Source organism: Pseudonocardia sp. Ae505_Ps2 (assembly GCF_001932425.1).
Classification (GTDB): Bacteria; Actinomycetota; Actinomycetes; order Mycobacteriales; family Pseudonocardiaceae; genus Pseudonocardia.
On sequence record NZ_MCIP01000001.1, the window covers coordinates 5,938,752 to 5,995,637 of the forward strand.

At 72.9% G+C, this 56,886-nt stretch carries 50 protein-coding genes and 2 pseudogenes (1 of these 52 cut by a window edge); 15 read left to right on the forward strand and 37 right to left on the reverse strand.

Annotated features, from left to right (window positions below; genetic code table 11):
* The first annotated feature begins 342 nt into the window (after positions 1–342).
* Both Ae505Ps2_RS27730 and Ae505Ps2_RS27735 read left to right on the forward strand, forming a co-directional pair.
* Positions 343–990 (forward strand): TetR family transcriptional regulator, encoded by a 648-nt coding sequence (locus Ae505Ps2_RS27730; protein WP_075310931.1) that lies wholly within the window; start codon positions 343–345, stop codon positions 988–990.
* 56 nt (positions 991–1,046) lie between these two features.
* Positions 1,047–2,366, forward strand: coding sequence for an FAD-dependent oxidoreductase (locus Ae505Ps2_RS27735; RefSeq protein ID WP_075310929.1), 1,320 nt, complete (start codon positions 1,047–1,049; stop codon positions 2,364–2,366).
* A 127-nt stretch (positions 2,367–2,493) separates the two neighbouring features.
* On the opposite strand, the gene Ae505Ps2_RS27740 is transcribed toward Ae505Ps2_RS27735, so the two are convergent.
* Positions 2,494–3,531 carry an MBL fold metallo-hydrolase gene (locus Ae505Ps2_RS27740; protein ID WP_075554133.1) on the reverse strand — a complete coding sequence of 346 codons (1,038 nt, stop codon included), beginning with the start codon at positions 3,529–3,531 and terminating at the stop codon, positions 2,494–2,496.
* A gap of 48 nt (positions 3,532–3,579) precedes the next feature.
* Between Ae505Ps2_RS27740 and Ae505Ps2_RS27745 the strand changes: the two genes are divergently transcribed.
* Entirely contained in the window at positions 3,580–4,377 is a 798-nt protein-coding gene (locus Ae505Ps2_RS27745; RefSeq protein WP_075310925.1) for an enoyl-CoA hydratase-related protein, read from the forward strand.
* A 25-nt stretch (positions 4,378–4,402) separates the two neighbouring features.
* Here the strand turns inward: Ae505Ps2_RS27745 and Ae505Ps2_RS27750 are convergent, their stop codons facing one another.
* The 3 genes from Ae505Ps2_RS27750 to Ae505Ps2_RS27760 are packed head-to-tail and all read right to left on the reverse strand — an operon-like array spanning position 4,403 to position 7,986.
* Entirely contained in the window at positions 4,403–5,569 is a 1,167-nt protein-coding gene (locus tag Ae505Ps2_RS27750) for a thiolase family protein (protein ID WP_075310923.1), read from the reverse strand.
* The gene (locus Ae505Ps2_RS27755) at positions 5,569–6,720 is read right to left on the reverse strand and encodes an acetyl-CoA C-acetyltransferase (RefSeq protein WP_020623741.1); all 1,152 of its coding nucleotides are present in this window, start codon (positions 6,718–6,720) and stop codon (positions 5,569–5,571) included. Before Ae505Ps2_RS27755 ends, Ae505Ps2_RS27750 begins: the two co-directional genes overlap by 1 nt.
* A gap of 24 nt (positions 6,721–6,744) precedes the next feature.
* A complete protein-coding gene (locus Ae505Ps2_RS27760; protein WP_043278107.1) occupies positions 6,745–7,986 on the reverse strand; it encodes an FAD-dependent oxidoreductase in 1,242 nt (413 codons plus the stop codon).
* A gap of 92 nt (positions 7,987–8,078) precedes the next feature.
* On the opposite strand from Ae505Ps2_RS27760, the gene Ae505Ps2_RS27765 reads away from it, so the two are divergent.
* Positions 8,079–8,867, forward strand: coding sequence for an enoyl-CoA hydratase-related protein (locus Ae505Ps2_RS27765; RefSeq protein ID WP_075310921.1), 789 nt, complete (start codon positions 8,079–8,081; stop codon positions 8,865–8,867).
* Between the two features lie 14 nt (positions 8,868–8,881).
* The gene (locus Ae505Ps2_RS27770) at positions 8,882–10,111 is read left to right on the forward strand and encodes an enoyl-CoA hydratase-related protein (RefSeq protein WP_170917094.1); all 1,230 of its coding nucleotides are present in this window, start codon (positions 8,882–8,884) and stop codon (positions 10,109–10,111) included.
* On the opposite strand, the gene Ae505Ps2_RS27775 is transcribed toward Ae505Ps2_RS27770, so the two are convergent.
* Positions 10,098–10,682 (reverse strand): TetR/AcrR family transcriptional regulator, encoded by a 585-nt coding sequence (locus tag Ae505Ps2_RS27775; RefSeq protein WP_249265366.1) that lies wholly within the window; start codon positions 10,680–10,682, stop codon positions 10,098–10,100. The genes Ae505Ps2_RS27770 and Ae505Ps2_RS27775 overlap by 14 nt on opposite strands.
* 106 nt (positions 10,683–10,788) lie before the next feature.
* Between Ae505Ps2_RS27775 and Ae505Ps2_RS27780 the strand changes: the two genes are divergently transcribed.
* Positions 10,789–11,982 carry an acyl-CoA dehydrogenase family protein gene (locus Ae505Ps2_RS27780; protein WP_075554134.1) on the forward strand — a complete coding sequence of 398 codons (1,194 nt, stop codon included), beginning with the start codon at positions 10,789–10,791 and terminating at the stop codon, positions 11,980–11,982.
* Positions 11,979–12,992 (forward strand): phosphotransferase family protein, encoded by a 1,014-nt coding sequence (locus tag Ae505Ps2_RS27785; protein ID WP_075310917.1) that lies wholly within the window; start codon positions 11,979–11,981, stop codon positions 12,990–12,992. Before Ae505Ps2_RS27780 ends, Ae505Ps2_RS27785 begins: the two co-directional genes overlap by 4 nt.
* Before the next feature lie 91 nt (positions 12,993–13,083).
* On the opposite strand, the pseudogene whiA reads toward Ae505Ps2_RS27785, so the two are convergent.
* Positions 13,084–14,523: pseudogene (whiA, locus tag Ae505Ps2_RS34335) on the reverse strand (DNA-binding protein WhiA); the annotation flags it as partial.
* Between whiA and Ae505Ps2_RS27795 the strand changes: the two are divergent.
* On the forward strand, positions 14,410–16,773 hold the full coding sequence (locus Ae505Ps2_RS27795) for an FdhF/YdeP family oxidoreductase (protein WP_075310913.1): 2,364 nt from the start codon (positions 14,410–14,412) through the stop codon (positions 16,771–16,773). The pseudogene whiA and the gene Ae505Ps2_RS27795 overlap by 114 nt on opposite strands.
* Before the next feature lie 18 nt (positions 16,774–16,791).
* Here Ae505Ps2_RS27795 and Ae505Ps2_RS27800 read toward each other — a convergent pair whose 3' ends face one another.
* The 3 genes from Ae505Ps2_RS27800 to Ae505Ps2_RS27810 form a co-directional block, all read right to left on the reverse strand.
* The gene (locus Ae505Ps2_RS27800; protein WP_020627464.1) at positions 16,792–17,478 is read right to left on the reverse strand and encodes an SDR family oxidoreductase; all 687 of its coding nucleotides are present in this window, start codon (positions 17,476–17,478) and stop codon (positions 16,792–16,794) included.
* Entirely contained in the window at positions 17,475–17,936 is a 462-nt protein-coding gene (locus Ae505Ps2_RS27805) for a MarR family transcriptional regulator (protein ID WP_075310911.1), read from the reverse strand. The genes Ae505Ps2_RS27800 and Ae505Ps2_RS27805 overlap by 4 nt, the downstream gene beginning before the upstream one ends.
* Positions 17,937–18,010: 74 nt before the next feature.
* Positions 18,011–19,162: an acyl-CoA dehydrogenase family protein gene (locus Ae505Ps2_RS27810; RefSeq protein WP_075554136.1), complete on the reverse strand. Its 1,152-nt coding sequence runs from the start codon at positions 19,160–19,162 to the stop codon at positions 18,011–18,013.
* A gap of 123 nt (positions 19,163–19,285) precedes the next feature.
* Between Ae505Ps2_RS27810 and Ae505Ps2_RS27815 the strand changes: the two genes are divergently transcribed.
* Complete coding sequence (locus Ae505Ps2_RS27815; RefSeq protein WP_075554137.1) at positions 19,286–19,909, forward strand: TetR family transcriptional regulator; 624 nt, start codon at positions 19,286–19,288, stop codon at positions 19,907–19,909.
* Between the two features lie 26 nt (positions 19,910–19,935).
* Here Ae505Ps2_RS27815 and Ae505Ps2_RS27820 read toward each other — a convergent pair whose 3' ends face one another.
* The 9 genes and pseudogenes from Ae505Ps2_RS27820 to Ae505Ps2_RS27860 all read right to left on the reverse strand — a co-directional run bounded on the left by Ae505Ps2_RS27820 (position 19,936) and on the right by Ae505Ps2_RS27860 (position 29,734).
* Positions 19,936–21,603, reverse strand: coding sequence for a 4Fe-4S binding protein (locus tag Ae505Ps2_RS27820; RefSeq protein ID WP_075554138.1), 1,668 nt, complete (start codon positions 21,601–21,603; stop codon positions 19,936–19,938).
* Positions 21,604–21,667: 64 nt separating this feature from the next.
* Positions 21,668–23,179: an AMP-binding protein gene (locus tag Ae505Ps2_RS27825; RefSeq protein ID WP_020627469.1), complete on the reverse strand. Its 1,512-nt coding sequence runs from the start codon at positions 23,177–23,179 to the stop codon at positions 21,668–21,670.
* A 149-nt stretch (positions 23,180–23,328) separates the two neighbouring features.
* Entirely contained in the window at positions 23,329–24,309 is a 981-nt protein-coding gene (locus Ae505Ps2_RS27830) for a nitronate monooxygenase family protein (protein ID WP_020627470.1), read from the reverse strand.
* A gap of 9 nt (positions 24,310–24,318) precedes the next feature.
* On the reverse strand, positions 24,319–25,056 hold the full coding sequence (locus Ae505Ps2_RS27835; protein ID WP_083696150.1) for an enoyl-CoA hydratase-related protein: 738 nt from the start codon (positions 25,054–25,056) through the stop codon (positions 24,319–24,321).
* 89 nt (positions 25,057–25,145) lie between these two features.
* Entirely contained in the window at positions 25,146–26,258 is a 1,113-nt protein-coding gene (locus Ae505Ps2_RS27840; protein ID WP_020627472.1) for an NDMA-dependent alcohol dehydrogenase, read from the reverse strand.
* A gap of 31 nt (positions 26,259–26,289) precedes the next feature.
* Positions 26,290–26,679: an SCP2 sterol-binding domain-containing protein gene (locus Ae505Ps2_RS27845; RefSeq protein ID WP_020627473.1), complete on the reverse strand. Its 390-nt coding sequence runs from the start codon at positions 26,677–26,679 to the stop codon at positions 26,290–26,292.
* A gap of 42 nt (positions 26,680–26,721) precedes the next feature.
* Complete coding sequence (locus tag Ae505Ps2_RS27850) at positions 26,722–27,945, reverse strand: cytochrome P450 (protein ID WP_075310902.1); 1,224 nt, start codon at positions 27,943–27,945, stop codon at positions 26,722–26,724.
* Positions 27,946–27,975: 30 nt separating this feature from the next.
* Complete coding sequence (locus tag Ae505Ps2_RS27855) at positions 27,976–28,188, reverse strand: ferredoxin (protein WP_063718807.1); 213 nt, start codon at positions 28,186–28,188, stop codon at positions 27,976–27,978.
* Between the two features lie 10 nt (positions 28,189–28,198).
* Positions 28,199–29,734: pseudogene (locus Ae505Ps2_RS27860) on the reverse strand (aldehyde dehydrogenase family protein).
* A 268-nt stretch (positions 29,735–30,002) separates the two neighbouring features.
* On the opposite strand from Ae505Ps2_RS27860, the gene Ae505Ps2_RS33815 reads away from it, so the two are divergent.
* Positions 30,003–30,602 (forward strand): TetR/AcrR family transcriptional regulator, encoded by a 600-nt coding sequence (locus tag Ae505Ps2_RS33815; RefSeq protein WP_075310900.1) that lies wholly within the window; start codon positions 30,003–30,005, stop codon positions 30,600–30,602.
* A gap of 10 nt (positions 30,603–30,612) precedes the next feature.
* Here the strand turns inward: Ae505Ps2_RS33815 and Ae505Ps2_RS27870 are convergent, their stop codons facing one another.
* The 5 genes from Ae505Ps2_RS27870 to Ae505Ps2_RS27890 form a co-directional block, all read right to left on the reverse strand.
* Complete coding sequence (locus Ae505Ps2_RS27870) at positions 30,613–31,788, reverse strand: transporter (RefSeq protein ID WP_075554139.1); 1,176 nt, start codon at positions 31,786–31,788, stop codon at positions 30,613–30,615.
* A complete protein-coding gene (locus Ae505Ps2_RS27875) occupies positions 31,785–32,570 on the reverse strand; it encodes a zinc ribbon domain-containing protein (RefSeq protein WP_020627479.1) in 786 nt (261 codons plus the stop codon). Before Ae505Ps2_RS27875 ends, Ae505Ps2_RS27870 begins: the two co-directional genes overlap by 4 nt.
* Positions 32,567–33,484, reverse strand: coding sequence for a hypothetical protein (locus tag Ae505Ps2_RS27880; RefSeq protein WP_075310898.1), 918 nt, complete (start codon positions 33,482–33,484; stop codon positions 32,567–32,569). Before Ae505Ps2_RS27880 ends, Ae505Ps2_RS27875 begins: the two co-directional genes overlap by 4 nt.
* A complete protein-coding gene (locus tag Ae505Ps2_RS27885; protein WP_075554140.1) occupies positions 33,481–34,644 on the reverse strand; it encodes an SRPBCC family protein in 1,164 nt (387 codons plus the stop codon). Before Ae505Ps2_RS27885 ends, Ae505Ps2_RS27880 begins: the two co-directional genes overlap by 4 nt.
* A gap of 65 nt (positions 34,645–34,709) precedes the next feature.
* Positions 34,710–35,687, reverse strand: coding sequence for a PDR/VanB family oxidoreductase (locus Ae505Ps2_RS27890; RefSeq protein ID WP_075554141.1), 978 nt, complete (start codon positions 35,685–35,687; stop codon positions 34,710–34,712).
* A gap of 113 nt (positions 35,688–35,800) precedes the next feature.
* On the opposite strand from Ae505Ps2_RS27890, the gene Ae505Ps2_RS27895 reads away from it, so the two are divergent.
* Positions 35,801–36,421 carry a TetR family transcriptional regulator gene (locus Ae505Ps2_RS27895; RefSeq protein WP_075310894.1) on the forward strand — a complete coding sequence of 207 codons (621 nt, stop codon included), beginning with the start codon at positions 35,801–35,803 and terminating at the stop codon, positions 36,419–36,421.
* 56 nt (positions 36,422–36,477) lie between these two features.
* A complete protein-coding gene (locus Ae505Ps2_RS27900) occupies positions 36,478–37,278 on the forward strand; it encodes a glucose 1-dehydrogenase (protein ID WP_075310892.1) in 801 nt (266 codons plus the stop codon).
* An 85-nt stretch (positions 37,279–37,363) separates the two neighbouring features.
* Here Ae505Ps2_RS27900 and Ae505Ps2_RS27905 read toward each other — a convergent pair whose 3' ends face one another.
* The 13 genes from Ae505Ps2_RS27905 to Ae505Ps2_RS27965 form a co-directional block, all read right to left on the reverse strand.
* Entirely contained in the window at positions 37,364–39,700 is a 2,337-nt protein-coding gene (locus Ae505Ps2_RS27905; protein WP_075554142.1) for a CoA transferase, read from the reverse strand.
* 94 nt (positions 39,701–39,794) lie between these two features.
* Positions 39,795–40,610, reverse strand: coding sequence for a crotonase/enoyl-CoA hydratase family protein (locus Ae505Ps2_RS27910; protein WP_075333695.1), 816 nt, complete (start codon positions 40,608–40,610; stop codon positions 39,795–39,797).
* 13 nt (positions 40,611–40,623) lie between these two features.
* Entirely contained in the window at positions 40,624–42,054 is a 1,431-nt protein-coding gene (locus Ae505Ps2_RS27915; RefSeq protein ID WP_020621821.1) for an aldehyde dehydrogenase, read from the reverse strand.
* A gap of 163 nt (positions 42,055–42,217) precedes the next feature.
* On the reverse strand, positions 42,218–42,784 hold the full coding sequence (locus Ae505Ps2_RS27920) for a hypothetical protein (RefSeq protein ID WP_075310886.1): 567 nt from the start codon (positions 42,782–42,784) through the stop codon (positions 42,218–42,220).
* A gap of 5 nt (positions 42,785–42,789) precedes the next feature.
* Positions 42,790–43,458: a hypothetical protein gene (locus tag Ae505Ps2_RS27925; RefSeq protein ID WP_139318961.1), complete on the reverse strand. Its 669-nt coding sequence runs from the start codon at positions 43,456–43,458 to the stop codon at positions 42,790–42,792.
* Positions 43,459–43,665: 207 nt separating this feature from the next.
* Positions 43,666–45,021 carry an MlaD family protein gene (locus Ae505Ps2_RS27930; protein WP_075310884.1) on the reverse strand — a complete coding sequence of 452 codons (1,356 nt, stop codon included), beginning with the start codon at positions 45,019–45,021 and terminating at the stop codon, positions 43,666–43,668.
* A 1-nt stretch (position 45,022) separates the two neighbouring features.
* Positions 45,023–46,330: an MCE family protein gene (locus Ae505Ps2_RS27935; RefSeq protein ID WP_075310882.1), complete on the reverse strand. Its 1,308-nt coding sequence runs from the start codon at positions 46,328–46,330 to the stop codon at positions 45,023–45,025.
* Positions 46,330–47,580 (reverse strand): MCE family protein, encoded by a 1,251-nt coding sequence (locus tag Ae505Ps2_RS27940; protein WP_020621826.1) that lies wholly within the window; start codon positions 47,578–47,580, stop codon positions 46,330–46,332. Before Ae505Ps2_RS27940 ends, Ae505Ps2_RS27935 begins: the two co-directional genes overlap by 1 nt.
* A 174-nt stretch (positions 47,581–47,754) precedes the next feature.
* On the reverse strand, positions 47,755–48,645 hold the full coding sequence (locus Ae505Ps2_RS27945; protein WP_075554143.1) for an MCE family protein: 891 nt from the start codon (positions 48,643–48,645) through the stop codon (positions 47,755–47,757).
* The gene (locus tag Ae505Ps2_RS27950) at positions 48,642–49,820 is read right to left on the reverse strand and encodes an MCE family protein (RefSeq protein WP_020621828.1); all 1,179 of its coding nucleotides are present in this window, start codon (positions 49,818–49,820) and stop codon (positions 48,642–48,644) included. Before Ae505Ps2_RS27950 ends, Ae505Ps2_RS27945 begins: the two co-directional genes overlap by 4 nt.
* Entirely contained in the window at positions 49,817–51,181 is a 1,365-nt protein-coding gene (locus Ae505Ps2_RS27955) for an MCE family protein (RefSeq protein WP_020621829.1), read from the reverse strand. Before Ae505Ps2_RS27955 ends, Ae505Ps2_RS27950 begins: the two co-directional genes overlap by 4 nt.
* Before the next feature lie 4 nt (positions 51,182–51,185).
* On the reverse strand, positions 51,186–52,016 hold the full coding sequence (locus Ae505Ps2_RS27960) for an ABC transporter permease (protein ID WP_020621830.1): 831 nt from the start codon (positions 52,014–52,016) through the stop codon (positions 51,186–51,188).
* 11 nt (positions 52,017–52,027) lie between these two features.
* The gene (locus Ae505Ps2_RS27965) at positions 52,028–52,798 is read right to left on the reverse strand and encodes an ABC transporter permease (RefSeq protein ID WP_020621831.1); all 771 of its coding nucleotides are present in this window, start codon (positions 52,796–52,798) and stop codon (positions 52,028–52,030) included.
* Positions 52,799–53,111: 313 nt separating this feature from the next.
* On the opposite strand from Ae505Ps2_RS27965, the gene Ae505Ps2_RS27970 reads away from it, so the two are divergent.
* Positions 53,112–54,155, forward strand: coding sequence for an ATP-binding cassette domain-containing protein (locus Ae505Ps2_RS27970; protein WP_083695163.1), 1,044 nt, complete (start codon positions 53,112–53,114; stop codon positions 54,153–54,155).
* An 84-nt stretch (positions 54,156–54,239) separates the two neighbouring features.
* Here Ae505Ps2_RS27970 and Ae505Ps2_RS27975 read toward each other — a convergent pair whose 3' ends face one another.
* Positions 54,240–54,878 (reverse strand): TetR/AcrR family transcriptional regulator, encoded by a 639-nt coding sequence (locus Ae505Ps2_RS27975; protein WP_075554144.1) that lies wholly within the window; start codon positions 54,876–54,878, stop codon positions 54,240–54,242.
* Positions 54,879–55,129: 251 nt separating this feature from the next.
* Between Ae505Ps2_RS27975 and Ae505Ps2_RS27980 the strand changes: the two genes are divergently transcribed.
* Positions 55,130–56,551: a DHA2 family efflux MFS transporter permease subunit gene (locus Ae505Ps2_RS27980; protein ID WP_020621835.1), complete on the forward strand. Its 1,422-nt coding sequence runs from the start codon at positions 55,130–55,132 to the stop codon at positions 56,549–56,551.
* Between the two features lie 37 nt (positions 56,552–56,588).
* Positions 56,589–56,886, forward strand: the 5' portion of a protein-coding gene (locus Ae505Ps2_RS27985; RefSeq protein ID WP_020621836.1) for a MaoC/PaaZ C-terminal domain-containing protein. 176 nt of this gene lie beyond the right edge of the window; only the first 298 of its 474 coding nucleotides appear in the window; it begins with the start codon at positions 56,589–56,591; its stop codon lies off the right edge, out of view.

Here is a 56,886-nt window from a genome sequence, read left to right on the forward strand (position 1 = left end):
AGGACCAGGAGCCGCGCCAGATAGGCCACGGTGCGCTCCCCGATCGGGAGGACAGCGGTGTAGGTGACAGGATCAGACATGCAGGACCTCGGTGACGGTGTCGATCTGTGCTGGACCGAACCGATCTACCGGGGTCCTGCCCCGTTCCCGCTCATCTCACCACCCTCGGCGTGTCGCCACGACCTGCCACCCCGCTACTGAGAACACCTCAGTGCCATGCCGGCGAACGGTCCCGGCCAGCTCCACGACCGTCCGCCCGGCCAGCGGCCCCCGCTGCGTCCCACCCATGCCGCACCCTCCCGATACTTTTTCTTACTACGATTAAATAGTAGCCTGACGACCGTGACCGACGCACCGGAGCGGGACCCAGCCACGGTGGGCGACGCCGCGGAGCTCCCCGCCCCGCGCCCGGCGCCCACCCGGGAGCGGATCCTGGACGCGGCGGCGGTGGTGCTCAACCGCAACGGCTACGCGGGGACCCGGCTGCTCGACATCGCCACCATCGCCGGCCTGCAGGCCCCGGCGATCTACTACCACTTCGCCTCGCGGGACGAGCTCATCGCCGAGGTGGTGCAGGTCGGACTGCGCCGGGTGATGGCGCACGTGCACGGCGAGCTCGACGCACTGCCGCCGGACAGCTCGCCGATGGACCGCATCACCACCGCCGTGCGCGCACACCTGGAGATCGTGCTGCGGGACTCGGAGTACGCCTCGGCCGCGATCCGGCACGCCGCCCAGCTCCCGCCGGGCATCCGCGACGTCCAGCTCCGCGACCAGCGCCGCTACGGCGCACTGTGGCGGGGCCTGGTGGACTCCGCGCGCGAGGCCGGCGAGGTGGATCCGGACCTGGACGCGCAGGCGGCCCGGATGCTGGTGATGGGGGCGCTGAACTGGGCCCCGGAGTGGTGGCGCCCCGAGCGCGGCGACCTCGCAGGGACCGTGGCGACCGCGCAGACCATCGTGCGCGAGGGGCTCTCGCCGGACCGTTGACCCGTGCTTCGTATTAATTTACTCTCGATTAAAGAGTCGACCGAAGGAGATGACCCGTGCAGACGTCCGACACCGCGTTCGACGCGCTCGTGGTGGGCGCCGGCGCCGGTGGCCTGTTCGCCGCCGCCCGGCTGGCCCGTGCCGGCTACCGCACCCTCGTCGTGGAGCGGCTCGACAAGGTGGGTGGGCGGGCGTCCACCACCGAGATCGACGGGTTCCTCGTCAACGACGGCGCGATCGTCATCGAGGTCGGTGGCATCACCGAGGAGACCTTCGCCGAGGTCGGCGCCGAGTTCGACATCCGCACCCCGAAGGTCCCGGTGCTCTACCGGGTGGGCGGCAAGAACCTCGACGTCACCCGCGGCGGCTGGGGCATGCTGCTGTCCCAGCTCACCCGGCAGGGCGCGAAGCTGCTCTCGGGCATCGGCGCCGCCCGCACGAACGACGACGCACTGCCCGGCAGCGAGCTGTCCACCGCGGAGTGGGTCGGCAGGTACTCGAAGAACGCGGCCGTGCAGGGCGTGTTCCGCAACATGTGCGCCTCGGTGTTCGCCGTCGGGTCCGAGGAGCTGCCCGCGCGGGTGTTCCTGACCTACTTCACCCGCAAGTCGGCGTTCAAGAAGTTCGGGTTCTGCCCGGCCGGCACGATCGGGGTCTGGCAGTCGCTGGCGAACTCGGTGATCGGCAACGGCGGCCAGGTGTGGCTGTCGTCGGAGGTCGAGCGGCTGCACCTCGCCGACGGCCGGGTCACCGGTGCCACCGTCGTGCGCGACGGCGAGCGCGTCGAGGTCACCTGCCGAGTGGCCGTGAGCGACACCGGGCCCGCCGCGACCGTGGGCCTGCTCGGCGCGGAGAACCTCCCCGCGGACTACCGCGAGCAGGTCGCGGTCAAGGACCGGCCGTGCTCGATGATCGCGCTCAACTTCGCCAGCCGCGAGCGCCTGGTCGACGTGCCCGGCATGCTGCTGTTCTCCACGTCCGAGCGGCTCTGCTACGTCGCCAACTTCACCGACACCTGCCCGGAGATGGCGCCGGAGGGCTGGAACCTCTACGTCGCGGCCTCGGTGCCCAAGCCCTCGGTCGGCGACTTCGACGCCGATGCCGAGGTCGAGCTGCTGCGCACGGACCTGCGCGAGCAGATCCCCGGCTTCGACCGGGCCCGCACCCTGTCGGTCGCGGTCATGCGCGACGGGTGGCCCCCGCAGCGCGCGGTCGCGGGCTACGACCTGGGCCACGACACCCCGATCGCGAACCTGTGGAACGTCGGCGACGGGGTCAAGGAGTACGCCAACGGCGGCACCACCGCCTGCGCCGAGACCGCCAAGCTCGTCACCGAGAAGATCCTCGCGGAGTACCCGCTGACCGCGGCGGTCTGACCCCGCCGCTCCCGGCCACTCCCCCACCGGCGCGCCGCCACCTGCTCCCCGGGTGGCGGCGCGCAGTGCGTTCGGGACAGTGCGTTCAGGACAGCGCGTTCGGGACGGGGCAGCCGGGACGGGGCGCTCAGGACGGGGCGTAGCGGCGTACGCCGTCCTCGCCGTCGTGTGCGACGAGCACGCCCGCGTCGACCAGCACGTCGAGGTGGGCGGCGATCTCCAGCACCGCGAGCGCGGCGTGCTCGGTCTCCAGCTGCGACAGGTGCCGCTCCCGCCGGGTCCACGGCAGGGCGGACGCGACCGCCCAGGCCGTCGTGTCCCCGGCCCCGACCCGCGCCGCGGCGGCGGCCAGCCGCTGCTCGTGGTGGGCCAGCAGCTCGTCGACACGGGTGTGCACACTGCGGGTGACCGGCCCGTGGGCCGGCAGCAGCAGGGAGTCGGGCAGGTCGCGGACCAGCCGCAGCGAGTCCAGGTAGCTGCGCAGCGGCATCGGCTCGGGGGCGCGTTCGTAGCCGATCGACGGCGTGATGTGCGGCAGCACGTGGTCCCCGGAGAACAGCGCGCCGCGCGCGGTGTCGCGCAGCACGACGTGCCCGCGGGTGTGCCCCGGGGTCGCCCGCACCTCCAGCTCGCCCTCGCCTGCGGTGACCAGGTCGCCGTCGTCGAGCCAGGCGTCGGGCATGCTCCACGGCGCCAGGTCGACGCGCTCGACCTCGGCGACGTGCCGGGCCAGGTCCCGGGCCAGGTCGGCCGCACCTGCCGCGGCCACCATGGCCGGCTGCGGCGCGGGGTGGGCCGCGCGGTCGCTCTGCGCCGCCACCGAGGGCCCCTCCCCGCGGCCGAGCACGACCCGGGTGCCGTGGGCGGAGCGCAGCGCGAGGGCCTGGGTGTAGTGGTCGTGGTGGGCGTGGGTGACGACGACCTGGGCGACGTCGGCCGGGGCGTACCCCAGGGCGCGCAGGCCGACCTCCAGCGCGTCGCCGTCGGCGTCGACCCAGCCGGAGTCGACCAGGGTCGGCCCGTCCGGCCCGTCGAGCACGTAGACGTTGACCGCCCGCAGCCCGTCCAGCGGCAACGGCAGCGGGATCCGGTGCACCCCCGGCAGCACGGGGTGCGCCCCCGGTTCGGTCCAGTCCTGCACCTGCTCGGCGAGCTCCACGGTCACATCGACCCCTCCTTCTTTCTAATCCTGATTCAATGTAGTTTCGCGGACGTGACCCCGCGCTACGAGGACCTGCGGTACGAGACCGGCGACGGACTGGCCCGGATCGAGCTGCACCGCCCCGACGCCCTGAACGCCTGGACCCCCGCCATGGGCACCGAGCTGCTCGACGCCGTGCGTCGGGCGTCGGCCGACGACGCGGTCCGCGCGGTGCTCGTCACCGGGGCCGGCCGGGCGTTCTGCGCCGGTGCCGACGTGAAGAACCCGCGCGAGACGACCCCCGAGGGCGATCCGGACCTGTCGACCCGGCTGCGCGAGATCTACAACCCCATCGTGCTGGCGGTGCGGGCGGCACCGAAGCCGTTCGTCGGGGCGGTGCAGGGCGCCTGCGCCGGGCTCGGGGTGTCCCTCGCCCTGTCCTGCGACCTGCTGCTGGCCGCCGAGGACGCCTACCTGCTGCTCGCCTTCGTCCGGATCGGGGTGATGCCCGACGGCGGGACCACGGCGTTCCTGGCCGAGCGGATCGGGCTCGCCCGCGCCGCGGAGCTCTGCATGCTCGGCGACCGGCTGCCCGCCGAGACCGCACACCGCTGGGGACTGGTGAACGCGGTGCACCCCGGCGAGCGCCTGCACGCCGAGGCCGAGGCACTCGCCCGGCGCCTCGCCCAGGCGCCGACCGTCGCGCTGGCCAGCACCAAACAGGCCCTCGGGGCGGCCGCCCAGCGGCGCCTGGCCGACCAGCTGGAGCTGGAGGCGACCCTGCAGCAGCGGCACGCCACCACCCACGACTACGCCGAGGGCAGGGCCGCGTTCGCACAGAAGCGGCAGGCCGTGTTCCGGGGGTGCTGATCCCCCGGACACGGCCCGCCGCCGCTCACAGCCGTTCGATGACGGTGGCGTTGGCCATCCCTCCGGCCTCGCACATCGTCTGCAGCCCGTAGCGGCCGCCGGTGGCCTCCAGGTGGTGCAGCATCGTCACCAGGAGCCGGGTGCCCGAGGAGCCGAGCGCGTGCCCGAGCGCGATCGCCCCGCCCCGCGGGTTGAGCCGGGCCGGGTCCGCGCCGAACTCGCGTGCCCAGGCCAGCGGGACCGGGGCGAACGCCTCGTTGACCTCGTAGGCGTCGATCTCGTCGAGGGACAGACCGGCGCGGGCCAGCACCGCGTGGGTGGCCGGGATGGGGCCGGTCAGCATCATCAGCGGGTCGTCGCCGACGACGGAGAACGCGTGGAACCGGGCCCGCGGACGCAGCCCGAGCGCCGTCGCCCGCTCCTCGCTCATGACCAGCACGGCGGACGCGCCGTCGGTCAGCGGGGAGGAGTTGCCCGGCGTGATCCGCCAGTCGATCTCGGGGAACCGCGCCGACATCTCGTCGGTGCGGAACGACGGCCGCAGCCCGGCCAGGCCCTCGGCGGTGGTCGTGTCGCGGACGGTCTCGTCGGTGGTCAGCCCTGGCGCCTCCGGCACCGCGACGACCTCGGCGTCGAACCCGCCGTCGGCCCAGGTCCGCGCGGCGCGGCGGTGCGACTCGGCGGAGTAGGCGTCGAGCTCGTCGCGCTCGAGCTTCCAGCGCTGCGCCACCAGCTCGGCGGAGATGCCCTGGTTGACCAGACCGTCGGGGTACCGGGCGGACGCCCGCTCCCCCATCCCGGCGCGGGCACTGCCGATCGGCACCGCGCTCATCGACTCGACGCCCGCGGCGATCACCACGTCGTGCACGCCGGCCAGCACGGCCTGGGCGGCGAACGCCGCCGCCTGCTGGCTCGACCCGCACTGCCGGTTGAGCGTCGTGCTGGGCACGGACTCGGGGAACCCGGCGCCGAGCACCGCGTTGCGCCCGATGTTGCCGGCCTGCTCCCCCACCTGCTGGGCGCAGCCGACGATCACGTCCTCGACCAGCGCCGGGTCGATCCCGGCCCGCTCGACGAGCGCGGCGAGCTGACCGGCGAGCAGGTCGGCCGGGTGCACACCCGACAGCCCGCCGCCGGGCTTGCCTCTCCCGACCGGGGTGCGGATCGCCTCGACGACGACGGCGGTGCGCATCAGAGCCGCTCGATGATCGTGACGTTGGCCTGGCCGCCGCCCTCGCACATGGTCTGCAGGCCGTAGCGGCCGCCGGTGCGCTCCAGCTCGTGCAGCATGGTCGTCATCAGCCGGGCGCCGGTGGCGCCGAGCGGGTGGCCGAGCGCGATGGCGCCGCCGTTGGGGTTGACCTTCTCCGGGTCGGCGCCGGTCTCGGCCAGCCACGCCTGCACGACCGAGGCGAAGGCCTCGTTGATCTCGACGGTGTCGATGTCGCCGATGGTCAGACCGGTCTTCTGCAGCGCGTACTCGGTCGCCGGGATCGGCGCGGTCAGCATCCAGACCGGGTCGGCACCGCGCACCGACACGTGGTGGATCCGCGCCCGCGGGGTCAGCCCGTGGTCGCGCACCGCCGACTCCGACGCGATGAGCAGTGCCGCGGTGCCGTCGGAGACCTGGCTGGACACGCCGGCGGTCAGCCGGCCGCCCTCGGTGAGGGTCTTGAGGCCGGCGAGCTTCTCCAGCGAGGTGTCCGCGCGCGGGCCCTCGTCCGTGCCGACCTCGCCGAACGGCACGATCTCCCGCTCGAAGCGGCCCTCGGAGATGGCGCGCAGCGCGCGGTGGTGGCTCTCCAGCGCGAAGACCTCCATGTCCTCGCGGGACAGGTTCCACTTCTCGGCGATCATCTCCGCGCTGCGGAACTGGCTGATCTCCTGGGTGCCGTAGCGCTTCTCCCAGCCGACGCTGCCGGTCCACGGGTCGGTCGCGCCGAACGGCTCGCCGACGGAGAACGAGCACAGGATGGGGTACTGCGACATGATCTGCACGCCGCCGGCGATCACCAGGTCCTGGGTGCCCGCCATGACCGCCTGCGCGGCGAAGGACACGGCCTGCTGGCTGGAGCCGCACTGGCGGTCCACGGTCGTGCCCGGCACCGACTCCGGCAGCCCGGCGACCAGCGCCGCGGTGCGCGCGATGTCCCCGGCCTGGGCGCCGATGGCGTCGATGCAGCCGTAGACGACGTCGTCGATCGCCGCCGGGTCGACCCCGGTGCGCTCCACCAGGGCCCGGATCGGGTGCGCCCCGAGGTCCGCGGGGTGCACGGCGGCCAGTCCGCCCTTGCGGCGGCCGACCGGGGCCCGGACGGCGTCGACGATGTAGGCCTCGCCCATGAGTTCCTCTTCCTGCGTCGCGTCTCAGCGCGCGGCGACGGCCGCGGCGTTGCGTTCCTCGGCGAACGCGAGTGCGTCCGTCCAGCTCGTGCGGCGTCCGATGCGGACGCGGTACTTCATGACGTCGGCGCGGCGCTCGAGCGTCAGCGCGCCGGTCAGCCGGTCGCCGGTCCGGTAGAGCGCCACGAACCGGCCGTCCTCCGGGGAGCCGGAGACGACCCGGATCTCGTCCGCGCGCGGGACGCCGACGAACTGGATGCGGCTGCCGTACCAGTCCGACCAGAAGTAGGGCACGGTCTCGTAGGGCCGGGCCGCGTCCGGGTCGAGGGCGTTGCGGGCGGCGCGGGCGCCCTGCTCCGCGGCGCTGGTCCAGTGCTCGATCCGCATGCGGCCGCCGGTCGGCAGCTCGGAGAACAGCGGGTTGACCCAGTTCACGACGTCGCCGGCGGCGTACACCCCCGGCAGGTCGGTCCGTAGGGTCTCGTCGGCGAGGATCCCGTTGTCCAGGCCGACCCCGGAGCCCTCCAGCCAGCCGGTGTCGGGGGTGGCGCCGATCCCGGCGACCACGAGGTCGGCGGGCAGCACGGTGCCGTCGGCGAGCCGGACACCGGTGACCCGGCCGTCGCCCTCCAGCCCGTCGACGCCGACGCCGCAGCGCAGGTCGGTGCCGTTGGTCTCGTGCAGCCGTGACAGCGCCGCGCCCATCTGCTCGCCGACCGCGCGGACCAGCGGGACCGGCAGCGCCTCGACGATGGTGGCGGGCAGGCCGCGCTTGCGGGCACCGGACGCGACCTCGGACCCGATGAACCCGGCCCCGACGACCACGGTGCGGGCGCCCGCGTCCAGCGCGGCGCGCACGGCCCGCGCGTCGTCGAGGGTGCGCAGCGTGTGCACCCCGGCCAGGTCCCCGGGCAGCGTGCGGGCGCGGGCCCCGGTGGCGACGACGAGTGCGTCGTAGCCGATCCGGCGGTCGCCGACGACGACCTCGCGGGCGTCGGCGTCCAGGCCGGTCGCCGGCTCGCCGAGGACGAGGTCCACGCCGAGCTCGTCACGCAGGTGCTCCTCGGTCCGGAACCGCACGTCCGGCGCCTCGGGGTCGTCCAGGAACGCCTTCGACAGCGGGGGCCGGTCGTAGGGCAGGTGCGCCTCGGCACCGACGAGGGTCACCGGGCCGGTGTGCCCGGCGTCGCGGGCGGCCTCGGCGGCCCGCAGACCGGCCAGGGACGCCCCGACGACCACGAGGCGGGGACCGGGACTCGGTGACATCGCAGGCACCCTTTCGTCGACCAGATTTGAATCGAGAATAAACTTATGCCAGATTCGACGTCAACGCCGGGGCCGCCGTTCGGGAGGACGCGATGCACGAGGACAGGGCCATCCACCGGGTCACCGGAGGACTCGCCGAGATCAGGCTGACCCGGGACCGGGGCAACGCGATCGACCCCGCGATGGTGGAGGCGATCGACGCCGCCGTCCGCGCCGTCGAGGCCGACGAGACCGTGCGCAGCGTGCTGCTCACCGCCGCCGGTCCGGCCTTCTGCGTCGGCGGCGACCTGGGGTTCTTCCGCAGCCGGGTGGACGACCTGCCCGCCCAGCTGGACTCGATGATCGACACGTGGCACGGCTCGACGCTGCGCAGGCTCTCCGCGCTGCCGGTCCCGGTCGTCGCGGCCGTGCGCGGCGGCGTCGGCGGCGGCGGGCTGGGGCTGGTGTGGGGTGCCGACGTGGTCGTCGCCGCCGATGACGTGAAGCTCGCCACGGGGTTCACCAAGCTCGGCATGACCGGCGACGGCGGCAGCACCTGGTACCTGCCGCGGCTGGTCGGGATGCGCCGCGCCCAGCAGCTCATGCTGCGCTCCACCCCGGTCGGCGCCGAGCAGGCGCTGGAGTGGGGGCTGGTGTCGCAGGTCGTGCCCGGCGACGAGGTCGAGACCGTTGCCCGGACCATCGCCGAGGAGTTCGCCGACGGCCCGACCTGGGCCTACGGCGGGATCAAGCAGCTGCTGCGCGACAGCGACGACCGCACCCACGCCGACGGCCTGCTCGCCGAGTACCGGCTGATGACGGCCGGCGCGGGGCGGGCCGACGTCCGCGAGGGCGTCATCGCGTTCACCGAGCGCCGCGCCCCGAAGTTCGACGGCCGATGACCCAGGAGCACACCGTGGACACCACCACCGTCACCACCGACACCCACACCGACAGCGGCACCGGAACCGACGCCGAGGCCGTGGTCCGGCGCCTCTACACCGCGCTCGCCGACGGCGACCGGGACACCCTCGACGCGATCCTCGACCCCGACTTCGTCGGCGTGCTCGCCGCGGGGATGCCGGGCGACGTGGGCGGCGAGCACCGCGGCGCCGAGGCGATGCGGCGCGACGGCTGGGGCGGCATCGGACGACACTTCGCCGCCCGCGCCGAGCCCGACCGGATCGACGCGCTCGCCGACGGCCGGCTGCTGGTCTCCGGGCACTACCGGGGCCGCGGGCGGCGCGGCGGCGCCGAGCTGGAGGCGGCGTTCACCCACGTCGTCACCGTCGCCGGCGGCCGGCTGACCCGGCTCGAACAGCTCACCGACACCGCCCGCTGGGCCGCCGCCGCGCCGCCGTACACCACCCTCGACGTGCGGGTCGCCGACGGCGTCGGCACCCTGCGGCTGAACCGTCCGGACCGGCACAACGCGGTCGACCGGACACTGGGAGCCGAGTTCGCCCGGGCCGTGGACGCCGTCGCCGCCGACCCCGCGGTGCGGGCCGTGGTGCTCACCGGCGGGGACCGGGTGTTCTGCGTCGGCGGCGACGTCGAGCTGTTCACCGGCTGCGCCCCCGAGGAGCTCCCCCGGGTCCTGCGCGAGGTCACCGACCTGTTCCACCCCACCGTCGAACGCCTGTCCACGATGGACGCGCCGGTGGTCGCGGCGGTGCACGGCGCCGCAGCCGGGATGGGCCTGGCACTGGTGTGCGCCGCGGACGTCGTCGTCGCCGCCGAGGACGCCGTGTTCACCACCGCCTACGGCGGCATCGGGCTCACCGCCGACGGCGGGCTCTCCTGGACCCTGCCGCGGCTGGTCGGGCTGCGCCGCGCCCAGGAGCTGTTCCTGACCGGGCGCCGGCTCACCGCGGCCGAGGCCCTGGAGTGGGGCCTGGTGACCCGGGTGGTGCCCGCCGCCGAGGTCGACGCGGTGGCGCGGGAGTACGCGACGACGATCGCGGACGGCCCGACACAGGCGTTCGGCGCGGTGCGCCGGCTGCTGTGCCGCAGCAGCGAGTCCGACCTGCACACCCACCTCGCCGAGGAGCAGCGCTCGGTGGTCGAGGCCGGGCGCAGCCACGACCTGCTGGAGGGGACGCGGGCCCTCGCCGAGCGCAGGCAGCCCCGCTTCACGGGCTCCTGACCGGCCCGGGCCCGGCTCCGACGAGGCGCAGCGCGAACTCCGCGAGCTGCCAGGCGACCTCGTTCTCGGCCGGGCCCGCGTCGTCGCGGAACCACACCGCGACGCCCATCCCCTGGTCCAGGATCGCGTACGAGGCCAGCTGCGGCGAGGCCACCGAGAACACGCCCGCCTCGACCCCGTCGGTGATCAGGCGGCGGAAGCGCCGCTCGTAGTCGGCACGCAGCCCGAGCACCTCGGACCGGTGCGGCTCGGTCAGGCTGCGCAGCTCCCGGTTGCCGACGAAGGCCTCCAGGCGGTTGCGGGCGTGGAACCGCACGTGGGCCTCGACCGCGCGGCGCAGCCGCTCGGCCGGGTCGGCGACCCCGGCGACCGCGGCGTCGTGCTCGGCCAGCAGGGCGCGCATGGTCGCGTCGATGACCGAGGCGAGCAGCTCCTGCTTGGAGCGGACGTGCTTGTAGAGACTCGGGCCGCGGATGCCGACCGCCGCGCCGATGTCGGCCATCGTCGTCGCCTCGTAGCCGCGACGGGCGAACTCCGCCAGCGCCGCCGACCGGATCTCGTCGCCCCGCACGGCTAGCAGTCTATAGCCGACCTGTGACATGAGGCTCCCTGCGCTGTACTCACCTGCCTCGAACCTGCTAGAAGGTGGCTAACACTCATTAGCCGATGGAGGAGACATGGCCGTCGACCTCGCCCAGGACGCGGACGTCCGCGACCTCGCGGAGCGCACCGCACGCTTCATCCGGGAGGTGGTGATCCCGGTCGAGGAGACCCACGGCGGTGTCCTGCCCTCCGAGGAGGCCCGGGTGCAGCTGCAGGACGCCGCCCGCGCCGCGGGGGTGTTCGCCCCGCACGCGTCGCCGGAGCTCGGCGGGCACGGCCTGGACATGCGCGCCCGCGCCGCGGTGTTCGAGGAGGCCGGGTACTCGCTGCTCGGACCGATCGCGCTCAACATCGCCGCCCCCGACGAGGGCAACGTGCACATGCTGGAGCGGATCGCGAGCGAGGAGCAGAAGGAGCGCTACCTCGCCCCGCTGGCCGCCGGCGACGTCCGGTCCTGCTTCGCGATGACCGAGCCCGCCCCCGGCGCGGGCTCGGACCCCGACGCCCTGTCCACCACGGCTACCCGGGTCGACGGCGGCTGGCGCATCGACGGCCGCAAGTGGTTCACCACCGGCGCGGACGGCGCCGCGTTCGCCATCGTCATGGCCCGCACCACCGGCGAGCCCGGTGACCGCGGCGGCGCGACGATGTTCCTGGTCGACGCCGACAACCCCGGGATGAAGGTCGGCCGGAACATCCCGACGCTCGACGAGTCGCTGTTCGGCGGACACCTGGAGGTCGAGTTCTCCGACTGCCGTGTCCCGGACGACGCGGTGCTCGGCGAGGTCGACCAGGGCTACCGCTACGCCCAGGTGCGGCTCGGCCCGGCGCGGCTCACCCACTGCATGCGCTGGCTGGGGATCGCCCGGCGTGCGCAGGACATCGCGGTGGCGTGGGCCTCGGAGCGCGAGGTGTTCGGGTCCCGGCTGGCCGACCTCGGCATGGCCCAGGCCATGATCGCCGACAACGAGATCGACATCGCCGCCTCGCGCGGGCTGATCCTGCAGGCCTGCTGGGAGCTCGACCGCGGCAATCCGGCGGGCAGCCAGGTGTCGATCGCCAAGACCTTCACCGCCGAGGCCGTCTGGCGCGTCGTGGACCGGTCACTTCAGCTCAACGGCGGACGCGGGGTGTCCGGCGACGTGCTGCTGGGCCGCTTCCTGCGCGAGGTGCGCCCGTTCCGGATCTACGACGGCCCGTCGGAGACCCACCGCTGGTCGATCGCCAAGCGCACCGTGGGCCGCTACCGCAGGGAACAGGCCCGATGAGCGGTCCCGACGGCCTGGACCTGGCCGCCCTCGACACCTTCCTGAGGGCGAACGTCGACGGGTACCGCGGCGGGGTCACCGCCGAGCTGGTCTCCGGCGGCCGCTCGAACCTCACCTACCGGGTCACCGACGGCACCCACGTGTGGATCCTGCGGCGCCCCCCGCTGGGCACGCTGACCCCGTCGGCGCACGACATGGGCCGCGAGTTCCGGGTCACCGCCGCCCTGGCGGGCACCGGCGTACCGGTCGCCCCGGCCGTCGCGCTGGCCGACGACAGCGTGCTCGGGGTGCCGTTCGCGCTCACCGGGTTCGTCGACGGGATCGTCGTACGCAGCGAGGACGACCTCGCCGCCCTCGACGACCCCACCGTGCACGCGGTGGCGTTCTCCCTGGTCGACACCCTCGCCGCACTGCACGCCGTGGACGTCACCACCGGTCCGCTCGCCGAGCTGGGCCGCCCCGCCGGGTACCTGCGCCGCCAGGTCGAGCGCTGGTACGGCCAGTGGCAGCGCGTCGCCACCCGCGAGATCCCCGACGTCGACACCCTGTACCGCCTGCTCGACGACACCTGCCCGGCCGAGAGCGACCACGCCGTCGTGCACGGGGACTTCCGCATCGACAACGCCATCCTCGACGCCGGGCACCCGGCCACGATCCGCGCGCTCGTCGACTGGGAGATGGCCACGCTCGGCGACCCCCTGGCGGACCTGGCGCTGCACACCGTCTACGGCGACCCGACGTTCGCACCGGTGCTGGCCGGGTCCGCGGCCTCGACCAGCTCCCGCATGCCGTCGACCGCGGAGCTGGTGGAGCGCTACACCGTCGCGTCCGGGCGGACGGTGCGCCACTGGGCGTTCCACCGGGGGCTGGCCTACCTCAAGGCCGCGGTCATCGCCGAGGGCATCCACGCCCGGCACCTGCGCGGGGACACCCGCGGGGAGGGGTTCGCGACGGTCGGCGAGGCGACCGCACCGCTGGCCGCGGCCGGGGTGGTCGCCGTCCACGCCTGACCGGCCGGGGGGGGCGCCGGGCACCGCGGCCCGGCGCGCGGCCGTCAGCGGGTCCGCCCTCAGCGCCGGGGTGCGCGCGGTCGGCGTACTCGAGCAGCCGGCGCAGCCGTCCGGCGATCGCGTCCTTGGTCATCGGCGGGTCGGCGAGATGGCCCAGCTCCTGCAACGACAGCTCCGGGTTCCGGGCCCGCAGCAGGCCGGTGGCCAGCAGACGGTCGGGCACCCCGGCGGGCGGGTCCGCCAGCAGTGCCTGGACACGCCGGGTCGTCGTCGCCGCGGCCTGGGAGGCACGCTCCCGGTTGGCGTCGTGCAGCGCGCCGCTCACCGGCGCCTCGCCGGTCCCGCGTCGGAGGTCGGGGGTCCACGCCTGCGCCGCGCGCGGCGCGCCGATCAGGCCGAGCACCGCCCGCACGTCGGCGTGGTCGCGGACGACCACCCGGTCGCCCTGGGTGCCGGGGCGGGTCAGCGCGGCGACGCCGAGGCGCCGGGCCGCGCCGGTGAGCGCCATCGCCGTCTCCGGGGACGGGCAGATCAGCTCCAGCCCGGCCCGGCCCCGGCCGCCGAGCGCCCCGGCGGCCAGGAACGCGGCGCGCCAGGCCCCGGCCAGGACCGCGTCGTCGCCCGCGACGACCGACGGCGGCAGCCCGCGCACCCAGCGGCCGGTGCCGTCGCACAGCCGGGTGCGGCGGGCCAGCTCCGGGACGCGCGCGACGATGCGGAGCGACTCGGACGACGGCCGGACGACGGGGATCTCGAACAGGTCGGTGATCTGCCGGGCCAGGCGCTCGGCGGAGCGTGCGCACCCGGTGGGGACCTCCAGCACCGGTACCGATGCCGCCCCGACGGTCTGGCCGAGCGTCCCGGCGCAGGCGAACCGGAGTGTCGTCGCCACCTCCGCACGACCGATGTCGGCTCGCGCGGGGCGGTGCCGGAACAGCTCGTCCCGGACGTCGGGGGTGTCCACCTGCAGCTCCTTCGGATCCGACCGGCGTGCTCCGCCGGTGCCGGCTCGGGCCCCCGGAACCGGCGGACGGCGTCCGGGCCGGGGGGGGACGGCCGGCCCGGGACGGACCGCCCTGGCGGGGGCGACACGCCTCGGACCGACCGGTGGCGCACGCCGGGCTCCCGATCGACGACGCCACACCCGGACAACGACCCGTCGCCGGGGACGAGGCGGACGCGCCCGCCCGCCACGGCGACCGGGCGACCCGGTACGCCCGGCGCGGCATCCGGGACGACCGGTGGTCGGTCGACCACCCTGTGTGATGAACTCCGCCGCACGACCAGGGCACGGGATGCCGGCAGGGTCCGATCGGGTCCGCGGGGGATTGGGATCGCTCCCGCCGGGTAGCGCTCCGGAGCGGGCACGACGCCGGCACGGCGCCGCCCGGCAGCCGTCGAGCACGGAGGTGGACCGGTGAGCAGGCACGACGAGGAGTACTCCGAGACCGACCTCGACGTCGGCTCCCCCGAGGACCACGCCGTCGGGGCGACCGCCGTCGCGGTGTCGATGAAGCGGTCGCTGGAGCACATGGGGCCGGCCCGGACCGCCCGCACGCTGCTGAAGCTGAACCAGGCCGAGGGCTTCGACTGCATGAGCTGCGCCTGGCCGGATCCCGACCCCGGGCACCGCTCGGTCGCCGAGTTCTGCGAGAACGGCGCGAAGGCCGTGGCCGAGGAGGCCACCACCCGCCGCGCGACCCCGGAGTTCTTCGCCCGGCACAGCGTCGCCGACCTGGACGCCCACTCCGAGCTCTGGCTGGGCCAACAGGGCCGCATCACCCACCCGATGGTCCGGCGCCCGGACGGCACCCACTACGAGCCCCTCGGCTGGGACGAGGCGTTCCGGCTGATCGGCGACGAGCTGAACGCCCTGGACGACCCCGGTGAGGCGACCTTCTACACCTCCGGCCGGGCGTCCAACGAGGCCGCGTTCGTCTACCAGCTGTTCGCCAGGGCGTTCGGGACGAACAACCTGCCCGACTGCTCGAACATGTGCCACGAGTCGACCTCCATCGCGCTGCAGGAGTCGATCGGCATCGGCAAGGCCAGCGTCACGCTGCCCGACCTGCTCGAGGCGGACGTGATCGTCATCGCCGGGCAGAACCCGGGCACCAACCACCCGCGGATGCTGACCCAGCTCGAACACGCCAAGCGCAACGGCGCCACCATCCTCACGATCAACCCGCTGCGCGAGGCCGGGCTGATGCGGTTCAAGAACCCGCAGACCCCGAAGGGCGTCCTCGGACGCGGCACCGACATCTCCGACCTGCACCTGCCGGTCCGGGTCAACGGCGACCTGGCGCTGTTCCAGGCCATCGGTTCGCTGCTGGTCGAGTGGGACGCCCTGGACCACGAGTTCCTCGACCGGTACACCACCGGGTTCGACGCCTGGCGCGAGCACGTCTCCGGGATCGACCGCGACGCCGTCACCCGGTCCACCGGCCTGTCCTGGGCCGAGATCACCCGGGCAGCGGCCCTGCTGCGGGACTCGCGCAAGACGGTCTTCTGCTGGGCGATGGGGCTGACCCAGCACCGCAACGGCGTCGCGACGATCAAGGAGGTCGTCAACGTCGCGCTGGCCCAGGGCAACATCGGACGCCCCGGTTCCGGGCTGTTCCCGGTCCGCGGCCACTCCAACGTCCAGGGCGACCGCACCATGGGCATCTGGGAACGCGTCCCGGACTCCTTCCTCGACGCCCTGGAGCGCGAGTTCGCGTTCGACCCGCCCCGCGAGCACGGCCTCGACACCGTCGACAGCATCCGGGCCATGCGCGACCGGCGGGTGAAGGTGTTCGTCGGCCTCGGCGGCAACTTCCTGCAGGCCGCGCCGGACACCGACATCACGACCGCGGCGCTGACCGGCACCCGGCTGACCGTGCAGATCTCGACGAAGATCAACCGCTCGCACCTGCACGGCGGTCGCACCGCGCTGATCCTGCCCACCCTGGGGCGCACCGAGCGCGACGTCCAGGAGTCCGGCCCGCAGTTCGTCTCGGTCGAGGACTCCACCTGTTCGGTGCACTCCTCCCGCGGCCCGCTGCCGCCGGCGAGCCCGCACCTGCGCTCCGAGATCGCGATCCTCACCGGCATCGCCGAGGCCACCCTCGGCGACCGGCACGGCATCGACTGGGCCGCGATGCGCGGGGACTACCGCCGCATCCGCGACCACATCTCGCGCGTCGTGACCGGCTGCGAGAGCTACGAGGTGAACGTCCGCCGGCCCGGCGGGTTCGTCCTGCCGCACCCGCCCCGGGACTCGCGGACCTTCGAGACCCCGTCCGGCCGCGGCGAGTTCGTGGTGTCGCCGGTCGAGGTGCTCGAGGTGCCCGACGGGCACCTGCTGCTCCAGACCCTGCGCAGCCACGACCAGTTCAACACCACGATCTACGGCCTCTCGGACCGCTACCGCGGCATCGAGGGCGGGCGCCGGGTCGTGTTCTGCCACCGCGAGGACATCGCCGCGCTCGGCTACGCCGAGGGCGACCACGTCGACCTGATCACGCGCTGGGACGGCGACGAGCACGTGCGCTGCGCGTCGGACTTCCGGCTGGTCGCCTACGACGTCCCGCGGGGCACCGCGGCGGCGTACTACCCGGAGACGAACCCGCTCGTCCCGCTCGACGCCACGGCGGCCGGGAGCAACCAGCCGGCGTCGAAGTCGGTCGTGGTCAGGCTCGGCGTCGCCGGGGGCACCGACTGCAACCCGCGGGGCGCGCAGGGCCAGGTCGGCGACGACGACGGCCACAAGTCCCGGCCGGAGGTGTCGCACCTGTCCTGACCGCGGGACCCGAGCGGGTCACCACGGCACGACCGCGCCGGTGTGGTCGAGGAACTGCAGCCCACCGTCGTGGGCGTGGCCCTCCAGCACGTCGGCCACCCCGCGCGCGCTCTCGGCGACGGTCAGCCGGGCCCCGGGGCCGCCGAGGTCGGTCTGCACCCACCCCGGGTGCAGGAGCAGCAGGGTGCGCGGGTCCTGCGCCGTCCGGGCGGCGTAGCTGCGCATCAGCTGGTTGAGCGCCGCCTTGCTCGCCCGGTACACCTCGTGCCCGCCCCGGGTGTTGAACCCGACGCTGCCCTGCCGCGAGGACATGACCCCGATCGTGCCGGTGGGCGGGACCAGCGGGGACAGACCCTCCACGACCCGCATCGGGCTCAGCGCGTTGGTCACCATGACCTCGGCGAACACCTCGGTCGGCACCTGTGCGGCCGGCACGTCGGCGTCGGTGATGCCGGCGTTGACGAACAGCAGGTCGATCCGGCGGTCGCCGAGGCGCTCGCGCAGCGCGGCGATCCCGGCGGTGTCGGTGATGTCCAGTCGCTCGACGGTCACCCGCCCGGTCCGGGCGGCGAGCTCGGCGAGGCCCTCGGAGGTGTCGCCGCGCACGGTCGCGACGACGTCCCACCCCCGATCGGCGAACTCCCCCGCCAGGGCGAGCCCGAGGGAGCGCGAGGCCCCCACGACGAGTGCGGTGCGGTCGGTCATGTCGCCTCCGGTGGTGTGGCCCGGCTGCTCCCGCCGAGCTCGGTCTCGATCCGCCGCAGCAGCGCGACGGTGGTGTCGATCGCGGCGGGGTCGTCGCCGACCCCGTCGAGCAGTCCGCTCCAGATCCGGCGCAGCACACGCAGGTTCTCCGCGGCCAGGTCGGTCGGGTACAGACGGACGCGGCGGGCGTCGGCCGGGTCGGGCTCGCGGCGCACGAGCCCCTTGGCCTCGAGGCCGCGCAGTGCGCGGCTGGTGTTGCTGGAGATCAGCCGCGTCGCCTGCGCGACGGCACCGGCCGTGATCCCCGGCTCCCGGTCGACGACCCGCATGACCGCGCTCTCCAGCGGGGTCCAGCTCTGCCCGGAGAACGCGGGCTCCTTCGACGCATGGATCAGCCGACCGACCGCGAGGATGCGGTCGGCCAGCTCGAACAGCCGGGTCTCCTGGTCGTCGTCCACGCGACGACCGTACCACCATCAACTGTCATCTGACAGGTATCTTCTGACAGCTGTCGAGCACGTCCGAGCGAATGTCACTGCCGGGTCAGGTCCCGACCGATGATCTCCTTCATGACCTCGTTCGCGCCGCCGTAGATGCGCTGGACGCGTGCGCCCCGGAACGCGCGGGCGATGGGGTACTCGTTCATGTAGCCGTATCCGCCGTGCAGCTGCACTCCGGAGTCGATGACCTGCCACTGCATCTCGGTCGCCCACAGCTTGGCCTTGGCCGCGTCCACGGCGGTCAGCGTCCCCGCGTTCAGCTCCCGCACACACCGGTCGACGTAGGCCCGGGTCACCTCGACACGGGTCCGCAGGTCGGCGAGGGTGAAGCCGACGCCCTGCTGCTGGGCCAGCGGACGCCCGAACGCGACACGCTGCTTCACGTGGTCCACGGTCCAACCGAACGCGGCCTCGGCGGAGCACTGGGCGGCGACGGCGATGCCGAGGCGCTCCCGCGGGAGATTGCGCATCAGCGCACGCAGCCCGCCCCCCTCCTCGCCGAGCAGGTTGTCGGCCGGGACCCGGACGCCGTCGAAGAACAGCTCGGCGGTGTCCTGCGCGGTCAGACCGACCTTGTCGAGCTTCCGTCCGCGCCGGAAGCCGGGCATCCCCCGCTCGACGACGAACAGTGAGAAGCCGGACGACCCCGCGCCCGGATCCGTCCTCGCCACGACGATCACCAGATCGGCGGTGACGCCGTTGCTGATGAAGGTCTTCGACCCGTCGAGCACCCAGCTGTCGCCGTCCCGCCGGGCCGAGGTGGTGATCCCCCGCAGGTCGCTGCCGGCGCCGGGCTCCGACATCGCGATCGCGGCGACGGTCGCCCCGGTCGCGAACCCGGGGAGCCACCGTGCACGTTGTGCGTCGTTCGCCGACTCGAGCAGGTATCCCAGCACGATGTCGTCGTTCGTCCCGAACGCCGACTGCAGTGCCGACGCGCCCACCTTCGTGATCTCCTCCGAGAGCACGTAGCGGAACCGATAGTCCGACACCCCGGCACCGCCCAGCTCCTCGGGTACGGCGAGACCCACCAGCCCCGCGGCGCCGGCCTTCTTCCAGGTGTCCCGATCGACCTCGCGGGCCTCGTCCCACCGGTCGAGATTCGGCACCACCTCGCGCTGCACGAATACTCGGGCGGTCTCGCGGTACGCCTCGTGGTCGGCGTCGAAGAGATCGGTCTCCATGAATTCACCTTAATCCATTAGACAGTCGTGACGGAACGATTCGCCGGACTGCGGGCGCCCGCCCCGCGACGCGCCGGGCGAGGCTCCGGACGTGCCACGCCGGCGGTGGCGGACAATCCGTTGGTGCCCCGACCGTCCAGCCCGCTGCTCGCCCGGGAGCGGATCGTCGTGACCGCGCTGGCGGTCATCGATGCCGAGGGCCTGCCCGCGTTCAGCCTGCCTCGCCTGGCCAGGGAACTCGGGGTACGCGCCCCGTCGCTCTACCACCACGTCGCCGACAAGGCCGAGATCCTCGGAGCCGTCGCACGGGCCGTCCTGCTGGAGGCCCCGTTCCCGCCTCGTCGCTCGAACGCGGTGTGGACGGAGTGGTTCGTCGAGGTGAGCCTGGGGGTCCGGCGGACCATCCTGCGGCACGCCCACGCGGCACCGCTCCTCCTCGAGTTCACGCCGCGGGAGGTCCTGACCCCGACCTACGAGATCGGCGCCGAGCTGCTGGAGGAGGCGGGGGTGCCCCGCAGCACGCACCTCCTCGTTCTCGACGGGCTGGACCAGCTGGTACTCGGTTCGTCGGTCATGGAGGCCATCCGTCCGCGCGAGCGACGGGAGCGACGACTCCGGGACGTCGTCGCCGACGACACCCCGCTGCTCGCCCGCGCGGTCGCCGGTGACGCCCGGACGTCCGAGCAGCTCTTCGCCGAGACGGTGCGCAGCTTCCTGCGCGGCGCGGTGGCCGACGCCCCGGGCTGACCCGACCCGCGGCGCCGGCATCGGCGTCACGTCGTACGCGCCCCGCCCGCGACGTCGAGCATGTCGCGGACGTCCACCAGCTTGCGGCGCGGCCGACCGGCCGACCGGCCGGACTCGCGCTCGTGGGCGTCGATGGCCTTCCACCCGTCGAGGCCCACGACGTTCGGACAACGGTCGGCGAGCAGGTCGGCGAGTCCGTCGTCCCCGTGGACCGGCGCCGCGAGGCGATCGGCCGCGTAGTCGGCCAGCAGCGTCTCCACGGTCGCCTCCGCACACCACCGGTTCGTCCCGATGACCCCGCTCGGTCCCCGTTTGATCCATCCCGCGGCGTAGGTCCCGGCGACCGCCGCTCCCGTGGCGGGGTCGACCACGCGGCCGTCCCGGTGCGGGAGCACTCCCCGGCCCTCGTCGAACGGCAGCCCGGGGACGGCGGTCCCCCGGTAGCCGACGGCACGCAGCACGAGGCCCGCCGGCACGTCCTCGGTCCGCCCGTTCGGGCGGGCGACCGTCCGGCCTCCGTCGTCGACGAGGTCGTTGTGGGCGAGCCGGACACCGGTCACGGCGGCCTCGCCGAGAACCGCCTCCGGCGCCGCCCGGAACCGCAGGACGATCCGGCGACCCGCGCCGGTGGCGGGCCGCTCCGCGAGCTCGCGCAGGAGGTTCGCCTTCCACCGCACGACCGGGTCGTCGACCGGGCCGGCCGGTGCGACCTCGGCGGGGTCGATCACCAGGTCGACCCCGGGCAGCTCGGCGAGCTCGAGCAGCTCCGGGGTGGTGAACGCGGCCTGCTCGGCGCCCCGTCGCCCGACCACCACGACCTCGCGTACGGCGCTGTCGGCCAGGGCGGTGAGCGCGTGCTCCGCGATGTCCGTCCCGCGCAGCCGGTCCGGATCCGTCACGAGCACACGGGCGACGTCGAGCGCCACGTTGCCGTTGCCGATCACCACGGCGCGCTCGGCCGACAGGTCGACCTCCAGCCCGGCGGCCTCGGGGTGGCCGTTGTACCAGGCGACGAACTCGCGTGCGGACAGGCTGCCCCGCAGGTCCTCACCGGGGACGTCGAGCCGGCGGTCGCCGGGGGCGCCCACCGCGTAGACGACGGCGTGGTGGTGCTCCAGCAGGTCGGCGTGACTCAGGTCCGAGCCGATCTCCACGTTCAGGTGCAGCGTGAAACCGGGACGGGTCCACGAGCGCGACAGCGAGGTGCCCACGCCACGGGTACCGGGATGGTCGGGGGCGACGCCGTAGCGGAGCAGACCGCCGGGCACCGGGAGCCGCTCGAACATCGACACCCGGACGTCGAGCTCCCGGCGGGCGAACAGGCTCTCCACCGCGTAGCAGGCGGCGGGGCCCGACCCCACGACGGCGCCGCGGAGCGGCCCCCCGCCGGCCGGCGGAGCGACGGTCGTGCGCTCGGTGCCGGCGACCGGCACGGGCCGACGTCCCTCGTACCAGGCCGCGTTCAGCAGCAGGTACGGGTCGTCGTCGCCCTCGAGGTCGTCGTCGGACACGATCGCCTCGACCGGACACACGTCCAGGCAGGCCCCGCAGTCGATGCAGGTCTCCGGGTCGATGTAGAGCATCTCGGCCCGCGCGTACCCCGGCTCGTCCGGGGTCGGATGGATGCAGTCGACCGGGCAGACCGGCACACAGGAGGCATCGTTGCAGCACGGCTGTGTGATCACGTGGGTCATCGCATGTCCTCGTGGTGTCGTGACCCGGTGGTCGGTGCGCGACCGGGGGTCGGCGCGACGGCGCTCAGCGCACCTTCTCGTGGGTGACGGCCAGGTCCGCGTACTCGGTGCGGATGGCGGGCTTCGCGATCTTGCCGCTGGGCAGCCGGGGAAGCGGCTCGTCCCGGACGACCACGTAGCGGGGCACCTTGTAGTCGGCGACCTGTTCGTTGCACGCGGCCACGATGGCCGCGGCGTCGACGTCGCCGCTGACGATCGCCGCGGGGGTCTCGCCGAACCGCTCGTCCTTGGCGGCGATGACGGCCACCTCGCGCACGCCCGGGACCGCGGAGATGACGGCCTCGAGCTCGAACGGCGACACGTTGATGCCACCGGTGATGATCAGGTCCTTGAGGCGGTCGACGAAGGTCAGCCGCCCCTCGGCGTCGCGGGTGCCGAGGTCACCGCTGTGCAGCCACCCGTCCCGCAGCGCCCTGGCCGTGTTCTCGTCGTCGTTCCAGTAGCCCGGGGTGACCCCCGGCCCGCGCATCACGATCTCGCCGGGCTCACCCGGCGCGCAGACCGAGCCGTCCTGCCCGATGACGGTGACGTCGGTGAAGATGCTCCCCCGCCCGCAGGAGCCGGCGTGCTCCTCGGCCTCCTCCGCCCAGGTCGCGGTGGCGATCCCGCCGACCTCGGTCATGCCGTAGATCTGGCGCAGGATCACCCCTTTCTCCCGGTAGGTGCGCAGCAGCGGCAGCGGCACCGCGGCGCCACCGACGACGGCCGTCTCCAGGCTCGCCAGGTCCGCCCCGGCGAACTCGGGGGCCGAGGTGAGCGCCTGGTAGATGAGCGGAACACCGAACATGACGGTGATCCGGTGCTCCTCGATCAGCCGGACCGCCCGCGACGGGTTCAGCTCCTTCTCGACGACGAGCGTGCCCCCGAGCACCCCGGTCATCACCAGCCCGTAGACCAGGCCGGGAGTGAAGGCGAGCGGGAGCAGCAGCAGGGTCCGCGCCCCCGGACGCATGCCCGGCTCGGTCAGCGAGTTCTCGAAGACGATGTCGAGCAGGGTGCGGTTGGTGCAGATCACGCCCTTGGACAGGCCGGTCGACCCGCTGGTGTAGAGCAGCGCCGCGGGGTCCTCGGGCGCGATGTCGACCCGGAAGTCCTCCCGGCCGCCCTCCCGCAGCGCGGCGAGCTCGTCCAGCCCGATGACGTCCAGCTGGTGGCCGCGCTCGACGACGCCCTCCAGCCCCGCCAGCAGCGCCGGCGCCGTGACGACGACCCCGCACCCGGCGTCGGCGAGGAGCTTGTGGAGCTCGGCGGCGACCAGGCGCGGGTTCAGCGGCACCAGCACCGCACCGGACTTGACCACTCCCCAGGCGGCGGCGACCCACTCGGGGCTGTTGGCCGACAGCAGCCCGACCCGGTCCCCCGGGCTGACTCCCGAGTCCACCAGGCGCCGCGCGACACGGCCGGACCAGTCCTGCAGCTCGCGGTAGGTGAGCACGTCGTCCTCGACGACGAGAGCCTTCTCCTCACCCTTGCGAAGCGCCCACCAGTGGAGCGCGGAGGCAATGGATGTCGACATGTGGTGATCTCCTTCGTGCGCCACGATGCGCATCCCGAGACGGTCCCGGATCGTACAGATCAAGAGATGGAGAAAGAAGGACAACCCTCTTCCCTACAGATTTTAGACTACTGTGGGCGACTGCCCTGTCAACGGCCCGACGGAGGCTTTCAGGCCGAAATCGGGAGTAGTCCCGACAGCCGTCCGAGAACGGCCTCGGCTTCGGCCACGATGCGCGGGATCAGCTCGCCCACCGCGGGGATGTCGTGGATGAGGCCCTGGCACTGCCCGACCGTCCAGATCCCGGCGTCCGGGTCGCCCTCCTCGAACACGCGGCGCCCACGGGTGCCCGCGACCAGGTCCCGGACGTCGTCGAAGGACCCGCCGTCGTCGAGGATCCGGACCACCTCGGTGCTGACGGCGTTCCGGGCGACACGGGCAGTGTTGCGCAGTGTCCGGAAGACCAGCTCGGTGCCGCGCTCGTCGCCGTCCACGATGGCCTGCTTGATGCGGTCGTGGATCGGGGCCTCACGGGTGCAGAGGAACCGCGTCCCCATGTTCACCCCGCCAGCACCCAGTGCGAGGGCCGCGGCCAGCCCACGGCCGTCGGCGAACCCGCCGGAGGCGACCACGGGGATGCGCAGACGCGCGGTGGCGGCGGGGATCAGCACCAGACCCGGCACGTCGTCCTCACCGGGGTGGCCGGCGCACTCGAAGCCGTCGATGCTGACGCCGTCGACGCCGATCCGCTCGGCCTTGACCGCATGCCGGACGCTGGTGCACTTGTGCAGGACCTTCACGCCGTGCTCGTGGAACAGGGGCAGGTGCGGCTCGGGGTTGGAGCCCGCGGTCTCCACCACGGGGACACCGGACTCGACGATGACCCGGCGGTACTCGTCGTAGGGCGGCGGGTCGATCGACGGCAGGATCGTCAGGTTGACGCCGAAGGGCCGGTCGGTCAGCTCGCGGGTCCGTGCGATCTCCGCGGCGAGCGCCTCGGGGGTCGGCTGGGTCAGCGCGGTGAGGAAGCCCAGGCCGCCCGCCTCGGCGACGGCGGCGACCAGCTCGGCCCGGCCGACCCACTGCATGCCGCCCTGGACGACCGGGTGCTCGACCCCGAAGGTCTCGGTGAAGCTCGTGCGCAGGGACATCGGGTCCTCTCAGAGGGTCTCGGTGAAGCGGGCGGCCCGCTTGTCACGGAAGGCCTCGAACGCCTCGGCGGCGTCCGCGCCGCGCAACGCGATCGACTGGGCGACCCCCTCGGCGGCGAGGGCCTCGTCGACGCCGGAGCGGCCGCCCTCGTTCAGCAGCCGCTTCGTCAGCGCCATGGCGACGGCGGGTCCGGCCGCCAGGCGGGTGGTGATCCCGTCGACCGTGGCGTCGAGCTCGGCGACCGGTACGACCCGGTTGACCAGGCCCATCGCCGCCGCGTCGGCGGCGGGCACGACGTCGCCGAGCAGGCACAGCTCCTTCGCCCGGTGCAGGCCGACCAGCCGCGGCAGGATCCAGGAGCCGCCGAAGTCGACGGTCAGGCCCCGCCGGACGAAGATCTCGGAGAACCGGGCCCGGTCGGACGCGACGACGAGGTCGCAGGCCAGCGCGAGGTTCAGACCGGCCCCGACCGCGACACCGTCGACCCGGGCCACGGTCGGCACACTCATCCGGTGGACGGCGGCGGCCGCGCGGTTGATCCGGTTCATGTGCCCCAGGGGGTGCGCGTCGTCCGAGACCGCGGACAGGTCGGCGCCGGAGCAGAAGTCCTCGCCCGCACCGGTGAGCACGACGACCCGCACCCCGGGGTCGTCGTCGAGCTCGGGGAGCGTCCGGGCGAGGTCGGCGAACATGTCCGCCGACAGGGCGTTGCGCCGACCCGGGTTGGAGAGCTCGACGGTGGCCACGGTGCCGCTCCGCCGGACGTGCAGACCCACGTGGGAGCCCTTCGGTCGGGATACCGGGGCCGTCGTGGGAGGACGGCCCCGGTACCGGGTCAGGAGTAGTCGATCACGCCGCGGAGGTTGCTCCCCGCGTGCATGTCCTCGTAGCCCTGGTTGATGTCCTCGAGCTTGTACCTGCGGGTCACGAGCTCGTCGAGCTTCAGCTGGCCCTGCTGGTACATGTTCAGGAAGTAGGGGATGTCGCGGCTGGGCGAGGACATCCCGAACAGGGCGCCCTGGATCCGCTTCTGGTACATCGCGAACTCGAAGAGGTTCACCGGGATGACGTTCTCGTCGATGTTCGCGACCGCGGTCAGGACGATGGTGCCGTCCTTGCGGGTGGCGGCGAAGGCCTGGCCGACGTGCTCACCGGTCGCTACACCGACGGTGACGATGACGCAGTCCGCGCCCTGCCCGTTGGTCAGCGACTGGGCGAGGTCGGTCGCCTCGGTCATGTTCGAGGCCACGTCGGTGGCGCCCAGCTTCAGCGCGCTCTCGCGCTTGAACGGGGCCGGGTCGACGGCGATGACGCGCACCGCGCCCGCGTGCTTGGCACCCTGGACCGCGTTGATGCCGATCCCACCGACGCCCATGACGATCACGACCTGACCCGGCCGGACCTGCCCGGCGTTGACGGCCGAGCCCCAGCCCGTCGGGACGCCGCAGCCGACCAGCGCGGCCGACTCGAGCGGGATGCTCTTGTCGATCTTCACGGCGCCCCACTCCGGCATGATGCTGTACTCGGAGAAGGTGGAGACGAGCGAGCACTGGGCGACGTCCTGACCGCCGTGGTGCAGCCGGAACGTGCCGTCCAGCTGCGTGCCCAGCATCATGAACGCGCCGTTGTCGCAGAGGTTCTGCTTGCCCTCGCCGCACCAGCGGCAGCGGCCGCAGCCGGGGATGAAGCTGGCGACGACGTGGTCACCGGGCTCCAGGTCGCGCACCTTCGACCCGACGGCCTGGACCACTCCGGCGCCCTCGTGACCCCCGCAGTAGGGGTAGTGCGCCGACGGGACGTCGCCCTTGGCGACGTGGTCGTCGGAGTGACACAGACCGGCGGCCGTGTACTTGACCAGGACCTCGTACTCCTTGGGCTCGTCGACGTCGACCTCGACGATCTCCCACTTGCCCGGTGCCTCGAACAGGACCGCTGCTCTCGACTTCATCGTCTGCTGCTCCTCGCGGTGTGGGGTCGGGTCACTCGAAGTCGACGCGCTTCATCGCGACGATCACGTGCTGGAAGGCGGACATGTTCTTGAGCAGCTGCGACATCTTGCCGCGCACCCGGAGCTGGCCGCGGGTCATCGCGACCGTCGGGTTGATCTTGTCCTCGAACAGGCCGCGCCAGACGTCGCTCGAGCCGCTGATCACGAACTGCGCGTTCTCGAGGTCCTCCGCGGTCGCGTCACGGACCTCGGTGACCTTGCCGTCGTCGAAGACGCAGTAGAACTGGCCCTCGATCGGGGCCTCGTACTTGTAGACCATGGTCATCGAGATCCCGGCACCCTTCTGGTGCCACACGGGGTCGTTGTTCAGCTCATCGGCCATGGCCTGGTAGAAGTCGACGGTTCCGAGCTTGACGGTCATCTGTGCTCCTCCGGGGAACGGTGGTGGGTGGGAGAGGTCGGATCAGGCGGACCGGCCGAGGATGAGCGGGAGCCGCTCGACGCCCTTGACCTGGCTGAGGTGGCGGACCGGCGGGTCCTCCGGGTCGAGCTTGTAGTCCGGGAACCGGCGGTGGAGCTCGGTGAACGCGATCCGCAGCTCGTTGCGGGCCAGGTGCGACCCGAGGCAGCGGTGGTGCCCGGCGCCGAAGCCGAGGTGCGGGTTGGGCGAGCGGGAGAGGTCGACGGTGTCCGGGGAGTCGAACTTCTCCGGGTCGCGGTTGGCGGCGCCGTAGGGGATCAGCACCTTGTCCCCCGCGGAGAACTGCACGCCACCCACGACGACGTCGGACGTGATCACGCGGGCCGCGGCGACCGCGGACTCCCAGCGCACCATCTCCTCGACCGCGGTCGGAACGAGCGAGGGGTCCTCGACCAGCTGCCGGCGGACCTCCGGCTGCTCGGCGAAGAGGATCACGCTGTGGGCGAGCTGACCGAGCACCGTGTGCAGTCCCGCGATCATCAGCAGGAACAGCATGTTCAGCATCTCGAACTGGGTCAGGTCCCGGTCCTGGAACTTGCCGTTGACGAGCACGCCGGTGACGTCGTCGACGGCAGGGTTCTCCATCCGCTCGTCGAGCATCTCGGCGAAGTAGGCGTAGACCTCCATCGCCGCGGCCATCCGGAACTCGGTGGCCTCCTCCTCGGAGGCACCCGGCTTGCCGAGGACGATGTCGTCGGTCCACTTCTGGAACCGGGGGGCGTCCTCGTGCGGCCAGCCCATCATCGCCAGGAACACCCTGGTGGGCAGCGGCTGGGCGAACGCCTCGACGAAGTCGACCTTCTCCTTGCCCTCCATCGCGTCGAGCAGCTCGGTGACGATCGCGGTGATCTCCGGCTCGAGCGCGCTCATCCGCTTCGGGGAGAAGAGCTTCTGCAGGATGGCGCGGTAGGCGCCGTGGTCCGGTGGGTCGACCTCCAGCGGGATCATCGGACCGTCCTGGCCGATGGTCCCGGGGATGTTGACGCTCTCGCTGGAGAAGACCTCGGGGTTGCGGCAGACGTCGTGGATGTCGTCGTAGCGGGTCAGGATCCAGTGGCCGCCGTACTTGTCCGAATGGGCGACCGGGCACGTGTTGCGGAGCTCGGCGTAGCGCTCGTAGACGGTCTCGACCTGCTTCGGGTCGTGGATGTCGAAGTCGACCTGGATGTCGGCGGTCTCGGCCGTGCTGGGGGTGCTGGTGGTCATGTGGTGGCTCCTCGGCGGTGTCGGGAGTGCTCAGCTCGTGGGGTGATCGAGCAGGACCGCCCGCTCGGGACAGTTGCGTGCCGCCGTACGCGCCTCGTCGGCGGCGGCACCGGAGACGTTCGCGGCCAGCAGGACCGGGAAGCCCTCGTCGTCGGCGTCGAACACCTCGGGAGCGAGGGAGTAGCAGCGGCCGTGACCGGCGCAGGTGTTCCGGTCGACGTCCACGGTCAGTTCGGTTGACACGGTCGTCCTCTCAGTCCCAGTCGAGACCGACGGCGCCGTAGGAACGGCCGTCGATGTCGGTGTCGAGAGCCGTGTAGAGGCTCTTCACCTTGGTGTAGGCGTGCAGGCCGTCGACGCCGAGCTCGGAGCCGACCCCGCTGCGCTTGCGGCCGGACAACGGCGTGCGCGCGACGTCCGCCGCGGCCACGTCGTTGATCCACGTCAGACCGCTCTCGAGCCGCGCGGCGACGGCGCGCGCGGCCTGGAGGTCGGTGCCCCATACCGAGGCGGCGAGCCCGTACTCGCTGTCGTTGGCGATCCGGACGGCGTCGTCGACACCGGAGTAGCGCACGACCGCCAGGACCGGTCCGAAGATCTCCTCACGGGCGGCGACGTTGTCGGTGTCCACCGCGAGCACCGTCGGGGCGACGTAGTGCCCACCCTCCGGCACACCGGTGGGTCGCTCGCCCCCCGCGACGACGCGTCCGCCCTGCTCGACGGAGCCCGCGACGAACTTCTCGATCTTGTCCCGCTGGGCCGCGGAGATGACCGGGCCGACGTCGGAGGTCAGCTCGGTCGCGGCTCCCACGGTCAGCTGGCCGGCGCGGGTGGCCAGCAGGTCCAGGAACTCGTCGTACCGCGAGTCCGGCACCAGCATGCGGCTCGTGGCCACGCACGCCTGCCCGCTGTGCATCATGCTGCTGAACAGCGTGCCGCGGACCGCGAGCTCGGCAGGCGCGTCCGGCAGCACGACGGCGGGGGACTTCCCGCCCAGCTCCAGCAGGACCTCCTTCGCGGTGGCCGCGGCCGAGGCCATGATCCGCGTGCCGACGGCGGTGCTGCCGGTGAAGCTGACGAGATCCACTCCGGGGTGCGCGACCAGGGCCTCGCCGGCCGTGCGGTCGCCGTGCACCAGGTTCAGCACGCCCGGCGGGAGGCCGACCTCGTCCGCGGCCCTGGCCAGCGCCTCCAGGCCGAACGGGGTGAGCGGCGAGGACTTCAGGACCACCGTGTTGCCGGTCAGCAGCGCGGGGGCCGCCTTCCAGACGGCGATGAACAGCGGGAAGTTGTACGGGGTGAACCCGGCGACGACGCCGACCGGCTCGCGGTGCAGCTCCCACTGCCCGAAGCCGGGGGTCGTCTGCATCGGGAAGGCCGTCGGTGCCAGCGACGCCGACATCTCGGCGAAGTCGCGCAGGTGCCCGAGCGGACCGCCGACCTACAGCATCCCGCACAGGCGCGCGGTGCAGCCGGTGTCGCGCACCAGCTCGTCGGACAGCTCGTCGAAGCGGGAGTCCAGCGCGGAGGCGAGGTCCCGGAGGACCTGGGCGCGGTCCTGGGGGCGCATCCGGGCCCACGGGCCCTCGAAGGCGGCCCGCGCGGCACCGACCGCCTGGTCCACCACGTCCGCGCCGCTGTCGGGGACCGATCCGATGATCTCACCGGTGGACGGATCGTCCACCTCGATAAATGGACCGCTCGCCGCAGCCCAGCGACCGTTGACGTAGTTCTCGAACTGCTTCATTCCATCTCCGCTGGTCAGACGGTCAAGAGGTCCGGCCCACATTGCCAGGATCCGTCGGAACGAGTCGTAGCCTAAAGACTCTAGGCAAAGCCGTCAAGACGCTTTACCGAAAACCTTTCGACGAACGGCGGACAGGGTGAACACCATTCCCGGCGACGGCGGGACCCGCCGGCACGCCTGCGTGCCGGTCCACACAGGAGAACGATCGGACGGACCGGGCGTCACGCAGCGGAGTCATGGCGGTGCACAGGGTGCGACGCGCGGTTCCGTGTCGGATCGGGTCGGCCCGGACCACAGCTACACTCCGGCCATGACAGCAGGTCCGTCGGAGTCGTTGAGACGGGCGGGGGGCGGAGTCCGGGAACGGCTGCTCCGCGCGGCGGAGGAGTGCTTCGGCCGCTTCGGGGTCGCGAAGACGACCATGGAGGACGTCGCGAAGGCCGCGTCGGTCTCCCGCGCGACCCTCTACCGCCATTTCGCCGACCGCGAAGCGCTCGTCGTCGCCGCCGTGGAGCGACGCGCCCTGATCAACGTGCCGCGGATGCAGGCCCACATCCAGCGGTGGCCGACGTTCGCCGACCGGCTGGTCGAGGGACTGATCTACAACATCGACAAGGGCAGCCGGGACCCGGTCGTCCAGCTCCTGATCGTCTCCGAACAGCACGGCCTGGTCGGGCGCACCCTCGGCGGGCACACCCTGGCCGAGGGCATCACCCTGCTGATGTGGGAGCCGATCTTCCTCGACGCCATCACCCGCGGTGAGATGCGCTCGGACCTCGACCTGCGCGCGGCCGCCCGCTGGATCGCCGGGGTCAACCTGCTGCTGCTCGAACGGGACCGGTCGGTCGTCACCGAGGACGCGCTGCGCGAGGAGCTCCGGACCTTCGTGCTGCCGGCGTTCCTCCCCTGAGCCCGCGCCCTCACCGCTTCCCGAGCATCTCCTCCGAACCGAACAGGGTCGCGCTGACCAGGGGCGCCATCGGTCCCCCCAGCAGCAGCGACGACCGCGCCCCGGGGACCTGGTTGGCCGAGGTGCCCCGGATCTGCCGCACCGCCTCGAGCACCAGGCCGATCCCGTGCACGAACCCCTCCGCGATGTTGCCGCCCGCGGTGTTGATCGGCAGCCGCCCGTCCGGCGCGGACAGGTTCTCGACCGTCATGAACTCCCCCGCGGCCGGGCCGGGCGGGCAGAGACCGAGGTCGATGAGCGCGGCGACGGCGGGGCCGCTGAAGTTCTCGTAGACCTGGACGACGTCGACCTCGCCCGGCTTCACCCCGGCGTCGGACCAGAGCCGGTCCACCATCGCCGGGTGGAAGCCGGCGATGGTGTAGGGCTCGTCGTTCTCGGCGGACTCGCACCAGCCGCGCGCGGCCCCCTGGACCCCGCTGAGGACGTACGCGGGCGTGGTCGCGAGACCGCGGGCCCGTTCGGCGGTGGTCAGCACGACCGCACCGGCCGCGTCGTTCTCCCGCGAGCAGTCGAAGAGCCGCAGCGGCTCGGAGATCCAGCGCGCGTCGGCGTAGGTCTCGTGGTCGAGCGCCCGGTCGCGGCCGGCCGCGACCGGGTTCGTCGACGCGTGCCGGTAGTCGGCCGCGACGAGGGCCTCCAGTGCCGACGGGGGCACCCCGTCCACCTCGATCATCCGCTGCGTCCGCAGCGCGCAGATCTGGACCGGGGTGAGGACGCCGTGGTCGTGCAGCAGCGGCGGGAAGTGGCCCTTGCCGTAGCTGCCGCGGCCGTCGTCGGCCTCGGTGATCCCCCGGTAGACGACGACCGTCTCGGCCTGGCCCGCCGCGATGGCCGCCGCGGCGGCGTTGACGGCGGCCGCGACCCCGCCGCCGCCACCGCCCCACACCATCGTCGACCAGCGGACCTCGCGGACCCCGAGGTCCGCGGCGAGGGCGACGCCCTCGTTCTGGTCGTTGGCGTAGGAGACGAACCCGTCGAGCTCCCGGGCGTCGATCCCGGCGTCGGCGCAGGCGGCCAGGACGGCCTCCAGCGTCAGGCGCAGCGCCGACGCCGGGCCCTCGCCCCGCTTGTGGAACGGGGTGTGCCCGATCCCGACGACCGCCGCCGCCCCGCGCATCCCGCTCATCGGGTCCCCTCCACGATCCGCCAGCGCAGCAGGGCCGCGCCGTCGCCGGTCCGGTCGAACTCGCCCCGCACCCGGTCGCCGACGGCCGGGGTCGTCGCGTCCCCGTCGCGCAGCACGCCGAGCACCCGCCGGCGACCGGCGCCGTCGAGCTCCACCAGGACGACGACGTAAGGGACGTGCCCGCTCACCTCCCGGGCGAACGGCTGCCAGGTCCGCGTCCACGAGTAGACCGACCCCGACGGCTCGACGACCGGCCAGTCCAGGTCGGTCCCGTGGCAGGCCGGGCACAGCGCCCGGGGCGCCCATATCCACTCGCCGCACCGGCCGCAACGCTGGATGCGCAGCTCACCGGCGGCCAGCCCGGCCCGGTGCGGGGCGTGGAGGTCGTCGTCGTAGGCCGGCAGGGGCTCGAGGACCGGCGGGGTGTCGGGCACGTTGCGCACCTCCGACACCCGCCAGCCCTGTGGCAGCCGCACCCAGCGGGACCGCAGCACGGTCGTGTCGCCGTCGGCGTGCCGGTAGCGGATGTGGGCCGCCATGAGCCCGTCGGCCTGACGTTCGATGCTCAGCACCTCGCTGCCGACCATCGTCCGGGGCAGCCGCGCCGAGGCGACGAGCTGGCCGACCCGGTCGGGCCGGAAGTCGGCCAGGGTGGCCTCCAGGTCGCCGGCGGCGACCACCTGGCCGTGCCGTGCGACGACCGCGGGCAGGTCGTCCGGGACCCCGTCGCCGAGAACGGGCGCCGTGCGCCCCGTGGCCGGGTCCGTCGTCGTGTCACTCATCGCAGCAGGTACTCCGCGTCGGTCCGCTCGTGCACGAAGCCGAGCGCTCGGGTCAGGTGGACGAGCCGGTCGTCGTCGCCGTCGACGACGAGCGCGGCGACCGGCAGGCCGGCACCGGCGATCTCCTCCATGGCCGCGACCAGGAGCGCGGCGCGGGTGGCGTCGGCGCGCCCGTCGGGCCACACCGCCGGGCCGTGGATCCGGCCGGCGGTGCCGTACTCGGTCGCCTCGTCCGCCGCGACGTCGACCCACACGGCGCCGTCCACACCGGACCGGCCGGCCACACGGACCAGTGCCCCGTCGGCGGGCGGGTCACCGGCGAGGGTCCCGAGCATCCCGCGGACCGCCGCGGGCTCGTCGGGCCCGGTCACGTCCCGCACGTCGACCTCCGCGGCCGCGGGCACCTCGGCGAGCAGGTCGTCGCGGCGCAGCCCGCGCACCGGGGCCAGCAGGTTCCACTGGTGCCGGGTGCGGGAGATGTCGTGGGACCCGAACCGCCGGGTGAGCCGACGGGCGGCCGGGTGGTCCCCGCGCGCCCAGATCCGTACCTCCCGGGCACCGGTCCCGGCCCAGCCGTCCGGGGCGTGCACGTCCAGCCCGATCTTCTCGAACAGCAGGGTGGTGACACCGCGGGACCGCAGATCCGGCCGCACGACGTACCGCGCGACCGCGGTGCCGTCGGACGCGACCCGGAGCTGCAGGTAGGCCGCGAGGACCGGCACCCCGCGGTCCTCCACGACCTCCCGCTCGTCGGGCAGCAGGTGGACGACGAGATGGTGCACGTCCGGGCCGTCGTCCGGCCGCACCCTGGGGAAGCCCGCCTCGGCGTCGTGCCCGGCCGCGTCGTCCAGCAGCGCCCGGAGCCCGGTGCGCAGGTCCTCGGGCACCGAGCGGTACCACTCGTGGAGGATCACGACGTCAGCTTCCGGAGCTCCCGCCGGAACACCTGGTTGGCGACCTCGTTGCGGCCGAGCAGCATCGAGCCGCCGTCCGCGCTGGCCATCCCCTCCTGGGAGCTGCGCAGCAGCGGGAAGTCCTCCTCGTGCAGGACGGCGATGAGGATGTTCCAGTTCTTGTCCCACAACCGCTCCCACTTGTCGCGGTTCATCCCGGACTCCTCGACCGGCGGGACCATCAGGCGCATCTCCATCCGGCACCGGCCCGGGTCGGTGGGGTGCGGACGGAAGGTCAGCAGCTGGAAGTGGTCGGGCTGGCGCAGCAGGGTGCTGTTCGGGAGCAGGAAGTGGGTCTCGGTGATGTGCTTGTCCAGGCTCGTGTCCCCCGGGTCCTCGTCGAGGTACTTGTCGATCGTCTTGCGCGGCGCGATGAATCGGCAGTGACGGCCGAAGTCCTCGATGGTCAGGACGTTGGTGTGGATGTGCTTGGCCGCGGTGTTGGGGTGCGCGTACTGGATGTGGTAGCCGTCGAGGAAGGCGTCCTGCATGACCTTCCAGTTGACCGGCTCGTCGAAGCCCTCGGACCGGACGGCGACGAGTTTCTCGATGCCGTAGCCGGACATGATCCCGTCCATGTCCTCGCCCAGCCAGGAGGCGACGTCGATCTCGGCGCCCGCCCGGTCGACGATCCAGACGAACCCGTGCCGCTCCTCGCAGGGGAGCTCGACGAGACCGAACTGCGACCGGTCGATGTCGCCGAAGGTGTTGTCGCGGGTGACGGCGCGGAGGCTGCCGTCGGTGTCGTAGGACCAGCGGTGGTAGCCGCAGGAGAACAGGCGGCAGCGGCCGGACTCCTGCTCCTCCAGCAACGCGCCCCGGTGGCGGCAGAGGTTGACGAAGGCCTTGACGCCGCCGTCCTTCTGACGCACGACGATGACCTTGTTGCGGGGCATCTGCCGGGTGATGAAGTCGTTCGGCCGCGGGAGCTCGGAACAGTGGGCGATGATCGACGGCACCTCGCCGAACACGCGGTCCCGCTCGGTCCGGGCGACCTCCGGGTCGGTGAACTCGTGCGGCTCGAACGAGGCGACCTCGTCGAACCGGTCCGTGCTGTCGTCACGGAGGTGCTGGAGCGTCCGCCGGATGCGGTCCTCGCGGGGCGCGATGGAGCGGGTCATCGTTGTTCCCTTCGTGGCATGCGTGCCGTGCTCGTCCGCCGGATGTCGCGGACCGGCCGATACGTTCAGAGGTCGAGGATCAGACGGGCGCTCGTGGCCCGGGAGACGCAGGGGAAGACGACGTCACCCGCGGCGCGCTCGTCGTCGTCGAGGATCGAGTCCCGGTGGTCGGGGGTACCGCCGAGCACCGCGGTCTCGCAGGTGCCGCAGGTGCCCTCCCGGCAGGAGGTCTCGACGGGGACGCCGGCCTCCTCGAGCGCCTCGACGACGCTCACGCCGGCCGGGACCGGCACCACCCGGCCCGACGACGCGAGTTCGACCTCGAAGCCCTCGTCACCCCCGACGCCGCCCGCCGGTTCCTGCCGGGTCCGCGGGGCGAAGCGCTCCACGTGCAGCGGACCGGCCCCGGGCCGCTCGGCGTGCCGCTCCTCGATCGCGTCGAGCAACGCCCCGGGGCCGCAGCAGTAGATCGCGGCTCCGGCGGGGGCCGAGGCGAGGATCCCGTCGAGGTCGAGCAGCCCGGACCGGTCCTGCGGGTGCAGCGTGACCCGCTCGCCGTAGCGGTCGGTGAGCTCGGAGGCGAACGCCATCCGGGACCGGGAACGCCCGCCGTAGACGAGTCGCCACGGCAGACCGCGGCGGTCGACCTCGGCGACCATCGGCAGGATCGGGGTGATCCCGATGCCGCCGGCGACGAACACGTAGGACTCGGCGGCGACCAGCGGGAAGTGGTTGCGGGGACCGCGGATCGCGACCTTGTCCCCGACGGCGATCCGGTCGTGGACCTCCCGGGACCCGCCGCGCCCGTCCTCCTCGCGGAGCACCGCGACCGTCCAGGTACCGCGGTCCTCGCGGGAGCCGCAGAGCGAGTACTGACGCACGAGCCCCGGCGACAGGACCAGGTCGACATGCGCCCCGGGCTCCCACGCGGGCAGCTCGCCACCCGCCGGGTCCGCCAGCTCCAGGGCGACCACGTCATCGGCGACCTCGGTCCTCGACCGGACTTCCAGGTCGAGTGTCTCCCCCGGGGTGCGCTCGCTCATGAGCAACCACCGCCTTTTCCGTCCACCCGTCACTCGGCGGGCAACACGAAAAACCTTAATGCTTTAGGCGTCGGGGGTCAAACGATGACGCAAAGGTGCTGCATACTTGACGGGTGCCCGTATTCAAGGCAGCTCCGCTGACCCGACGCTCGATCGCGCGCGCCGCCCTCGCCCTCGTGGACGAGGACGGCTACGAGGCATTCAGCATGCCCCGGCTCGCCGAACGCCTGGGTGTGCGCACGCCGTCGCTCTACCACCACTTCGACGACCGCGCCGGGCTGATGGCGGAGATCGCCCGCACCGTCGTGCGCGACACGCCGGTCCCCGACGTCGCCGTCGACGCCCCGTGGACGGAGTTCTTCGTCCTGCTCGCCCTCAACTTCCGCGCGACGATCCTGGCCCACCCGTCGGCGGCCCCCCTGCTCCTGCAGTTCCTCCCGCGCGAGGTGCTGGTCCGCAGCCACGAGGCGGCGGCCGAGCGGCTCCGGTCCTGCCCCATCCCGCTGGAGGACCACGTGCTGCTCCTCGACGGGCTGGAGAAGCTGACGCTGGGCAGCGCACTGACCGAGGCGGTGGGCGACCGGTCCCAGAGCGGCGACAACCCGTTCCCGATGGAGGACCCGGCGCTGACCCCACAGCTCGCACGGGCCGTCGATGCCCACTCCCTGAACCGCGCGGAGCTCTTCGTCGCCACGATCCGGGCATTCCTCGACGGCGTGGCACACCGTCACTGACACCGGCACCGGCGCTGACGCCGGGACTCGATGAGACATGTGACATAGTACGTCGCATGTCTCGTTCGGGACGCGGCGAGGACGCCGCGGGAGCCACCGGCCTGTACGACCTCTTCCGGCTGGACGGTCGCGTCGCGGTCGTCACCGGCGCCAGCTCCGGTCTCGGCGCCGGGTTCGCCGGTGCTCTGGCGGAGGCCGGCGCGGACGTGGTCCTGGTCGCCCGCCGCGCCGACCGGCTCGGTGAGGTCGGCGCCTCGGTCACCGCGCGGGGCCGCAGACACCTCGCGGTGCCTGCCGACGTGTCGGACGAGGACGCCTGCGAACGGGCGGTCGAGGCCGCGGTCGCGGAGTTCGGCCGGGTCGACGTCCTCGTCAACAACGCGGGGGTCTCGACCGTCGTCCCCGCGCTGCGGGAGGAGCCGGCCGGGTTCCGCCGAGTCCTCGAGACCAACCTGAACGGCGCCTACTGGATGGCCAGAGCGTGCGCCCGGCACATGCCCCCCGGCTCGGCGATCGTCAACGTCGCGAGCGCCCTCGGCCTGGTCGCCTCCCGGCTCCCCCAGGCCGCGTACTCGGCGAGCAAGGCGGGCCTGCTCGGGCTGACCCGCGACCTGTCCCAGCAGTGGGCCGGCCGCCGCGGCATCCGCGTCAACGCCCTGGCGCCGGGCTTCGTCCGGACCGAGATGACCGGGGAGATGCCCGACGACGTGCTCGACGGGTTCCTGTCCGGGCTCCCGCTGGCCCGGCTCGGCACCCAGCGCGAGCTGGACGCGGCGATGCTGTTCCTCGCGACGCCGGCATCCGGCTACGTCACCGGGGCCACGCTCGCCGTCGACGGCGGGATGAGCGGGCACTGACGGGCACCGGCCACATGGTCGCGGGCGACGACGACGTGTTCCGCCGCGACCTGCTCGACCTCCTCGACCGCCGGTGCCGGCGGACCTACTGAGTGGGTTCCTGCAGCACACCCGCCTCGAGCAGCTCCTCGATCTCGGCGGCGGACAGCCCCAGCAGCTCCCGGGCGATCTCCCGGGTGTGCTCCCCCTGCCGGGGCGCAGGAGCGAGCGCCGGCACCGGGAACGAGGAGAACCGCGCCGGGCCGGTGTTCGCCGGCAGCGCCACCGGCAGGTCCGGGTGCTCCATCGTCGAGAAGGCGCCCCGCGCGACGAGGTGCTCGTCGTCGGGCTCCTCGGGCAGGCGCACCATCGCCCCCGCCGGGACGCCCGCGGCCTGCAGGTCCCGCACGGCCTCCGCCGGTGACCGGGTCGCCACCCAGGACGCGACGGCCCGGTGCGCCGGACCGTCCGGGTCGCGACGCTGCGCCGGGGTGGACGCCCCCGACGCGTCTCCGCCGACCAGGGTGCGCAGGCGGTCCCAGTCCCGCCCGTCGCGGGCCTGGACGACCACCCACTCGTCGTCGCCGGCGCAGGCGAACACGCCCGTGAGATCGGCGCGGCCCGCCGTGGCACCGGCACCGCGCTCGACGGACTCGGCGGCGAGCACCGGGCCGAGCAGGGTCAGGGCGACGTCGGCCTGCGAGATCTCGATCGCCGCGCCCCGCCCGGTACGGTCGCGGCCGATCACCGCGGCCAGCGAGCAGAGCGCGGACACCGCTCCGGCGACGTGGTCGGGGAACACGGTCGCGCCGTCGCAGAACGCGTCGTCGCGCCCCGGGACCGCCCACAGCGAGGAGAGCCCGGTGGCGGCCCGGACCAGCGGCCCGTACCCCATCCGCCCGCTCCACGGCCCGGAGGCGCCGAAGGCGCTGCTGTCGCAGACGACCAGCCGCGGGGCGACCGCGCGCAGGTCCTCGGCACCGAGTCCGAGCTTCGCGAGCGTGCCCGGCCTGAAGTTGGCGAGCAGCACGTCGGCGTCGGCAGCCAGTGCGCGGAGTAGCTCACGCCCCCGAGCTGTGCGCAGGTCGAGCCCGATGCTGCGCTTGTTGCGCTGCCCCCAGGCGAACGCGGCGCTCATCCCCGCGCAGCGGCGGGACTGCCGGAGCCCGTCCGGGAACCCCGCGTTCTCGACCTTGATCACCTCGGCGCCCTGGTCGGCCCAGAGCCGTCCGGCCTCGGCGCCGGCCACGATGACCCCGAGGTCCAGCACCCGCAGGCCCGCGAGGGGACGCTCGGACGACGAGGGGTCCCGGGTGACGGGCGCCCGCTCCGGGAACGACGGGTGGCCGTCGACGATCGTGGCGACCGGGTCCTCGGCCGCGGCCCGGACCCCGTCCACGGTGGCGAAGCCCTGGGGGACGACCGCCTCCAGGTCCGGGGCGACCGCGACGGGCCGGAGCGCGCCGGTGATCCGGAAGTGGGCCTCCTCGATGGCCTCGGACGGGGCGAGGACACCGCCGACCGGGATCCCCCGCTCGGCGCCCTCGTCGACGAGCTCGGCGCGCTTGCGGCCCGCGAACAGCTCGGCGATCAGCGGGTGCAGCCGGTCGGCCGCCGCGAAGCGGGCCGGGATGGTGTCGTACCGCGGGTCGGCGAACTCCTCCGGCGACCCCAGCCACGCGAACATCGCACGCCACTGACGCGTGGCCAGCAGGCAGATGCGGACGTGGCCGTCGGCGCAGCGGAAGACCGGGTAGAAGGCCCGGGCGTCCGGCCGGTCCCGGGGGAAGTCCTCCGACCGGCCGGCGGCCGCCGATCCCTGGGTGCCGAACCCCGGGTCGAACCCGTGCACGACCGCCTCGTGGGCCGACACGTCGACCAGCTCGCCCCGCCCGGTCCGCGACGCGTGGACGTGGGCGACGAGGGCCGCCCATGCCGCCTGGACCGCGGCGGTCCCGTCGGCCAGGCCGGGCGGGGGCAGCAGCGGCGGCTCGCCCGGGAGCCCGGAGCGCGACAGCACCCCGCCCACGGCGGTGAGGACCGCGTCGGTGACGACCCGGTCCCGGTGGGGACCGGTCAGGCCGTACGGCGTCAGCGCGACGACGACGAGTCCGGGGAGCCGGCGGCGCAGCTCGTCCGGGTCCAGGAGCGCCGCGGCCGGCCCGTCGAGCACCACGATGTCGACCTCCGCGGCCGCGGCGAGCAGACGCTCCCGGTCCCCCTCCTCAGCCAGGTCCAGGCTCCACGGGGTCACACCGCGGCCACGCAGGACATACGGCAGGCCGACGCCGTGCAGGACGGGCTCCTCCGACCGCGACCGTGCCCCCGCGGGCGGCTCGACCCGGACCACGGCCGCACCGAGGTCGGCCAGCAGGGTGGCGCAGAGCCCGGCCGGGCCGTCGCACAGGTCGATCACGCGCAGCGCGGCGAGGGGGCGGGTCATGGGCGGGTCTCCTCGACTGTGGTTCCGGCGGGGGCGACGACGGGCAGACACTCGCCGAGCCCGGTGGTCTGCGGACCGGCGATCGCGGCGCCGGTCATCGGCCCTCCCAGCGCGGCTCGCGCTTCTCGGCGAACGCCGTGGCCCCCTCGCGGGCGTCCCGGCTGCCGAAGACCACCCGTACCGCCTCCCGGTTGACCGCCCACACCTCGGGCTCCCAGACCGATCCCCCGGCGTGGGTCGCGTGCACCACGTGCTTGCTCTGCCGGACGGCGAGCGGCGCGTTCGCCGCGATCGTCCCGGCGAGCTCCAGCGCGACGTCGAGGGCCGTCCCGGCCGGAGCGACCCGGTTGACCAGTCCCCACTCCCTGGCGGTGGCGGCGTCGACGGGCTCGCCGGTCAGCGTCATCTCCAGGGCGATCTTCAGCGGCACCTGCCGCTGGAGGCGGATCACCCCGCCTGCGGCGGCGAACAGGCCGCGGCGCACCTCGGGCAGGCCGAGCGTCGCGGTCTCGTCGATGACGGCGAGGTCGCAGGCCAGGACGATCTCCGTCCCACCACCGAGTGCGAACCCGTTGACGGCGGCGATCACCGGCGTGTCCACCCAGTGCTGGACGATCCCGGCGAAGCCCCACTCGGGGTGCCCCTGCGCGTCGATGCGGTGGCCGCGCGCCACCTCCTTCAGGTCGGCGCCCGCGCAGAACGCGCGGCCCTCGCCGGTGAGGACGATCGCGCGGACCGCCGGATCGGCGTTCGCGGCCTCGAGTGCCTCACCGGCGGCCTCGGACAGGGCCGCGTTCACGGCGTTCATGGCGTGCGGGCGGTTCAGCGTGACCACGGCGACGGCGCCGCGGGTCTCGTACCGGACCGCAGGACCGTCGGTCCTGCTGGTGGACGGCGCGGGCTGGGTCATGGCGGGGTTCCTCTCAGGCTGCCGGCGGCAGGTAGACCGAGCGCACCGACAGGTAGGGCGCCAGCCCCTCGGGGCCGAGCTCGCGGCCGAGGCCGCTGTCCTTGACGCCGCCGAACGGGGCGTTCGGGTCGAGCGCGTAGTGGTTGACGCCGACGGTCCCGCTCTCCACGCGGGCGGCCAGCGCGACGCCCCGCTCGGTGTCGGTGGTCCACACCGTGCCGCCGAGGCCGTAGGGCGAGTCGTTCGCGATCCGGACCGCGTCGTCGGTGTCGGCGTAGGGGATCACGCACAGCACCGGGCCGAAGATCTCCTCCCGGGCGATCGCGGCGGAGTTGTCGACACCGGCGACGACGGTGGGCTCGACGAACCACCCGCGCTCCAGACCGGCCGGCACTCCCCCGCCGGTGGTGATCCGGGCGCCCGCGGTGCGGCCGGCCTCCACCATGCCGAGCACCCGGCGCTGCTGGGCCTCGCTGACCAGGGGCCCGATCGCGGTGCCCCGGTCCAGCGGATCGCCGACCGGCAGCGCGCGGACGGTCTCGGTCACCAGCTCCAGCAGCTCGTCGTAGCGGGACCGGGGGACGAGGATCCGGGTGCACGCGTGACAGGTCTGACCGTTGTTGGCGAGCGAGACGGCCGGGAGCGAGCGGGCGAACAGGTCCAGGTCGGCGTCGTCGCACACGATCGAGGCGGACTTGCCCCCGAGCTCCAGCGTCACCGGCCGCAGCCGGCTGCCGCACTCGGCGCCGATGGCGCGCCCGGCGCCGGTGGAGCCGGTGAACGCGACCTTCGCGACGTCCGGCTCGGCGATCAGCGCGGCGCCCGTCTCCCGGCCGCCGGCCACGATCCCGAGCACCCCGGGCGGCAGACCGGCCGCGAGCGACGCTTCCGCGAACGCGACGGCGTCCAGCGTCGTCTCCGGGGCGGGCTTGAGCACGACCGGGCATCCCGCGGCCAGCGCCGGGCCGAGCTTCATGGCGGCCAGCGCCTGCGGGTAGTTCCACGGGGTGATCGCCGCGACCGTGCCGATCGGCAGCCTCCGGACGATCGACCGGGCGAGCGGCCCCGAGCGGTGGTCGTCCGGCAGGCCGTCGCGGATCAGTCCGGCGTAGTAGCCGAGGATCACCGCGGCGCCGTGCCCGTTCGCCGCCACGGACTGCCGGATGGGCATCCCGTTCTCCCGGGACACCTCGGTCGCCGTCACCCGGGCGCGGGCGGTCAGCGCCGCGGCGAACCGGTCCAGCACGTCGGCCCGCTCGGCGGGCGGTGTGGCCGCCCATCCGGCGCGGGCGCGTCCGGCCGCCGCCACCGCGCGGCTCACCTCGTCCGGGCCGGCCGGGACGACCTCACCGAGCGCCTCCCCGGTCGCGGCCTCGAGAACCGGCAGCGGGTCGGCGCCCCGGTCGGTCCAGGCACCGTCGACGAAGGATCCGATCCGTTCCATGCACACCCCTGTGGAGGACGGCGACCGACTGCCGGGCGCCACTCCCTAAAGACAATAGCCTAATTGTTTTAGTTTGTCGGCGACGAACGTCCGACCTCGCGACGAGCACGACGGCGCCGGGCCGTGGTCGCGCCGCGGCCCGGCGCCGTCGTCGGGAACCGGTTCAGACCGGGTTGAGCTCGGTCACCAGCCAGCGGTCACCGTCGCGCTCCATCGTCACCAGGACCCGCGACCCGGACAGCGTGGGCTGCTGCTGCCCCGCCCGGGTGGAGGTCTGGTTCAGGAACATCGTCAGCCGGACCCGGTCCGGCGAGGCCGGCTCGGCGACGCCCGCCGCGGCGACCGAGGTCTGCGTGACCAGCTGGTCGCGGTCCGACGCCGGGATGACGATGTCCCGGACCAGGCTCCGGTAGTCGTCCTTGAAGCGGCCGCCGACCTCGTTCAGGCGGGCGTCCAGGTCGGTCTTGATACTGCGGTGGTCGTAGGAGAGCAGGTTCGGGACCGACTCCTTCGCCACCGCCAGTGCGGTGTCCCCGGCGTCCGCGGCCTGCGTGGCGCGGACCTGCAGCACGGCGAACACGACGGCCAGGCCCAGGAGCGCGACCGCCGCGCCGGCGAGGACCCGGGTCGCGATCCGGGGACGGTCCCGCCACCAGCTCGCGAGGGCACGGGCGCCGCGGAGCGGCAGAGCGGCGGCGGCGGTCGCCGCGCGTCCGATCGGACGCAGCACGCGCCTCACGGCACGAACTCCACTCGTGCCACCAGCCAGTCGCCGTCCTTCTTCTGGAGCTCGGTCACCATCCGGTAGAACCGCGACTCACCGTTCGGGACGGTCCGGTTGTGCACCGTCGCCTTGACCGCGACGATGGCGCGGGCGGTGTCACCGTCGAGGCTCTCCAGCCCCGCGCCCGTCACCTCGCCCGTGGTGGCGACCTTCGACTCCTTCACCAGGGTGATGTAGGAGTCCAGGTTCTGGGCGAACAGCCCGCCGAAGTCTCCGGTGGCGCCGTCCAGCACGCGCCGGACGTCCTGCTCGGCGGTCTCGTAGTTGATCGAGGTCAGCTCGACGGCCGCCGCCTGGGCCTTCTCCAGCGCGGCGACCCGATCGGCCTGCGCCGCCCGGGTGCCGTTCCAGAGCACACCCGCGATCACCGCCAGGACCAGCGCCACGACGAAGCCGGCGAGGACCAGCCGTCGGACGAGGGGCCGGGGTCCGTCCTCGGCGGACCCCGCCTGCGGGTCGGTCTCGGGGGCGTCGTCCTGCTCCTCGCCCACCGCGACCGGCGGGGCCTCCGGGAGCGCGGCCTCGTCGACGGTCCGGGCCGGGGCCCCGGCGGCCTCGGCCACCGGGTCGTCGTCGGCCGGGGCCGCGGACTCCCTCCGGTCGAGGGAAGTGCTTCTCACCACGTCAGCTCCTCAGGTCAGCGGTACCGGACCGCCCCACCCCGGGGGTGGGTGGGACGGAGGGGGGCCGGTGCCGGTCGGGGGCGCCCACCCGGGGGCGGACGCCGACAGCGGGACGGCTCGGGAGACGGCCGTCACAACCGTGTCGATCGTGACATCTCACGTATTCTGTCTCACTCCCGGGGTCCTCCCCCGGGTCGCCGCAGGTCATGACGGCACCGGGGCCGGTGCCGGCGTCATCAGGCCTTCCAGGGTCATCCGGTCCTGCGGGGTGGCCGGTGAGCTCACCGCTCCGATGGCTCCGAGCGGCTCGAAGGCGGGCTCGTTGTTCAGTCCGGTCTCCGGACGCAGGGTCAGACGGCCGGCCGAGGTGGGGCTGAACCCGGAACCACGGCACTCGAAGATGGTCGCGGCGCGCCGCCCGGGGGGCGATCCGGGCTCGAAGCACGGCAGGTTGCGCGCGCTGCGAGCCAGCGTCGGGTCGTCCTGGGGCAGCTTGCAGTAGCTGTTCGCCGGCAGCGGGACGTCCCCGGTCTCCATCGCGTTGCGCGGGCCGCCCGGCTGACCCGCGGGTATCCAGCCCTCGACGCAGTTGGGCTGGTTCACGTTGGTCTCGAGGTTGAACCGGAAGATCCCGGGCTCGCTCTCCGGCGCGATGACCAGCGACGACGCCGTGAACATCGGGTACACGACGAGGATCTGCTCGATCGGCGCGTGGTAGGCCTCGGCGAGGCGGGTCAGCACCTCGGTCGTGCTCAGCAGCCGCGGGGTGCTGCGACTGAGGTCGGTGAGCAGGGAGTCGGCCTGCTGGGCGGCCCGGTTGCCGTCGGTCAGGACCGACCGCAGCGCCGCGTCGCTCTCGCGCAGCTGCCCGGTGAAGGACGCCAGGTTGCGTCCCCAGTTCCGGATGGAGTCGCTCGTCGCGAGCTGCGGATCGGCGAACCCCTCGAAGTCGTCGATGAGGTTCTCGGTGGCGGCGAAGTTCTGCTCGGTGCCGGCCTCCTCGACCAGGAGGCCGGTGTTGTCGATCAGCCGGCCCAGGTCGGGCCCGATGCCGCGGAAGGCGTCGGCGAACTCGGTCAGCACGGTCGTGAAGTTCTGCTGGTCGACCGAGGTCAACAGGTTGTCGGTCCCCTGCAGCACGCCGGCCGTCGGCACCGGGACCGAGGTCAGCGCCAGCGGGACGTGGTCGCCGTCGGCCATCGGGGCCGCCGCCGGGTCCTGGGGGACGAAGTCGACGAACTGCTCACCGATCGCGGAGACGCTGTGCACCTCGGCGCGGCTCCCGCTCGGCGGGACCCGGTCCTCGTCGATCGTCATCCGGATGCGGACGCCCTCGGGGTCCAGGTCGACGTCGGTGACCGTCCCGACCGTGACACCCCGGTAGGTGACGTTCGCGTTCGGGTAGAGGCCACCGGCCGCGGGCAGGGTCGCGGTCACCGCGATCCGGCCGATGCCGAGGACCTGGGGAACCCGGACGTAGTAGAAGACGATCAGCAGGGTGGCGACCAGGGTCAGCACGGTGAAGATCGCGATCTGGATCTTGACGTAGCGGGTGATCACGTCAGTTGCCTCCCGTCAGGCCGCCGAGCAGGCCGCCGGAGGGGGCCTCGGGCTGCTGCTGTTCCTGCTGCTGCTCGCGTTCGGTCTGCTCCGGCGGGGCCGGTCGTTCGAGGGTTCCCGACGGCGGGCCCGGGGGCGGCTGGTTGGGCACGGCTCCGCCGAGCAGGTCCAGGCCCGGCTCGCCGATCGGCGCGCCCGGTTCCGGTGGCAGCACGGGTGCGGTCAGCGGGTTCGCCGCCTCCAGGGCGTTGCCGCCCGCCTTCATGATCTCCTGCAGCCGGATCAGCTGGCCCTGCGCCGGCGTGCCGGTGAGGAAGTTCTGGTCCAGCGTCCCGAGCGTCAGGTCGAGGGTCAGCCAGAAGTTGATGTAGTCGCCCTGGAAGGTCTCGCCGAAGTTGCGCAGCGGGAAGATGATCGTCCCGAGCAGTCCGAGCGAGTCGGTCAGCGACCTGTCCGCGTCGGCCAGGCCCTGCAGCGCCGGCGTCAGGTTGTCGAGGTTGCGGGCCAGGTTGTCCGAGCTCTCGGCGACGACCGCGTCGGTCGCCTTCCCGAACTCACCGAGCGCCACGAGGCTGTCGGTGAGGTGGGCCCGCTCGCGGTTGAGCACGGCCAGGGCGGGCGGGATCGACTGCAGGGCTCCGTCGATCTTCTGGTCGCCCTCGGCGAACCGTGCCGCGAGCCGGTCGAGCCCGTCGATGGCCCGGGTGATGTCCTGCTTCTGGTCGTCGAGACCGCGGCTGAAGGTCTCCAGCTCGGTCAGCAGGCTGCGGAAGTCGTCCGTGCGCCCACCCAGGGCCTTGTTCAGCTCGCGGGTGATCGTCTTGATGTTCTGCAGGTTGCCGCCGTTGAGCAGCGTCGCGACCGAGGCGAGGACCTCCTCGGTCTCGGGGTACTTGCCCGCGCGCTCCAGGCCGATCCGGGCGCCGTCGGTGAGCCGTCCGACGGGTGCGTCGGTCGGCTCGTCCAGCTCGACGTACTTCGCACCGAGCAGCGAGGTCTGACCGACCTTCGCCGTGACGTTCGCGGGGAGCTGGACGTCGCCGTCCAGGGTGACAGTGACGACGGCGTTCCACCCGTCGAGCCGGACGTCGGAGATGTTGCCGACCGGCTGGTCCCCGACCCGCACGGGGTTGTTGGGGACGAGGTCGGCGACGTTGCGCATCTCGATCTCGACCGTGTAGGCCCCGTCGCCCACGCCCGGCACGCCCGGGAGCGTGAAGTCGTTGAGTCCACGGTAGTCACACGCGGTCAGCGACAGCGTGCAGCACAGCAGCGCGGCGATCGCGCCGGCGCGTCTCGTCCGTCGCATCAGTTGCCTCCCTGGGGAACGAGCAGGCCACCGAGGCCGGGCGCGTCGAGGTCCGGCGGGGCCTCGGGTCCCGGGGTCGGCTGCCGGTACGGCTCGTCGCGGGCCGGGCGGTTGTCGGTCGGTCCGCCGCCGCCGGGCACACCGATCGGGCTGATGCCGATCGGCGGCTGCTGGATGCGCAGGAGGTTCAACAGCGGGCCGAGGTTGCTCTTGCAGTAGTCGATGCCCTTGACCGGGTCCTGGGTGGCCGCGGTGAACGTCGAGCAGACGAAGTCGGCCGGGGTGTTCAGGTTGTCCACGACGAGCTTGCCGGACAGCGCGTGCGTCCGGGGGGACACGATGTTGAACAGGTTCATCAGGGTGCTGGGACCGACGTGCAGGATCGTCGCCAGGTCGTCGCGCGAGTTGGCGAGGGTCCGGGTCAGGTCCCCGATCTGCTCGACCGAGTCGTTCAGCACCGGGCCGTTGGTGGCGACGAACTCGTCCACCGACTTCGCGGCGCGGGAGATCCCGTCCAGGGCGGCGGACAGCTCGTCCTCGTTGTCGGTCAGGACCCCGGACACGGTGTCCAGGCGCTGGTTGAACTCGACGATCTGGCCGTCGACCTGCTTGAGGGCGGTCACGAACGCCTGGAGGTTGCGGATCGTGCCGAACAGGTCGCCGCGCCCCTCGGACAGGGTCTCGACCGCGGCCGAGGCCTGCCGGACCATCTCGTTGAACGCGGCGCCCTGGTGGCCGGCGGCGTTGGCCGCCGCCATGTCCAGGAACCGGGAGAGCGAGCCGTTCTGGTTCGCCTTGTCGGGCCCCAACGCCGTGCTGAGCTCGTTGAGCTGCTTCTTCAGGTCGTCGAACTCCAGCGGCGATGCGGTGCGCTCCACCGGGATCTCTCCGCCGTCGGGCAGCGTCGGCCCACCGGTGTAGGCCGGGGCGAGCTGCAGGAAGCGGGTCGAGACCAGCGTCGGGGAGACGACGGCGGCCTTGACGTCCGCGGGCAGCTCGTACTGCGAGTCGTAGGTGAACTCCATGCGGACCTTGTCGCCCGCCGGCTCGATCGAGACGATCTTCCCGACGTCGACGCCCTGGATCCGGACGCGGTCGTTCGGGTAGACGTTCTTGACCGAGGTGAAGTAGGCGACCCCGGTGCGGGACTGGCCGTTGATCAGGACGATCAGCCCGGCGACGGCGACCGCCGCGACCAGCCCGACGACGAGGACCCGCTGGACCAGCGATCCGGCTCGGATGCGCGACATCAGTTGCCTCCCGCGCCGATGAGACCGCCGACGGACGGCAGTGTGGGGGCGGCACCCTCGAGGGGCGTCGTGGGGACGGCGAGGCCGGGGACGAAGTCCGCCGCCGGGAACAGCGTGGGCCCGGCGTTGCCGAGGTCGCCGTGGCCGGCGAAGTACGGACCGCCGGCGAGGCCCTCACCGAGACCGGTGATGAAGCTGGAGACCCGCTGGATCGACGAGACGATGTTGCTTGCCCTCGTTGCGCTTCAGGATCGCCAGGACACCGTTCAGCTCGTTCAGGGCCGGGGCCAGCCGGTTGCGCTGGTCGTCGACGAGACCGTTGATCTGGTCCGTGGCGCGTCGCGTCGTCACCAGGAGCTCGCCGATGACCTCCCGGCGCGCCTCCAGCTCGCCGAGCAGCTTGTTGCCGTCGATGAGCAGGGTGCTGAGCTTGGCCGTCTGCCGGTTCAGCACCCCGGTCACGGACTCGGCGCGCTGGAGCAGGTCGCCGATGGCCGCGTCGCGGCTGGCGATCGTGCGGGACAGCCGGGTGATGCCCTCGAAGGCGGGCCCGATGTCGTCCGGGGTGTTCGCGAAGGCGTCGGTGAAGGTGTCCAGCGCCGCGCTGACCTGCTTCATGTCGATCTCGCCCGTGCGCCGGGTGAGGTCCTCGATCCCCTGGGTGATGCTGTAGGGAGCCGTGGTCCGGGCCAGCGGGATCACGTCGTCGGGCAGCGGTGCGCGGCCGTCGGGACGGATCTCGAGGTTGCGCTCGCCCAGGAGGGTCTGGGTGCCGATGGAGGCCGAGGTCAGGTCGTTCAGGCGAACGTCCTTGACCGTGAAGTCGACGACGACGTCGGCGCCGTCCAGCGTCACGCTCCGGACCTGGCCGACCTCGGTGCCGGCGATCCGCACGGTGTTGCCGGCCTGCAGCCCGCCCGCCTCGGTGAACCGTGCCTCGTAGCGCTTGCCCGCGAACACCTCCAGCTCGGCCAGCTGGAACGAGGCGACCATCAGGACCCCCAGGATCGCGAGGCCCGCGAGCGCGATGGTCACCGGGTTCTTCTCCCGGAATCTCAGCTTCATCGCCCGCCTCCGGACGTGTCGTCGGTGCGGATGATCTGGTCGGGGACCTGGCCCTGGTCCGCGGCGTCCTGCTGCGGGATCGGGTTCGCCTCGCGCTGTTCCGGCGTCTCCAGCGGGGAGTTGCCGAACTTGCAGCGGTCGACGTTGTCGGCCGGGCCGAGCCAGGGCGAGTAGACCGGGTCACCGGTCGGTCCGGTCGTCTTCACCCGGAGCGAGCAGATGAACAGGTTGTAGGTCGCGCCACGGGAGCCGAGGCGGCTGACCCGCAGGTAGGCACCCGGCAGCAGGGACAGGTTCTCGTCGATGGCGGCCTCGCCGGCCTTCGCCTGCTTCGCCACGCGGTCGAGCTGGTCAACCGTGCCCTTCAGCGGCCCGCGGACCTTGCCCAGGAGCTGGTCGACGCTGCTGGTCAGGCGGTTCACGCCGTCGAGCGAGTCACCGATCCGCTGCCGGTCGCCGGCCAGGCCGGAGGTCAGCTGCTGGAGCTCGGTGATCGTCGACTCGAGCTCGGGGGCGCGCTTGTCGAGGGTGCCGAGCACGGTGTTGAGGTTGTCGACGACCGACCCGATCACCGCGTCCTTGTCGGCGAGGGTGTTGGTCAGCGACCCGACCCTGCTCAGCAGGGACTCGATCGTGCCGCCCTGCCCCTGGAACACCGAGATGAGGTCGGAGCTGAGCTGGTTGATCTGGTCCGGGGCCAGCCCCTCGAACAGCGGGGAGAAACCCGCGAGGAGTACGTCCAGGTTGAGCGCCGGTCGGGTCTGGGCGACCGGGATGACCGCGTCCTCGGCGAGGACGCCGTTCCCGGCCGGGCCCCGCGCGACCTCGAGGTAGCGGTCGCCGGTCAGGTTCAGGTACCGGACCGCCAGCTGCGTGTCGGCCGGCAGCTCGCGGGTCGCGTCGACGGTGAAGGTGACCTTCCCGAGGGTGGAGTCGACGACGGACACGTCGGAGACCGCGCCGACCTCGACCCCGGCGATCCGCACCGAGTCCCCCGCCTTGACCCCGGAGGTGTCGGTGAAGATCCCGGAGTAGGAGCGCTGGGCACCGAAGCCCGTACCGCCGGCACCCATCTGGATGCTGACGATGACGAGCACGAACATCGTCACGACGACGAACGCCGTCGTCTTGATCAGCGGCCCGGTGATGTTCTGGGCCTTGGAGATCTCGCTCATCGGCCGCCCTCCCCGCCGAACAGGCCACCGAGGAAGCCGCCGCTCTCGCGGGGCGCCGCCGGCGGTGCGGACTCCGTGCCGGGCGCGGCCGGCACGGGCGCCGCGGGATCGACCGGGGCGGGCGCGGGCTGCCCACCCGGGACGGAACGGACCTGCTCGCCCGGGAGCCCGAGCTCCTGGCCGGCGCCGGCGAACGGGCCGAACAGCTGGGTGACCAGGGGCGGGTCACCGATGCGCAGGGTGTTGTCGCCGTCGGGGTTGGGCTCGCCGCCCTTGTCGACGTTCTTCATGAGGGACTCCGGGAACACGCTCCCGTCGAGGTCCGGCATGCCGTGGCAGTCCGGGCCGTTGTCGGCACCGACGACGGGTGGGCTCGTGTAGGGGGTGTCGCCGGGTTCGAGGGTCACCAGACCCACGAAGCCGGGCACCGTGTTGCCCTGCTGCTGTTCCAGCTGCTGCCGGGACTTGTCGAGGCCCTTGAGCCAGCAGGCGAACATCGGGGAGTAGTCGCGCAGCAGCTCGGTGGTCGGCAGGGCGGTCTGCGTGACGTTCCGGATGCCGTCCCGGTTCTGGAGGAAGAACGCCTCACCGGTCCGGGACACCCTGGAGATCTGGAACAGGAAGCTCTCCAGGTCGGCCTGCTGCTCGACGATGGTCCGACTCGTCACCGCGCCGTTGTCGAGGACCGTCACCAGATCACCGGCGACGTCGCCGTAGAGGTTCGCCAGGTCGGCGCCCTTGCGGAAGTCGGTCTGCAGCTGCGGGAGGTTCGCGTTGAACCGCTTGAGGTACGCGGCCAGCTGCGAGGCGGTCTCACCGACCTGCTCGCCGCGGCCGTCGAGGGCGGTCGCCAGGTTCCCGATGACCTCGCTGACCTCGCGCGGCCCGAGGGTGTCGAGGATCCTGTCGAGGGAGTCGAACAGGGTGTTGACCTCGACGGTCACCGAGTCGGTGGCGATCTGGTCGCCGGCGGCCAGCATCCGGCCGGACGGCGTCGCGGGCATCGTGAGCTGGACGGTCTTCGCACCGAAGGCCGTCAGCTGGTCGAGGGAGACCCGGGCGTCGGCCGGCACCTGGCCGATGCGGTCGGCGTCCATGTCCAGGACGATGTCGACCGCGCCGCGGTCGCCGTCGGCCAGCGAGACCGAGCCGACCTTCCCGACGTCGACGCCCTTGAGCTGGACGCGGTTGCCCGGGTACATCTGCAGGCCCGAGCGGTCGGCCTTCAGGGTGACCGGCACCGTGTCGGCGAAGGCGTTGAGGTACATGGCGGTGCACAGGCTCAGGAAGCCGAGCACCACACCGATGAGGATCAGCGCGTAGACGCGGTACTTGAACCGCGTGAAGAAGGAGTCGTTCACCTGGTCATCCCGTGATGCGGAAGGCGTCGGAGTCGGCGTAGAGCGCCATGGAGATCGCCAGCTCGGCCGCCAGGACCGCGATCAACGACGTCCGGACCGCCTTGCCGACGGCCAGGCCGACACCGGCCGGGCCGCCCGAGGCCGTGTAGCCGTAGTAGGTGTGGATCGAGATCACGACGACGGCGATTCCGATCGCCTGGGCGAAGGAGTAGAGGACGTCCTGCCACTGCATGAACGTCTGCATGTAGTGGTCGAAGGTCCCCTCGGAGAGCCCGAAGAAGCCGACCTGTGTCGTCTTCCAGCCCACCCAGGCGCCGACCATCGCCATCGCGAAGATCGGGATGATCGTGATCATGCCGGCGACCAGCCGGGTGGTGACCAGGTAGGGCAGCGACCGCACGCCCATCACCTCCAGCGCGTCGATCTCCTCGGAGACGCGCATGGCACCGAGCTGGGCGGTGAAGCCGCTGCCGACCGTGGCCGCCAGTGCGGCCCCGGCGATGATCGGCACCAGGAGGCGGGGGTTGATGATCGCCGATGCGAAGCCGCCGAGGGCCTCGAGCTGGAGGTTCGCGAGCGCGTCGTAGCTCTGCAGGCCGCCGGTGACCCCGGCGAACAGGGTGATGAAGAAGGTGATCACCGAGGAGCCACCGATGACCGCGAGGGCACCGGTGCTCATCCCCACCTCGGCGATGAGCCGTACCTGCTCGGTCTTGTAGCTCTTCACCGCCTTGGGGATCCAGATGACGCCCTTGCCGTAGAACTCGGCCTGCCGTCCCAGGTCGTCGAGCAGCCGCAGCGGGGCCCCGAGGGCGTTGCGTACGGAGGAGAGCATGGCCAACGTCCTCACACCAGTCCGAGCGAGTAGGGGATCTGCGTCAGCAGGATGTTGATCGGGAACAACGCGAGGAACGTGTAGACGACGGTCTCGTTCACGGCGTTGCCCACGCCGCGCGGACCCGCCTTGCAGGTCATCCCCCGGTAGCAGCCGATGAGCGCGCCGACGACGCCGAACACGACCGCGCGGAGCTCGCCGTGCACCAGGTCGTCGAAACCGACCAGCAGGGTCAGCGAGTCGATGTACTGGCCGGGGCTCGCGTCCTGCAGGTAGACCGCGAAGAAGTAGCCGCCGGCCAGGCCGATGAGGATCATGACCCCGTTCAGCAGGAAGGCGTTGACCGCGGTCGCCAGGACCCGGGGCACCACCAGTCGCTGGACGACGTCGATGCCGAGCACCTCCATCGCGTCCAGCTCCTCGCGGATCCGGCGGGCACCGATGTCGGCGCAGATCGCGGTCGAGCTGGCGCCGGCGATGATGAAGGTCGTCGCGACCGGCCCGATCTGCGTGACGGTGGCGAAGGCCGAGCCCGAGCCGCTCAGGTCGATCGCGCCGATCTCGACCAGCACGAGGTTGAACTGGAACGTCACCAGGGCGACGAACGGGATGCCCAGCAGGATCGCCGGGCCGAGGGACACGCTGGCGACGAACCAGGTCTGCTGGACGAACTCCCGCCATTGGAACGGCCGCTTGAACATGGCGACGAACGTGTCGGCCGTGAAGGCGAAGAACGTGCCGAGCGGCGCCACGCTGCGGGCGACGAGTGGCGGTGTGGGCATCACGCCTCCCCGGACGGGGAGGCGGCGCAGGTCACGACGTCGGGCTGCATCGGGGGCCTCTGCTCTGAGACGACGGTGGTGGGAAGCGACCGGTCCACAGCAGTGCGGGGAGCACGGAACCGGGTCAGCGGGTGAAACGAGCGTCAATGATACAAGTTTCGTTCTCTGTCTCATCTATCACCTGAACGGAGTAGCTTGAGGCGACTTCGTCACCCGAACGAGACACTTCTGGTGAGACACTCGACAGAACTTGTGTCGTTGTCCCAGTATCGGAACCGCCGCACCCGCGGGGGGCGACACGAGGAGGTGCGCCGTGAAGGGCGTCGAGGTCAAGGTCGAGGGTCTGACGAAGTCGTTCGGCCGGGCGAACATCTGGTCCGACGTGACACTCACGCTGCCGGCGGGTGAGGTCTCGGTACTGCTGGGGCCGTCCGGAACCGGTAAGTCGGTGTTCCTCAAGTCGCTGATCGGCCTGCTCAAGCCGGAACGCGGTTCGATCGTCATCCACGACACGGACCTCGTCCGCTGCTCGGAGAACCGGCTCTACGACATCCGCAAGCTCTTCGGCGTCCTGTTCCAGGACGGCGCGTTGTTCGGGTCGATGAACCTGTTCGACAACATCGCCTTCCCGCTGCGCGAGCACACCAGGAAGTCCGAGGCGCAGATCCGCGACATCGTCCTCGACAAGATGGAGCTGGTCGGTCTCCGCGGCGACGAGGGCAAGCTGCCCGGCGAGATCTCCGGGGGCATGCGCAAGCGCGCCGGGCTCGCCCGTGCGCTCGTCCTCGACCCGGAGATCATCCTGTTCGACGAGCCGGACTCCGGTCTCGACCCGGTCCGGACCGCCTACCTGAACCAGCTGATCATCGACCTCAACGCGCAGACCGACTCGACCTTCCTGATCGTCACGCACGACATCAACACCGCCCAGACCGTGCCGGACAACATCGGCCTGCTGTACCGCAAGCACCTGGCGATGTTCGGGCCGCGCGAGCAGCTGCTGACCTCCGAGGAGCCGGTGGTCGCGCAGTTCCTGAACGGCCGTCGTCAGGGACCGATCGGCATGTCCGAGGAGAAGGACGCGGCCCAGGCCGCCCGCGAGCTGGAGGAGGCCGGCGAGCTCCAGGGGCTCCCTCCGCTGAAGCCGCAGCTGACCACCTCACCCGGCGTACCGGAGCGCAAGGCCGTCGCCCGTCGCCGTCGGCGGGTCGCGGACATGATGCACACCCTCGGCCCGGCCGCTCAGGAGGCGATCCACGCCGCGACGGCGGCGCCGGCCGCCACCGCGCAGCTACCGGGAGGCCGTCACGGCTGGCGTGACGCCGAGCAGACCGCCGAGATGCCGCGCGTGCGATGAGCGCCGACGAGGACCCCTGTGCCGGACGGTCGCCGGGGAGATGAACGATCCGCGGGCCGCGCCACCGGCAAGGGCGTCACACCGTCAGCTGCGGTCCCGATGGTGCGCGACCATGGTGCGGACCATCTCCACCGCGGCGAGCACGGCGTCCACCGGTGGCGCGTCGTCACCGGGCGACCGGCGCGCGGCGCGCGCGAAGAGACCGTCGACGACGAGCCGAACCTGCTCGGCCAGGACCGGGCCGCCCACCGGACCGGCGAGCTCCCGCGCCGCCCGGTCCACCTCTGCGCGGGACTCGCGCAACCGGCGCCGGGCGAGGGCGCTCGGCCCGCTCCCGGCTCCGGCCCCGTCGCCCGAGCCGGGGAACTCCACCAGATAGTTGCGGAGGGGACACCCCCGTCCGCCCTCCCGCAGGACCCGTTGGCCGACGTGTGTCACCGCCGCGACGATGCGATCCCCGGGGTCCCCGCCGGCCTCCCGCAGGGCGCGGTCGGCTGACGCGGCCAACGCCGTCGACCAGCGCTCCAGGTAGGCCTCGACGAGGTCGTCCTTGGTGGCGAAGTGACCGTAGAGCCCGCTCTTGCCGGTGCCCGCCTCGTCGATGATCTCCTGCATGCCGACGGCACGCACGCCACGGGCGTAGAACAGACGCCCCGCCGCGCCCAGGATCCGTTCCCGGACGTCCGGCTTCGCTGTGACGTCCGGCTTCGCTGTGCCGACCACGGGCACTCCTTCCGATCCACCCCATCCTACAGACCGCTCAGTCCGGCTGCCTGCCTACCGCTCAGCCGTTGTGAGCAGCTCCTTCGCATTCAGTACTTGACGAACGGTGTCGACATCGCGTTGTCTCGGACCGATCGGTCCGGCCGGATGACACCGCACCGGGCGCACGAACGTCACCGGACGGCTCGTCGCCCGTGGAGGCCGGCTCGCCGGCATCCGGTTCTCCTGCCCCCGGTCCGGAAGGACGGCCCATGCCCGCAACCTCGGCGAGCCCCGCTCCCACCACGGTGCTGCTGGTCACCTCGGCGGCGGCGTTCCTGTCGAGCCTCGACCTGTTCATCGTCAACATCGCGTTCCCGGCGATCCGGGCGGACTTCCCCGGATCGGACCTGGGCCAGCTGTCGTGGGTGCTGAACGGCTACACCGTCGTCTTCGCCGCCTTCCTGGCGCTCGCCGGGCGCCTGGCCGACCGGTTCGGCCACCGCAGGCTGTTCCTGGTGGGGCTGGCGGTGTTCACCGTGGCCTCGGCGCTGTGCGCGGTCGCCCCGACGGTGTGGGCGCTGGTCGCCGCACGGGCCGTCCAGGCCGTCGGGGCGGCGATGGTCATGCCGACCTCGCTGTCGCTGCTGCTCGCCGCCTACCCGCCGGAACGGCGGCCGCACGCGGTCGGCGCCTGGGCCTCGATCGGCGCCGTGGCCGCCGCGCTGGGACCGCCGGTGGGCGGCCTGCTGGTCGAGCTCTCCTGGCACTGGGTGTTCCTGGTCAACGTCCCCGTCGGCGTCGTCGCGCTGCTCGTGGGACTGCGGGTGCTGGTCGAGCCCGGTACCGCACGAGTGGGGGTCCCGGACCTGCTCGGCGCGACCGGACTCGTCGTCGGCGTCGGCGCGCTGGCCTACGCGCTGGTCCGCGCCCCGGACGACGGGTGGGTGTCGGTGCCGGTCCTGTCCGGGATCGCCCTGGCCGTCGCCGGCCTCACCTGGGTGGTCCTGCGCTCGCGGCGGCACCCGGTCCCGGCCCTCGAACTCGACGTGCTCCGGGTCCCGGTCGTGGCGACCGCCGCGCTGACGATGACCGCGTTCACCACGGCGTTCGCCGGGATGCTGGTCGTCAACGTCCTCTTCCTGACCGGCACCTGGGGCTGGTCCGCGGCGCTCGCCGGCTTCGGACTGGCACCCGGCCCGCTCGTGGTCGTCGTGGTGTCCCGCTTCAGCGGCCGACTCGCCACACGGTTCGGGTCCGGCCCGGTGGCGCTCGCCGGGACCGTCGCGTTCGCCGCGGGTCCGACCTGGTGGCTACTCCGGCTGGGGACCGAGCAGGGCTACTGGGCCGGGGTCCTGCCCGGTCAGGTGTTCACCGGGCTCGGCGTCGGGCTCATCCTGCCCACCTTGTCCGCGCTCGTGGGATCGGCGCTGCCCGCCCACCAGTGGGGCTCCGGCTCGTCCCTCATCAACACCGCCCGCCAGGGCGGCTCCGTGCTCGGGGTCGCACTGCTGGTGTCGGTCGTCGGGACCCACACGACCGGGCTGCCCGAGGAGCTGGGTGCGCTCCGAGGGGGGTGGGTCCTGCTGGTGGCCTCCGCCCTGGTCGCGGCGGTCTTCGCCACGGCCCTCACGGTCGTCGAGCGGCGGCGGGACACACCGGCCGGCCGGCCGGCGTCGGCACCGGCGACCTGACCCCGACCATCCCCGTCCGACCGAGCGGAGGCTCACCATGACCACACCGAACCCGACCCGCGACGGCCTCTGGCTCGACGACCTCGTCGAGGGCGCCACCTTCACCACCGACACCCACGAGCTGACCGCCGAGGAGATCGTCGCCTTCGCCCGCGACTTCGACCCGCAGCCCTTCCACACCGACGCCGACGCGGCCGCGGGGACGTTCTTCGACGGTCTCGTGGCCAGCGGCTGGCACACCGCGGCGCTCACCATGCGACTCGTGGTCACCAGCGGGCCGCCCATCGCGACGGGCATCGTCGGCGGGGGCGCCGACGTGGCCTGGCCCAGCGCCG

Coding starts and splice junctions, on each gene's coding strand:
- Ae505Ps2_RS27785 (WP_075310917.1), top strand. CDS start 11,979: ATGAGCGGTCCCGACGGCCTGGACCTGGCCGCCCTCGACACCTTCCTG.
- Ae505Ps2_RS27870 (WP_075554139.1), bottom strand. CDS start 31,788: ATGAGCGGGATGCGCGGGGCGGCGGCGGTCGTCGGGATCGGGCACACC.
- Ae505Ps2_RS27885 (WP_075554140.1), bottom strand. CDS start 34,644: ATGACCCGCTCCATCGCGCCCCGCGAGGACCGCATCCGGCGGACGCTC.
- Ae505Ps2_RS27875 (WP_020627479.1), bottom strand. CDS start 32,570: ATGAGTGACACGACGACGGACCCGGCCACGGGGCGCACGGCGCCCGTT.
- Ae505Ps2_RS33815 (WP_075310900.1), top strand. CDS start 30,003: ATGACAGCAGGTCCGTCGGAGTCGTTGAGACGGGCGGGGGGCGGAGTC.
- Ae505Ps2_RS27945 (WP_075554143.1), bottom strand. CDS start 48,645: ATGAAGCTGAGATTCCGGGAGAAGAACCCGGTGACCATCGCGCTCGCG.
- Ae505Ps2_RS27780 (WP_075554134.1), top strand. CDS start 10,789: ATGGCCGTCGACCTCGCCCAGGACGCGGACGTCCGCGACCTCGCGGAG.
- Ae505Ps2_RS27810 (WP_075554136.1), bottom strand. CDS start 19,162: ATGGAGACCGATCTCTTCGACGCCGACCACGAGGCGTACCGCGAGACC.
- Ae505Ps2_RS27850 (WP_075310902.1), bottom strand. CDS start 27,945: ATGACCACCAGCACCCCCAGCACGGCCGAGACCGCCGACATCCAGGTC.
- Ae505Ps2_RS27910 (WP_075333695.1), bottom strand. CDS start 40,610: ATGACCCAGCCCGCGCCGTCCACCAGCAGGACCGACGGTCCTGCGGTC.
- Ae505Ps2_RS27980 (WP_020621835.1), top strand. CDS start 55,130: ATGCCCGCAACCTCGGCGAGCCCCGCTCCCACCACGGTGCTGCTGGTC.
- Ae505Ps2_RS27830 (WP_020627470.1), bottom strand. CDS start 24,309: ATGTCCCTGCGCACGAGCTTCACCGAGACCTTCGGGGTCGAGCACCCG.
- Ae505Ps2_RS27890 (WP_075554141.1), bottom strand. CDS start 35,687: ATGAGCGAGCGCACCCCGGGGGAGACACTCGACCTGGAAGTCCGGTCG.
- Ae505Ps2_RS27940 (WP_020621826.1), bottom strand. CDS start 47,580: ATGTCGCGCATCCGAGCCGGATCGCTGGTCCAGCGGGTCCTCGTCGTC.
- Ae505Ps2_RS27820 (WP_075554138.1), bottom strand. CDS start 21,603: ATGACCCACGTGATCACACAGCCGTGCTGCAACGATGCCTCCTGTGTG.
- Ae505Ps2_RS27905 (WP_075554142.1), bottom strand. CDS start 39,700: ATGACCCGCCCCCTCGCCGCGCTGCGCGTGATCGACCTGTGCGACGGC.
- Ae505Ps2_RS27760 (WP_043278107.1), bottom strand. CDS start 7,986: ATGTCACCGAGTCCCGGTCCCCGCCTCGTGGTCGTCGGGGCGTCCCTG.
- Ae505Ps2_RS27965 (WP_020621831.1), bottom strand. CDS start 52,798: ATGCCCACACCGCCACTCGTCGCCCGCAGCGTGGCGCCGCTCGGCACG.
- Ae505Ps2_RS27840 (WP_020627472.1), bottom strand. CDS start 26,258: ATGAAGTCGAGAGCAGCGGTCCTGTTCGAGGCACCGGGCAAGTGGGAG.
- Ae505Ps2_RS27750 (WP_075310923.1), bottom strand. CDS start 5,569: ATGCGCACCGCCGTCGTCGTCGAGGCGATCCGCACCCCGGTCGGGAGA.
- Ae505Ps2_RS27900 (WP_075310892.1), top strand. CDS start 36,478: ATGTCTCGTTCGGGACGCGGCGAGGACGCCGCGGGAGCCACCGGCCTG.
- Ae505Ps2_RS27950 (WP_020621828.1), bottom strand. CDS start 49,820: ATGAGCGAGATCTCCAAGGCCCAGAACATCACCGGGCCGCTGATCAAG.
- Ae505Ps2_RS27935 (WP_075310882.1), bottom strand. CDS start 46,330: ATGCGACGGACGAGACGCGCCGGCGCGATCGCCGCGCTGCTGTGCTGC.
- Ae505Ps2_RS27800 (WP_020627464.1), bottom strand. CDS start 17,478: ATGACCGACCGCACCGCACTCGTCGTGGGGGCCTCGCGCTCCCTCGGG.
- Ae505Ps2_RS27960 (WP_020621830.1), bottom strand. CDS start 52,016: ATGCTCTCCTCCGTACGCAACGCCCTCGGGGCCCCGCTGCGGCTGCTC.
- Ae505Ps2_RS27755 (WP_020623741.1), bottom strand. CDS start 6,720: ATGGGCGAGGCCTACATCGTCGACGCCGTCCGGGCCCCGGTCGGCCGC.
- Ae505Ps2_RS27765 (WP_075310921.1), top strand. CDS start 8,079: ATGCACGAGGACAGGGCCATCCACCGGGTCACCGGAGGACTCGCCGAG.
- Ae505Ps2_RS27845 (WP_020627473.1), bottom strand. CDS start 26,679: ATGACCGTCAAGCTCGGAACCGTCGACTTCTACCAGGCCATGGCCGAT.
- Ae505Ps2_RS27825 (WP_020627469.1), bottom strand. CDS start 23,179: ATGTCGACATCCATTGCCTCCGCGCTCCACTGGTGGGCGCTTCGCAAG.
- Ae505Ps2_RS27915 (WP_020621821.1), bottom strand. CDS start 42,054: ATGGAACGGATCGGATCCTTCGTCGACGGTGCCTGGACCGACCGGGGC.